The 56072-nt window shown below is 63.1% G+C and carries 55 protein-coding genes, 1 tRNA gene and 1 pseudogene (2 of these 57 only partly in view); 32 read left to right on the top strand and 25 right to left on the bottom strand.

The features are described 5' to 3' along the window. From KLP42_RS06535 to KLP42_RS06515, 5 genes are all read left to right on the top strand, one after another. Positions 1-109: the end of a 3-hydroxybutyrate dehydrogenase gene (locus KLP42_RS06535; RefSeq protein ID WP_215565356.1), read on the top strand. Its footprint begins 668 nt before the window's first position; 109 of the gene's 777 nt are visible here — the last part of the coding sequence; its start codon lies beyond the left edge, outside the window; it ends in the stop codon at positions 107-109. 19 nt (positions 110-128) lie between these two features. Continuing rightward, positions 129-1601 (top strand): xanthine dehydrogenase small subunit, encoded by a 1473-nt coding sequence (xdhA, locus tag KLP42_RS06530; protein WP_215565355.1) that lies wholly within the window; start codon positions 129-131, stop codon positions 1599-1601. 272 nt (positions 1602-1873) lie between these two features. After that, complete coding sequence (gene xdhB / locus KLP42_RS06525) at positions 1874-4210, top strand: xanthine dehydrogenase molybdopterin binding subunit (protein WP_215565354.1); 2337 nt, start codon at positions 1874-1876, stop codon at positions 4208-4210. Positions 4211-4310: 100 nt separating this feature from the next. Beyond that, positions 4311-5105, top strand: coding sequence for a xanthine dehydrogenase accessory protein XdhC (gene xdhC, locus KLP42_RS06520; protein WP_215565353.1), 795 nt, complete (start codon positions 4311-4313; stop codon positions 5103-5105). A 346-nt stretch (positions 5106-5451) separates the two neighbouring features. Then, complete coding sequence (locus KLP42_RS06515; protein WP_215565352.1) at positions 5452-6369, top strand: LysR substrate-binding domain-containing protein; 918 nt, start codon at positions 5452-5454, stop codon at positions 6367-6369. A gap of 11 nt (positions 6370-6380) precedes the next feature. Here KLP42_RS06515 and KLP42_RS06510 read toward each other — a convergent pair whose 3' ends face one another. Then, positions 6381-6806 carry a hypothetical protein gene (locus KLP42_RS06510; RefSeq protein WP_215565461.1) on the bottom strand — a complete coding sequence of 142 codons (426 nt, stop codon included), beginning with the start codon at positions 6804-6806 and terminating at the stop codon, positions 6381-6383. On the opposite strand from KLP42_RS06510, the gene KLP42_RS06505 reads away from it, so the two are divergent. Next, complete coding sequence (locus tag KLP42_RS06505; protein ID WP_215565351.1) at positions 6709-7626, top strand: LysR substrate-binding domain-containing protein; 918 nt, start codon at positions 6709-6711, stop codon at positions 7624-7626. The two genes, KLP42_RS06510 and KLP42_RS06505, sit on opposite strands and share 98 nt — an antisense overlap. On the opposite strand, the gene KLP42_RS06500 is transcribed toward KLP42_RS06505, so the two are convergent. After that, positions 7620-7958 carry a hypothetical protein gene (locus KLP42_RS06500; RefSeq protein WP_215565350.1) on the bottom strand — a complete coding sequence of 113 codons (339 nt, stop codon included), beginning with the start codon at positions 7956-7958 and terminating at the stop codon, positions 7620-7622. The genes KLP42_RS06505 and KLP42_RS06500 overlap by 7 nt on opposite strands. A 272-nt stretch (positions 7959-8230) precedes the next feature. Here KLP42_RS06500 and puuD point away from each other — a divergent pair, with 272 nt between their 5' ends. Both puuD and guaD read left to right on the top strand, forming a co-directional pair. Beyond that, positions 8231-9472: a urate hydroxylase PuuD gene (gene puuD, locus KLP42_RS06495; protein WP_215565349.1), complete on the top strand. Its 1242-nt coding sequence runs from the start codon at positions 8231-8233 to the stop codon at positions 9470-9472. A gap of 1 nt (position 9473) precedes the next feature. Continuing rightward, positions 9474-10778 (top strand): guanine deaminase, encoded by a 1305-nt coding sequence (gene guaD / locus KLP42_RS06490; protein ID WP_215565348.1) that lies wholly within the window; start codon positions 9474-9476, stop codon positions 10776-10778. On the opposite strand, the gene KLP42_RS06485 is transcribed toward guaD, so the two are convergent. Beyond that, the gene (locus tag KLP42_RS06485) at positions 10773-11057 is read right to left on the bottom strand and encodes a type II toxin-antitoxin system RelE family toxin (protein ID WP_215565347.1); all 285 of its coding nucleotides are present in this window, start codon (positions 11055-11057) and stop codon (positions 10773-10775) included. The two genes, guaD and KLP42_RS06485, sit on opposite strands and share 6 nt — an antisense overlap. After that, a complete protein-coding gene (locus KLP42_RS06480; RefSeq protein WP_215565346.1) occupies positions 11047-11292 on the bottom strand; it encodes a type II toxin-antitoxin system Phd/YefM family antitoxin in 246 nt (81 codons plus the stop codon). Before KLP42_RS06480 ends, KLP42_RS06485 begins: the two co-directional genes overlap by 11 nt. Before the next feature lie 157 nt (positions 11293-11449). Between KLP42_RS06480 and KLP42_RS06475 the strand changes: the two genes are divergently transcribed. After that, positions 11450-12595 carry an alpha-hydroxy acid oxidase gene (locus tag KLP42_RS06475; RefSeq protein ID WP_215565345.1) on the top strand — a complete coding sequence of 382 codons (1146 nt, stop codon included), beginning with the start codon at positions 11450-11452 and terminating at the stop codon, positions 12593-12595. Positions 12596-12885: 290 nt separating this feature from the next. Here the strand turns inward: KLP42_RS06475 and KLP42_RS06470 are convergent, their stop codons facing one another. From KLP42_RS06470 to KLP42_RS06430, 9 genes are all read right to left on the bottom strand, one after another. Further along, positions 12886-13632: a metallophosphoesterase family protein gene (locus tag KLP42_RS06470; RefSeq protein WP_215565344.1), complete on the bottom strand. Its 747-nt coding sequence runs from the start codon at positions 13630-13632 to the stop codon at positions 12886-12888. Position 13633: 1 nt separating this feature from the next. Further along, complete coding sequence (gene uraH / locus KLP42_RS06465) at positions 13634-13990, bottom strand: hydroxyisourate hydrolase (RefSeq protein WP_215565343.1); 357 nt, start codon at positions 13988-13990, stop codon at positions 13634-13636. 3 nt (positions 13991-13993) lie between these two features. After that, complete coding sequence (locus tag KLP42_RS06460; RefSeq protein WP_215565342.1) at positions 13994-14500, bottom strand: ureidoglycolate lyase; 507 nt, start codon at positions 14498-14500, stop codon at positions 13994-13996. A gap of 6 nt (positions 14501-14506) precedes the next feature. Continuing rightward, positions 14507-14875: a HepT-like ribonuclease domain-containing protein gene (locus tag KLP42_RS06455; protein ID WP_215565341.1), complete on the bottom strand. Its 369-nt coding sequence runs from the start codon at positions 14873-14875 to the stop codon at positions 14507-14509. After that, positions 14872-15162, bottom strand: a complete 291-nt coding sequence (locus KLP42_RS06450; protein ID WP_215565340.1) for a nucleotidyltransferase family protein — start codon at positions 15160-15162, stop codon at positions 14872-14874. Before KLP42_RS06450 ends, KLP42_RS06455 begins: the two co-directional genes overlap by 4 nt. Before the next feature lie 33 nt (positions 15163-15195). Next, positions 15196-15696, bottom strand: coding sequence for a 2-oxo-4-hydroxy-4-carboxy-5-ureidoimidazoline decarboxylase (gene uraD, locus KLP42_RS06445; protein WP_215565454.1), 501 nt, complete (start codon positions 15694-15696; stop codon positions 15196-15198). Next, positions 15696-16619 carry an allantoinase PuuE gene (gene puuE / locus KLP42_RS06440; RefSeq protein ID WP_215565339.1) on the bottom strand — a complete coding sequence of 308 codons (924 nt, stop codon included), beginning with the start codon at positions 16617-16619 and terminating at the stop codon, positions 15696-15698. Before puuE ends, uraD begins: the two co-directional genes overlap by 1 nt. 88 nt (positions 16620-16707) lie before the next feature. Next, positions 16708-17415 carry a DUF1045 domain-containing protein gene (locus KLP42_RS06435; RefSeq protein WP_215565338.1) on the bottom strand — a complete coding sequence of 236 codons (708 nt, stop codon included), beginning with the start codon at positions 17413-17415 and terminating at the stop codon, positions 16708-16710. 92 nt (positions 17416-17507) lie between these two features. Beyond that, the gene (locus tag KLP42_RS06430; protein ID WP_286675439.1) at positions 17508-18737 is read right to left on the bottom strand and encodes an NAD(P)/FAD-dependent oxidoreductase; all 1230 of its coding nucleotides are present in this window, start codon (positions 18735-18737) and stop codon (positions 17508-17510) included. Between KLP42_RS06430 and mnmC2 the strand changes: the two genes are divergently transcribed. Further along, positions 18737-19477 carry a tRNA (5-methylaminomethyl-2-thiouridine)(34)-methyltransferase MnmC2 gene (gene mnmC2, locus KLP42_RS06425; RefSeq protein ID WP_215565337.1) on the top strand — a complete coding sequence of 247 codons (741 nt, stop codon included), beginning with the start codon at positions 18737-18739 and terminating at the stop codon, positions 19475-19477. The two genes, KLP42_RS06430 and mnmC2, sit on opposite strands and share 1 nt — an antisense overlap. On the opposite strand, the gene KLP42_RS06420 is transcribed toward mnmC2, so the two are convergent. Next, positions 19466-23134, bottom strand: coding sequence for a response regulator (locus KLP42_RS06420; protein ID WP_252192782.1), 3669 nt, complete (start codon positions 23132-23134; stop codon positions 19466-19468). The genes mnmC2 and KLP42_RS06420 overlap by 12 nt on opposite strands. Positions 23135-23362: 228 nt before the next feature. Between KLP42_RS06420 and KLP42_RS06415 the strand changes: the two genes are divergently transcribed. The 4 genes from KLP42_RS06415 to KLP42_RS06400 all read left to right on the top strand — a co-directional run bounded on the left by KLP42_RS06415 (position 23363) and on the right by KLP42_RS06400 (position 29756). Continuing rightward, on the top strand, positions 23363-24946 hold the full coding sequence (locus tag KLP42_RS06415; RefSeq protein ID WP_215565335.1) for a trimethylamine methyltransferase family protein: 1584 nt from the start codon (positions 23363-23365) through the stop codon (positions 24944-24946). 89 nt (positions 24947-25035) lie between these two features. After that, complete coding sequence (locus KLP42_RS06410) at positions 25036-27204, top strand: right-handed parallel beta-helix repeat-containing protein (protein ID WP_215565334.1); 2169 nt, start codon at positions 25036-25038, stop codon at positions 27202-27204. 286 nt (positions 27205-27490) lie between these two features. Further along, entirely contained in the window at positions 27491-27835 is a 345-nt protein-coding gene (locus tag KLP42_RS06405; RefSeq protein ID WP_215565333.1) for a hypothetical protein, read from the top strand. Between the two features lie 283 nt (positions 27836-28118). Further along, a complete protein-coding gene (locus KLP42_RS06400; protein ID WP_215565332.1) occupies positions 28119-29756 on the top strand; it encodes a DEAD/DEAH box helicase in 1638 nt (545 codons plus the stop codon). Positions 29757-29914: 158 nt separating this feature from the next. On the opposite strand, the gene KLP42_RS06395 is transcribed toward KLP42_RS06400, so the two are convergent. Next, positions 29915-30787 (bottom strand): DMT family transporter, encoded by an 873-nt coding sequence (locus KLP42_RS06395; protein ID WP_215565331.1) that lies wholly within the window; start codon positions 30785-30787, stop codon positions 29915-29917. Positions 30788-31090: 303 nt separating this feature from the next. On the opposite strand from KLP42_RS06395, the gene KLP42_RS06390 reads away from it, so the two are divergent. The 5 genes from KLP42_RS06390 (at position 31091) to KLP42_RS06370 (ending at position 35645) form a co-directional block, all read left to right on the top strand. Continuing rightward, positions 31091-32500: a circularly permuted type 2 ATP-grasp protein gene (locus KLP42_RS06390; protein ID WP_215565330.1), complete on the top strand. Its 1410-nt coding sequence runs from the start codon at positions 31091-31093 to the stop codon at positions 32498-32500. A 12-nt stretch (positions 32501-32512) separates the two neighbouring features. Beyond that, a complete protein-coding gene (locus KLP42_RS06385; protein WP_215565329.1) occupies positions 32513-33454 on the top strand; it encodes an alpha-E domain-containing protein in 942 nt (313 codons plus the stop codon). Between the two features lie 28 nt (positions 33455-33482). Next, positions 33483-34337, top strand: coding sequence for a transglutaminase family protein (locus KLP42_RS06380; protein ID WP_215565328.1), 855 nt, complete (start codon positions 33483-33485; stop codon positions 34335-34337). A 674-nt stretch (positions 34338-35011) separates the two neighbouring features. Further along, positions 35012-35464 carry a hypothetical protein gene (locus KLP42_RS06375; protein ID WP_215565327.1) on the top strand — a complete coding sequence of 151 codons (453 nt, stop codon included), beginning with the start codon at positions 35012-35014 and terminating at the stop codon, positions 35462-35464. A 104-nt stretch (positions 35465-35568) separates the two neighbouring features. Further along, positions 35569-35645: transfer RNA gene (locus tag KLP42_RS06370), tRNA-Arg, on the top strand. A gap of 78 nt (positions 35646-35723) precedes the next feature. Here the strand turns inward: KLP42_RS06370 and KLP42_RS06365 are convergent. Continuing rightward, complete coding sequence (locus KLP42_RS06365) at positions 35724-36647, bottom strand: LysR family transcriptional regulator (RefSeq protein ID WP_252192781.1); 924 nt, start codon at positions 36645-36647, stop codon at positions 35724-35726. A gap of 94 nt (positions 36648-36741) precedes the next feature. Between KLP42_RS06365 and KLP42_RS06360 the strand changes: the two genes are divergently transcribed. From KLP42_RS06360 to KLP42_RS06345, 4 genes are all read left to right on the top strand, one after another. Beyond that, complete coding sequence (locus tag KLP42_RS06360) at positions 36742-37749, top strand: DAPG hydrolase family protein (RefSeq protein ID WP_215565326.1); 1008 nt, start codon at positions 36742-36744, stop codon at positions 37747-37749. A gap of 171 nt (positions 37750-37920) precedes the next feature. Continuing rightward, the gene (locus tag KLP42_RS06355) at positions 37921-38073 is read left to right on the top strand and encodes a DUF2256 domain-containing protein (protein WP_215565451.1); all 153 of its coding nucleotides are present in this window, start codon (positions 37921-37923) and stop codon (positions 38071-38073) included. Then, positions 38070-39065 carry an NAD(P)/FAD-dependent oxidoreductase gene (locus KLP42_RS06350; protein ID WP_215565325.1) on the top strand — a complete coding sequence of 332 codons (996 nt, stop codon included), beginning with the start codon at positions 38070-38072 and terminating at the stop codon, positions 39063-39065. Before KLP42_RS06355 ends, KLP42_RS06350 begins: the two co-directional genes overlap by 4 nt. Next, positions 39062-39499, top strand: coding sequence for a DUF3429 domain-containing protein (locus KLP42_RS06345; protein ID WP_215565324.1), 438 nt, complete (start codon positions 39062-39064; stop codon positions 39497-39499). Before KLP42_RS06350 ends, KLP42_RS06345 begins: the two co-directional genes overlap by 4 nt. A gap of 3 nt (positions 39500-39502) precedes the next feature. Here the strand turns inward: KLP42_RS06345 and KLP42_RS06340 are convergent, their stop codons facing one another. From KLP42_RS06340 to KLP42_RS06320, 5 genes are all read right to left on the bottom strand, one after another. Then, a complete protein-coding gene (locus KLP42_RS06340; RefSeq protein ID WP_215565450.1) occupies positions 39503-40192 on the bottom strand; it encodes an SDR family NAD(P)-dependent oxidoreductase in 690 nt (229 codons plus the stop codon). A 70-nt stretch (positions 40193-40262) separates the two neighbouring features. Beyond that, positions 40263-41807 (bottom strand): cryptochrome/photolyase family protein, encoded by a 1545-nt coding sequence (locus tag KLP42_RS06335; RefSeq protein WP_215565323.1) that lies wholly within the window; start codon positions 41805-41807, stop codon positions 40263-40265. Between the two features lie 49 nt (positions 41808-41856). Further along, positions 41857-42249 carry a hypothetical protein gene (locus tag KLP42_RS06330; RefSeq protein ID WP_215565322.1) on the bottom strand — a complete coding sequence of 131 codons (393 nt, stop codon included), beginning with the start codon at positions 42247-42249 and terminating at the stop codon, positions 41857-41859. 115 nt (positions 42250-42364) lie between these two features. After that, positions 42365-42604 carry a hypothetical protein gene (locus KLP42_RS06325; RefSeq protein WP_215565460.1) on the bottom strand — a complete coding sequence of 80 codons (240 nt, stop codon included), beginning with the start codon at positions 42602-42604 and terminating at the stop codon, positions 42365-42367. Further along, positions 42604-42993, bottom strand: coding sequence for a DUF2325 domain-containing protein (locus KLP42_RS06320; protein ID WP_215565321.1), 390 nt, complete (start codon positions 42991-42993; stop codon positions 42604-42606). The genes KLP42_RS06325 and KLP42_RS06320 overlap by 1 nt, the downstream gene beginning before the upstream one ends. A gap of 223 nt (positions 42994-43216) precedes the next feature. On the opposite strand from KLP42_RS06320, the gene KLP42_RS06315 reads away from it, so the two are divergent. From KLP42_RS06315 to KLP42_RS06305, 3 genes are all read left to right on the top strand, one after another. Further along, entirely contained in the window at positions 43217-44578 is a 1362-nt protein-coding gene (locus tag KLP42_RS06315; protein ID WP_215565320.1) for an NAD(P)-dependent oxidoreductase, read from the top strand. 15 nt (positions 44579-44593) lie between these two features. Continuing rightward, positions 44594-45907, top strand: coding sequence for an NAD-dependent dihydropyrimidine dehydrogenase subunit PreA (gene preA / locus KLP42_RS06310; protein WP_215565319.1), 1314 nt, complete (start codon positions 44594-44596; stop codon positions 45905-45907). 331 nt (positions 45908-46238) lie between these two features. After that, the gene (locus KLP42_RS06305) at positions 46239-47219 is read left to right on the top strand and encodes a GGDEF domain-containing protein (protein ID WP_215565318.1); all 981 of its coding nucleotides are present in this window, start codon (positions 46239-46241) and stop codon (positions 47217-47219) included. Between the two features lie 72 nt (positions 47220-47291). Here KLP42_RS06305 and KLP42_RS06300 read toward each other — a convergent pair whose 3' ends face one another. After that, positions 47292-48173 (bottom strand): LysR substrate-binding domain-containing protein, encoded by an 882-nt coding sequence (locus KLP42_RS06300; RefSeq protein WP_215565317.1) that lies wholly within the window; start codon positions 48171-48173, stop codon positions 47292-47294. A gap of 109 nt (positions 48174-48282) precedes the next feature. Between KLP42_RS06300 and KLP42_RS06295 the strand changes: the two genes are divergently transcribed. Continuing rightward, positions 48283-49317 carry a YeiH family protein gene (locus KLP42_RS06295; protein WP_252192780.1) on the top strand — a complete coding sequence of 345 codons (1035 nt, stop codon included), beginning with the start codon at positions 48283-48285 and terminating at the stop codon, positions 49315-49317. A gap of 22 nt (positions 49318-49339) precedes the next feature. Here the strand turns inward: KLP42_RS06295 and KLP42_RS06290 are convergent, their stop codons facing one another. Beyond that, on the bottom strand, positions 49340-49684 hold the full coding sequence (locus KLP42_RS06290) for a carboxymuconolactone decarboxylase family protein (RefSeq protein WP_215565316.1): 345 nt from the start codon (positions 49682-49684) through the stop codon (positions 49340-49342). Positions 49685-49791: 107 nt separating this feature from the next. Here KLP42_RS06290 and KLP42_RS06285 point away from each other — a divergent pair, with 107 nt between their 5' ends. Then, a complete protein-coding gene (locus KLP42_RS06285; RefSeq protein WP_252192779.1) occupies positions 49792-50067 on the top strand; it encodes an ArsR/SmtB family transcription factor in 276 nt (91 codons plus the stop codon). Positions 50068-50073: 6 nt separating this feature from the next. Here the strand turns inward: KLP42_RS06285 and KLP42_RS06280 are convergent, their stop codons facing one another. Continuing rightward, a complete protein-coding gene (locus KLP42_RS06280; protein WP_215565315.1) occupies positions 50074-50718 on the bottom strand; it encodes a TetR family transcriptional regulator C-terminal domain-containing protein in 645 nt (214 codons plus the stop codon). A gap of 291 nt (positions 50719-51009) precedes the next feature. On the opposite strand from KLP42_RS06280, the gene KLP42_RS06275 reads away from it, so the two are divergent. The 3 genes and pseudogenes from KLP42_RS06275 (at position 51010) to hydA (ending at position 54638) form a co-directional block, all read left to right on the top strand. Next, entirely contained in the window at positions 51010-52263 is a 1254-nt protein-coding gene (locus tag KLP42_RS06275; protein WP_215565314.1) for a Zn-dependent hydrolase, read from the top strand. Further along, positions 52264-52889 (top strand): annotated as a pseudogene (locus KLP42_RS06270) (endonuclease domain-containing protein). A gap of 294 nt (positions 52890-53183) precedes the next feature. Beyond that, entirely contained in the window at positions 53184-54638 is a 1455-nt protein-coding gene (gene hydA, locus KLP42_RS06265; RefSeq protein WP_215565312.1) for a dihydropyrimidinase, read from the top strand. Positions 54639-55060: 422 nt separating this feature from the next. Here hydA and KLP42_RS06260 read toward each other — a convergent pair whose 3' ends face one another. After that, positions 55061-55471: a cupin domain-containing protein gene (locus tag KLP42_RS06260; protein ID WP_215565311.1), complete on the bottom strand. Its 411-nt coding sequence runs from the start codon at positions 55469-55471 to the stop codon at positions 55061-55063. A gap of 124 nt (positions 55472-55595) precedes the next feature. On the opposite strand from KLP42_RS06260, the gene KLP42_RS06255 reads away from it, so the two are divergent. Further along, on the top strand, positions 55596-56072 hold the 5' portion of the coding sequence (locus tag KLP42_RS06255; RefSeq protein WP_215565310.1) for an ABC transporter ATP-binding protein. The gene runs 312 nt beyond the window's last position; 477 of the gene's 789 nt are visible here — the first part of the coding sequence; the start codon lies at positions 55596-55598; its stop codon lies beyond the right edge, outside the window.

Raw genomic sequence — 56072 nt, 5'->3', positions numbered from 1 at the left:
CGTCTCCATCGAGGAAGTCGCAGCCACCGCCCTCTTCCTCGCCAGCGACGCAGCACGACAGATCACCGGAACACACATCTCCATCGATGGCGGCTGGACCGCCCAATAACGCGCAACAGGGAACCCGCATGACGTCAGCCATCCGTTTCATTCTCAATAGCGAAGAGGTTTCGCTGGGCGACTTTGCCCCCACCGAAACATTGCTCGATTATCTGAGGCTCCGGAAACGGCTGACAGGCAGCAAGGAAGGCTGCGCCGAGGGCGATTGCGGCGCCTGTACCGTGCTCGTCGGCCGGCTGATCGGCGGCGCGCTGCGCTATGAAAGCGTCAATGCCTGCATCCGCTTCGTGGGCTCGCTGCATGGCACGCATGTGGTGACGGTGGAGCATCTGGCCGGCAGGGACGGTCGTCTCCACCCTGTCCAGCAGGCAATGGTCGACTGTCACGGCTCGCAATGCGGCTTCTGCACGCCGGGCTTCGTGATGTCGCTCTACGGGCTGTGGATGGCCAACGAAAATCCCAGCCGCGCGGACATCGAAATTGCGCTTCAGGGCAATCTCTGTCGCTGCACCGGCTACGAGCCGATCATCAAGGCGGCGGAACAGGTGGCTGCCGCCAGACCCAGCGCGCTGTTCGACCCGATCGAACGCGACCGGGCCGAGATCATGGCCAAACTCTGGACCATCCGCGCCTCCTCCGACACGATCCGCATCGAGAAGGGCGGCAGGCAGGCAATCGTTCCGGGCACGCTTCAGGCGCTCGCGCAGGTACTCCACGACAATCCCGCCGCCACGATCGTCGCCGGCGCCACCGATGTAGGCCTCTGGGTCACCAAGCAGATGCGGCCGATCAATCCGGTCGTATTCATCAATCATCTGACGGACCTGCAAACCATTACCGAGGACGAGACAGGCATCGTGATCGGCGCGGGCGTCACCTATGCCCAGGCCTTCGCGGTGCTGGAGGCCTATCATCCGGCGCTCGGACGGCTGATCGATCGCATCGGCGGCCAGCAGGTGCGCAACATGGGCACCATCGGCGGCAACATTGCCAACGGCTCGCCGATCGGCGACACGCCGCCGGCGCTGATCGCGCTCGGCGCCACCGTCACATTGCGCTCCGTCACCGGAAGCCGGACGCTGCCGCTTGCGGACTTCTTCATCGACTACGGCCGGCAGGACCGCCAGCCCGGTGAATTCGTGGAGAAACTCACGCTGCCGCCTGCCGATGACGAGGCCTTCTTCGCCACCTACAAGATCTCGAAGCGCCGCGACGAGGACATTTCCGCGCTTTGCGGTGCCTTCTACCTGACACTCGACGGCGAAGGCTGCGTCGAGACCTGTCGCATCGCCTTCGGCGGCATGGCCGGCACGCCGAAGCGCGCCAAGGCCGTCGAGGAGGCTCTCATCGGCCGTCCCTGGAGCTGGAACACGGTCGCCTCCGTGCGCGACGCCTTCGACGAGGATTACCAGCCGCTGACCGACTGGCGGGCCACCGCGGAATACCGCTCGCTTGCAGCCAAGAACCTGCTCACCCGTTTCTTCCTGGAAACCGCCGGCCAGCCACAGGAACTGGCGCGGTTCGAGCCCGAGGAGGCGTGAGGGATGGCGAGCCGCACTGAAGGTAAGAGGAAAAACCCCTCCCCACCCCCTCCCCACAAGGGGGAGGGGCTTAACGTGCCGCACCCTCAGCACTCATATTTTGCGAAGGCGTTGCCGCGAGTCCTTTCCCCCCTTGTGACGGGGTCCGAAGGACGGGTCGAGACGCGTGGCTCGACCCCAAAGGCGGCAGCCAGAGGGGGACTTTCTTTGGCCGGACAGAGCAACCGCCACCAGCCAATTGCAAAACATGACTTCATCGAAGGAGCCCGCTGATGGATACCACCACCTTCGACACCAAGGACACCATCAACGGCCCGATGCATGCCTCGCTCCGCCATGATTCGGCGCACAAGCATGTCACCGGCAGCGCCGAATATATCGACGACATCCCCGAACCCGCCGGCACGCTGCATGCGGCGCTGGGCCTTGCCGACCGCGCCCATGCAGACATCCTGTCCATCGATCTCTCGGCGGTCAAAGCCGCCCCCGGCGTGGTCATGGTCCTGACGGCGGACGACATTCCGGGCGTCAACGACGTCTCCTCCAATGGCAGCCATGACGAGCCGCTGCTGGCAACCAGCAAGGTCGAGTTCCACGGCCAGCCGATCTTTGTCGTGATTGGCGAAACCCGCGACCAGGCCCGCCGGGCCGCCCGTCTGGCGAAGATCGAATATCGTGACCTGCCGCACTGGACGGATATCGACAGCGCGCTGGAAAACAATGCGCCGCTGGTCGTCACGCCGATGACGCTGAAGCGCGGCCAGCCGGAAACCGAGATGGCCAAGGCACCGCGCCACCTCACCGGCCGCTTTTACATCGGCGGCCAGGAGCATTTCTATCTGGAAAGCCAGATCGCTTTTGCCATTCCCGGCGAAGACGAGGATGTGACCGTCTGGTCCTCCACCCAGCACCCGACGGAGGTGCAGCATATGGTGGCGCATGTTTTGAACTGCGCCAGCCATGCGGTGACCGTCAACACCCGCCGCATGGGCGGCGGTTTCGGCGGTAAGGAAACGCAGGGCGCGCATTTTGCCTGTCTCGCAGCCATCGCGGCCAAGAAGCTCAACCGTGCCGTCAAGTTCCGCCCCGACCGCGACGAAGACATGATGGTGACCGGCAAACGGCACGATTTCCGCGTCGATTACGAACTGGGCTTCGATGACGAGGGCCGCATCCACGCGGTGGACGCGACGTTCGCGGCGCGCTGCGGTTTTTCCTCCGACCTGTCCGGCCCGGTGACCGACCGCGCGCTGTTTCACGCGGATTCCAGCTACTTCTACCCGCATGTGCATCTGACCTCGAAGCCGCTGAAAACCCACACCTGCTCGAACACCGCGTTTCGCGGTTTCGGCGGCCCGCAGGGCATGGTCGGCGGCGAACGTTTCATCGAGGAGATCGCCTATGCGGTCGGCAAGGACCCGCTCGATATCCGCAAGCTGAATTTCTATGGAGAGCCCGGCTCCGGCCGCACGCTGACGCCCTACCACCAGGAGGTGGAGGACAATATCCTGATGCGGCTGGTGGAGGAACTGGAAACCTCCAGCGACTACCGCGCGCGGCGCCAGGCGATCCTGGAGTTCAACGAGAACAGCCCGGTCATCCGCAAGGGGATCGCGCTGACGCCGGTCAAGTTCGGCATTTCCTTCACGATGACCGCCTTCAACCAGGCCGGCGCGCTGGTGCATGTCTATTCGGACGGGTCGATACACCTGAACCACGGCGGCACCGAAATGGGGCAAGGCCTCTACACCAAGGTGGCGCAGGTGGTGGCCGATACCTTCAACGTCGATATCGAGCGGGTGAAGATCACCGCCACGACCACCGGCAAAGTGCCGAACACGTCCGCCACCGCCGCCTCCTCCGGTTCGGACCTGAACGGCATGGCGGCCTTTGATGCGGCGCGCCAGATCAAGGACCGGCTGATCGATTTCGCCTGCCGCAAATGGCAGGCGAAAGCCGGCGATGTCGAGTTTCTCCCGAACCGCGTCCGCATCGGCACCGAGACGGTGAGCTTCGACGCGCTGGTGAAGGCCGCCTATTTCGACCGCGTGCAGCTCTCCGCCGCCGGTTTTTACAAGACGCCCAAGATCCATTGGGACCGTGCCGCCGGCAAGGGCCGGCCCTTCTTCTACTTTGCTTATGGCGCCGCCTGCTCGGAAGTCTCGATCGACACGTTGACCGGCGAATATATGGTCGACCGCACCGATATCCTCCACGATGTCGGCAAATCGCTGAACCCGGTGATCGACATCGGCCAGGTGGAAGGCGCTTTCGTGCAGGGCATGGGCTGGCTGACGACCGAGGAACTGTGGTGGGACGCCAAGGGGCGGCTGCGCACGCATGCGCCTTCGACCTACAAGATCCCGCTCGCCTCCGACCGGCCCAAGATCTTCAACGTTAAGCTGGCGGAATGGTCGGAAAACCGCGAACAGACGATCGGCCGCTCCAAGGCCGTCGGCGAGCCGCCTTTCATGCTGGGCATTTCGGTGCTGGAGGCGCTCTCCATGGCGGTGGCCTCGATCGCCGATTATAGCGTCTGCCCGCGTCTCGATGCCCCCGCCACACCGGAGCGCGTGCTGATGGCGGTGGAGCGCCTGAAGGCCCTGTGACGGGGATCTTTTCATTTCTGTCAGGCAGTTGGGCTCGGCTTAGCCCGCCCAACCCCAACAAGACGCACGCATGCCTTCCACAAACCAGAGGTCGTCCATCATGACCGCCCTCACAGCCTTCCTCGCCCAAAACCCCGACACCATCCTCGTCACCATCACGCAGGCGAAGGGTTCGACGCCGCGGGAGGAAGGGGCCTTCATGCTGGTGTCCGCAACAGACACGTTCGGCACCATCGGCGGCGGGCAATTGGAATTTTTGGCGATCGACAATGCCCGGGCCCTGCTGTCCGGCAGCGGCCAAACACAGATGGATGTGCCGCTTGGGCCGGAGATCGGCCAATGCTGCGGCGGGCGGACCCTCTTGTCGTTCCGCACAGTCACGCCACCGGTGGCGGCGGACCTTGAGTCACGGGCTGCCGCAGAGTCCGCCGCCTATCCCGGCGTCATGCTGTTCGGCGCGGGGCATGTAGGCCACGCATTGGCGGCAGCGCTTGCGCCCCTGCCCTTCCGGGTGACGGTGGTGGAAACACGCGCCGAGGCACTGCAAGGCCTTCCCGAAACGGTGACGGCACGGCATGTCGCTATGCCGGAAGCTCTCGTCAAGGACCTCCCGCCCGGCAGCGCCGTCGTCATCCTGACGCATGACCATGCGCTGGACTTCCTGATCGCCCGCGAGGCTTTGGCGCGCGGCGACCTTGCCTATGTCGGCATGATTGGTTCCGCCACCAAACGCGCCACCTTCAAGAACTGGCTGGCGCGCGAAACGGAAGGAACCGTATCGAGCGAGGCGCTTGTGCTGCCGATCGGCGGAACAGCCGTGCGCGACAAACGCCCGGCGGTGATTGCGGCGCTGGTGGCCGCCGAACTGGTGACCCTGCTTGCAGGGACCAGCTAAAGCGGACGCCGGAGAAACACGTCTCGCGCCGCGTCAAAGGCATTGGGCGAGCGGCACGGCGGGTGGCGCCGATCATGAAGATCGGTCATGCCGAGATCCTGCTTGAGATGACCCGGCATCAGTTCCACATCAATCCTGTTGCTCCATGCGCGTACCACCTTCACCCGTGAGCGGCCCGGCAGACCGAAACCCGTGAGGTAATCACGCATCAATCGGCATAGGGCAATTCCCTGTAATATTCGCACCTTGCATCTCCATGGCGAGGAGTATTTACTGAACAGGATGCACGATATGAGATGAGCGATCCAATCGAAGCTTCGTCTCGATGGATCAAGAGGGCTGATGCATGAAACTGTCGAGGCAGTTCCCGCTGAATGCGCTTCGCGTGTTCGAGGCGGTGGCCCGCCACTTAAGCTTTACCAAGGCCGGAGAGGAACTCGGCCTGACGCAGACGGCCGTCAGCTATCAGGTGAAGCTGCTGGAAGAGACGCTGAAGGAAACGCTGTTCCTCCGCCAACCCCGCAAGATCCTTCTGACGGAGGCCGGTGCGCGGCTGGCACCGAAGGTGACGGAAGGTTTTGACATCCTGGCCTCGGCCCTCAACGAGATGCAGGGCGTCGCCGAGGGTACGCTGATCATCCATTCGACGCATACCTTTGCCAGCCATTGGCTGGCCCGGCATCTCGGCATCTTCCAGCTCGACAATCCGACAATTGCCGTTCGGCTGGAAACCTCGCAGGCGGTGATCGACTTCAGCAAAACCGAAGCTGATCTGGCGATCCGCGTCGGCACCGGCGAATGGCCAGGCCTCAAGTCGCATTTCGTCATGCGCAACCATTTCACCCCGATGCTGAGTCCAAGGCTTGCCGACACCATCGGCGGGGTGCGCGACCCGCTGGACCTCCTCAAGCTGAAGATCATCGATCCGAGCGATCCGTGGTGGCGCCTCTGGTTCACAGCGGCGGGCTATCCCGATGCGCCGCTCGAAAGTGCGTCGAGAAGCCGGCTCGGCTCGCAGGCGGTCGAGGCCGCCGCCGCCATTGCCGGCCACGGCGTCGCCATCCTGAGGCCCGACTTCTATCAGGATGACGTGGCGATGGGGCGCCTGATCCAACCCTTCGACCTCACCTGCGAGGACGGTTCGCATTACTGGCTGGTCTATCCGGAAGCCCGCCGCCAGACCGCAAAGGTTCGCGCCTTCCGGGCCTTCCTGCAGAAAACCCTGCCAAGCTTCGACAAGGGCCCGGACAGCGGCATCATGTAGAACTTTGTCCGTCAAAACCGGGGCAGTTTCGCAGCCGCAATGCGCGCCCACACATCATCCCTCGGTTTCGGCAACGGAGCTTGGGGTGCCGCCACATCCCGGGACAGCGCATCCGGCAGATCGTCGAGCCGCAGCGCCGCGGGTCGATTGCGGCTCGGCAGAAGCCGCTTTGCCCAAGCCCAGAACGCGCTTCTCCTCCGGGCAGAACCAGTGGTCCAGACCGCCATGATGGCCTCCGTCATCTGTTGATTTTTTTGTCGTTTCCGGATCGACAAATGCGCCGGTTTGCAGCCAGATACCAATTCAATCTGACAAGCGATCCAGAAAGAGAACTTATCGATGAAGCTATCGCGCCAGCTGCCGCTGAATGCACTCAGAGTATTCGAGGCGGTTGCGCGGCTCGGCAGTTTCACCAAAGCCGGCGAGGAACTGGGCATGACCCAGACGGCCGTCAGCTATCAGATCAAGCTGCTGGAGGAACATGTCGGCGAGATGCTGTTTCTGCGTCAGGCACGGCGCATCGAGCTGACATCAACGGGCGAACGGATGCTGCCCAAGGTCACGGAAGCATTCGGTCTTCTGACCGAGGCGGTGACCGAGGCGCGAGGCCAGGATGTCGGTATCCTGACGATCCATTCCACACCGACGTTCGCATCCCATTGGCTTGCCCGTCATATCGGCGCGTTCCAAATAGAACATCCGGGCTTGGCCATTCGGATTCTCCGCATGAACAGATCGGCGGACTTCTTCAGCGACAACGCCGACATTTCCATTCTGCGCAGTGAAGCACCGCCGCCCAACATGGAAAGCCAGGAGCTGTTCCGTCTCAATTTCGCGCCAATGCTAAACCCGAAGCTGGCCGAAACAATCGGCGGCGTGACGACCCCCGCGGATCTTCTGAAACTGCCGCTGATCGGCGCCAGCAGCAAATGGTGGGGAATGTGGTTTCGGTCTAGTGGCGTCGACACCCCCCTGCCGGGCACGATCACGATCGATGCCGACGGTGCACTGGATCTGGAAGGCAGCGCCGCCATTGCCGGTCACGGCGTGGCACTGCTGAGCCCGTTTCTTCACCAGGAAGAACTGGAGGCCGGCCGCCTGATCATGCCCTTCGACGTCTTCAAGAAGGACGACCGGAGCTATTGGCTGATCTCTCCGAAAAGCCGCCGCCAATCGGTCAAGGTACAGATCTTCCGCCATTGGCTACTGAAGACCCTGCCGCCCCAGATTTTGTTGCCGTCGGGTGCCGCTCAGTAGCTCATGTCGGGCGCATAAAAGCAGCGCAGCGTATCCTCGTTCGGATAGAGGCAGAGGTGATATTCCGCGTCGCGGCTGCGGCGCGCCTGGCTCTGCGGCACCTTGAAGTCATGGGCGCGGGTCACCAGCCTGTGGTCCCCCGGCTTCAGCTCGACCTCGTAGCCGCCGGCGACGATCTTGACGTTGCGCGTCGAGATCATCTGGCAGTCGCCGGTATGATTGTCTCCATTGCAGCAATAGGCTTCGTACTGCCAGCCTGACTGAGCCTCGTGCGCATTGGCACCAGAGGGGAACGCGTACGCAATCATCGCAATCGTCAGAATGCTTCGCATGAGCTTCTTCTCCGTAGATGAATGCCTTCACCCCGGTGAACCCGCAATACCCGCCTTCACCGGCTGTCTTGCAATCGACATATTAGCGCATTCGCATGATTCAGCGACAGCAATTTATTGCGATGCACAATTGGTAGCGCGCGACAGGCCCGCAACAGCCAGAACCGGCATTGGTTTCAAGCCGAGGCGTGCTGCGGCGCACCCTTTTCGCTTTTCTTCCCTGCAAATTTTTCGCAATGTGCCGAGTCGGGGAACGTGAAGGGAATGCGAGAATGTACGAATATGCCGTGGCCTGGGAATGGCTGAGCTTTGCTGCGCGCTGGCTGCATGTGATCACCGCGATCGCCTGGATCGGCTCCTCCTTCTATTTCATCGCGCTGGATCTCGGCCTGGTGAAGCGCCCTCACCTGCCGCCAGGCGCCTATGGCGAGGAATGGCAGGTGCATGGCGGCGGCTTCTACCACATCCAGAAATATCTGGTGGCGCCGGCGCAGATGCCGGAGCACCTCACCTGGTTCAAGTGGGAAAGCTATGTCACCTGGATGTCGGGCTTCCTGATGCTCGCCATCGTCTATTATGGCGGGGCGGACCTGTTTCTGATCGATCATTCCGTTCTCGAATTGCAGCCCTGGCAGGCCATCTGTCTGTCGCTCGCCTCGCTGTCGATCGGCTGGATCATCTATGACCAGCTCTGCAAGTCGCCGATCGGCGAAAACACCTGGGGACTGATGGCACTCCTCTACGTGGTGCTGGTCGCCATGGCCTGGGGCTATACGCAGGTCTTCACCGGCCGCGCCGCCTTCCTGCATCTCGGCGCCTTTACCGCCACCATCATGTCGGCGAATGTCTTCTTCATCATCATTCCGAACCAGAAGATCGTCGTGGCAGACCTGATTGCCGGTCGCACGCCGGACCCGAAATACGGCCGCATCGCCAAGCAGCGCTCGCTGCACAACAACTACCTGACGCTGCCCGTCATCTTCTTCATGCTGTCGAACCATTACCCGCTGGCGTTCGGCACGCAGTTCAATTGGGTCATTGCGGCGCTCGTCTTCCTGATGGGCGTCACCATCCGCCACTGGTTCAACACCACGCATGCCCGCAAGGGAAAGCCGACCTGGACCTGGCTCGTCACGGTGATCCTCTTCATCCTCATCATGTGGCTGTCGACCGTGCCGAAAGTGCTGACCGGCGAGAAGGCCGCCAGCCTCTCGCCGATCCAGCAGCGCTTCGTGGCAGATGCGCATTTCAGCGCAGCACGCGACGTGGTGCAGGGCCGCTGTTCCATGTGCCATGCGGCAGAACCCGTGTGGGAGGGCATCACCTTTCCGCCGAAGAGCGTGAAGCTGGAAACAGATGCGGAGATCGCCAAACACGCGCACGAGATCTATATCCAGGCCGGGCGCAGCCATGCCATGCCGCCCGGCAACATCACCGCCATCACGCCGGAAGAGCGCAAGCTTCTGACGGCCTGGTACGAAAGCGCGACAAACAGCGCCGGAGCAACACGATAACATGACCACTCTTCTTCGCGGCCGTCTTCTCTCCTTCCACCGCGCGCCGGACAATCTCGCCGATACGGCAAGCTATCTCTATGAAGAGGATGGCGGGTTGCTGGTCGAGGATGGCCGGATCCTCAAGGTCGGCTCCTACACGGATGTGAAGGCCGCCGCTCCGGAGGGTGCGCAGGAGGTCGATCACCGCCCGCATCTCATCCTGCCGGGCTTCATCGATATGCACGTGCATTTCCCGCAGATGCAGGTGATCGCCTCCTATGCCGCCAACCTTCTGGAATGGCTGAACACCTACACCTTCCCGGAGGAATGCCGCTTTGTGGAAAGCGCGCATGCGGCGCGCATCGCCACGCATTTCTACGACGAGTTCCTGCGCCAGGGCACAACGACCGCCGTCGCCTACTGCTCCGTGCACAAGACCTCCGCCGATGCCTTTTTTGCCGAAGCCATGCGCCGCAACATGTTGATGGTCGGTGGCAAGGTGATGATGGACCGCAACGCGCCGCAGGGCCTGCTCGACACGCCGCAACTGGGTTATGACGAGACCCGCGCCGTCATCGAACAGTGGCACGGCAAGGGCAGAAACCATGTGGCCATCACGCCGCGTTTTGCCATCACTTCGACACCGGAACAGATGGGTGCGGCACAAGCCCTGGCGAAGGAATTCCCGGACCTGCACATCCAGACGCATCTGTCGGAAAACCACGAGGAAATCCGCTACACCTGCGAGCTTTATCCGGAAGCGGCCGATTACACGGACATCTATGCCCGCTACGGCCTGCTGGGCAACAAGACGCTGCTCGGCCATGCCATCCACCTGTCGGAGCGCGAGGCGGACGTGCTGTCGGAGACCGGTTCGGTCGCGGTCCATTGCCCGACCTCCAACCTCTTTCTCGGCTCCGGCCTGTTTCCCCTGAAGGCGCTGGCGCGCCGGGAGAAGCCGGTGCGCATCGGGGTTGCCACCGATATCGGCGGCGGCTCCAGCTATTCCATGCTGAAGACCATGGACGAGGCCTACAAGATCCAGCAATTGCTGGGAGAACGCCTGAATCCGCTCAACAGCTTCTACCGCATGACCCGCGGCAATGCCGAGGCTCTGTCGCTTGTCGATCGCATCGGCACGCTGGAGGAAGGCACCGACGCCGACCTCGTCGTGCTGAACGCGAGCGCGACACCCGCCATGCGGCTGCGCATGGAAACGGTGAGCACGTTGCCGGAGGAACTGTTCCTGCTGCAGACGCTGGGCGACGACCGCAGCGTGGTGGAGACTTATGTGGCGGGCGCGGCGATGAAGCCGCAATCATGACCGCTTTCGGCTTGTCTTGTAAACTTCGGAGCGCTCGCGCTTTCCGACAGCCACGACGACGACAGTAATACGCTCGTCTTCCACCCGGTAGACCAGCCTGTAACCCGCAGCACGCAGCTTGATCTTGTAATGGTCGGCCAGTCCGCTCAGGCGATCTGCCGGAACATGCGGCGTAACCAGACGCTCGGCGAGTTTCTTCTTGAACTGTTCGCGAAGGGTCGCGCCCAGTTTCTCCCATTCCTTCAAAGCACTCGGAAGAAATTCCAGCCTATAGGTCATCAAGAGAAACCGGGATTCCGCGTTCTTCCTTTCGCTTCTGCACCAGATCGACAAGCGCTTGATCGTCCAGCGCGTCTATCATGGCTTCATAGGTGCTGGCGGGCACCATGTAGGCCATCACACGGTTATGGTTCAGCACCGCGACGGCGTGACCATCGGCGCTTTCGACAACGGCCGTCGGGTTCTTTTTCAGATCGGAGACGCTAACAGCGATTTCTGCTTCGACACGCTGCATGAAAGGTCTTTCTTCAGTACTGAATTAAGCACCTTATATCACCTATTTACCGCCTGTGACAGAGCCGCACAGCAGGTACAACCGAGCTGAAATTCGCTTTCCTCCCGCTCTCCATATGCTAGTTGTCGGAGAAGAGTTTCGGAGGAAAGCCCACCCCATGTCCAAGCCACTGACGATTGCCGATCTGAAAGCCCTTGCCCGCCGCCGCGTGCCGAAAATGTTCTTCGATTATGCCGACAGCGGCTCCTGGACCGAGGGCACCTACCGGGCAAACGAATCCGATTTCGAGGCAATCAAGCTGCGCCAGCGCGTGCTGGTGGACATGACGGACCGCTCGCTGAAAAGCGAAATGATCGGCCAGCCCGTGGCCATGCCCGTGGCGCTGGCACCGACGGGGCTGACCGGCATGCAGCATGCCGATGGCGAGATGCTGGCCGCCAAGGCGGCGGAGGAATTCGGCGTGCCCTTCACGCTGTCGACCATGAGCATCTGCTCGATCGAGGATGTCGCCTCTGTCACCTCGAAACCTTTCTGGTTCCAGCTTTACGTGATGAAGGACCGCGCCTTCATCGAAAGCCTGATCGACCGCGCCAAGCGCGCCGGCTGCTCGGCGCTCGTCGTCACCGCAGACCTGCAGATCCTCGGCCAGCGCCACAAGGATCTGCGCAACGGCCTCTCCGCCCCGCCCAAATTCACGCCGAAGCATATCTGGCAGATGGCGACCCGGCCGCAATGGTGCCTCGACATGGCCCGCACCAAGCGCCACGGCTTTGGCAATATCGTCGGCCACGCAAAAAACGTCTCCGACCTCTCTTCGCTCAGCGTCTGGACGGCGGAACAGTTCGATCCGCGCCTCTCCTGGGCCGATATCGCCTGGATCAAGGAACGCTGGAACGGCAAGCTGATCATCAAGGGCATTCTGGACGAAGAGGACGCGCGTGCCGCCGCCGATACGGGCGCCGATGCCATCATCGTCTCCAACCATGGCGGCCGGCAGTTGGACGGAGCCCCCTCCTCGATCAGCATGCTGCCCAAAATCGTCGAGGCCGTCGGCGACCGCATCGAGGTGCATCTCGACAGCGGCATCCGCTCCGGCCAGGATGTGCTGAAAGCGGTCGCGCTCGGCGCCAAGGGCACCTATATCGGCCGCCCCTTCCTCTATGGCCTCGGCGCCATGGGCAAGGAAGGCGTCGAACTGGCGCTCAGCATCATCGCCAAGGAGATGGATATCACCATGGCGCTCTGCGGCAAGCGGGACATCAGGACGGTGGACCGCGGCGTGATTGCGCATTGCCCGTATTGAGGGCAGTCCGTTTTCGAATGCCCGGCTTCGGGGCCGCCCCCTCATCCGCCCTTCGGGCACCTTCTCCCCGAGGGGAGAAGGGAGAGCGCGCTGTACCGTCAGAGACAACGTTTAGCCCTACAGCTTGCTGAACTTGCGCCCCCGGACCAGCCCCTTCCCACCGCTCATGCACGTAGCGACAACGCATGACCGTCGGAGAGGGAGCGCATGCGGTGCCAAACACCCCTTCTCCCCAGCGGGGAGAAGGTGCCCGAAGGGCGGATGAGGGGGCTACGCAATTCTCGTTCCGCCTACCCCAACCACCCCGTCGCCAGCCCCGCTTCCCAGGCGGGGCGGCCGTTCGCAGCCGCCAGCCTTGACTGGCTCATGTGGTCGTAGGGCACCAGCCGGAAGGTGACCGACCAAGCACCGGCATGTCGCTCGCAGATCGCATAGGACGCCATCGGCGTACCGGCCTCCACGCGATGATAATACGGCGTGTCGTCGTCATAGGCCGGACAGCCGACGCTGCCGGGATTGACGATCAGCCGCCCCTCTGACAGGCGCACGGCCCGGGGCAGATGCGAATGGCCACAGAGGATCAGCGACTGCGAAATGCCGCCTGCCAGACGCTCGATCTCGACCAGCGGCTTGAGGCAGACGGAGCCATCCGGCTTGACCTCCTCCAGCCAGTAGGTGTGATCATCCTTCGGCACCGCATGGCAGAGAAACACCTCGTCCCGCCACACACGCGAGAAGGGAAGGCTCCGCAGCCAGTCAAGATGTTTGGGCGTCAACTGCCGGAAGGCATCCGCTTCCCAGGCATGCATCTGTCCCGCCTCGTGTTCGATCAGATACCGGTCGTGGTTGCCGCGCACCGTCACAAGGTCAAGCGACAACAGCAGATCCGCCGTCCGCCCGGCGTCCAGCGGCCCCGACAGGCAGTCGCCGAGATTGACGATGCTGTCTGTCGCAATGCCCTGCGCGGCGATATCCGCCAGCACCGCCTCGAGTGCGGCACAGTTTCCGTGAATATCGGCGATGACGGCAAAACGCATCTCAGCTACCGCGATAGGTGGAGTAGCCGTAGGGCGAGATCAGCAGGGGCACGTGATAATGGCTGATCTCATCGGCAATGCCGAACCGGATCGGAATGACGTCCAGAAAGGCGGGATCGGCCAGGGCCGTGCCGGTGCGGCGCAGATAATCGCCCGCATGGAAGACCAGTTCGTAGGTCCCCTTGCGAAAGCTGTCGCCGATCAAGATCGGCCCGCCATCCACCCGGCCATCGGCATTGGTGATGACCGTCTTCAGATGCGAACGGCCCTCGCCCTCCAGGTGATAAAGATCGATCACGAGCCCCTCGGCGGGTTTGCCAAGGGCGGTGTCGAGAACATGGGTGGTCAATCCGGTCATGGCCTACTCGCTGATGCTGGGTGCGGTGATGACGAAGGGTTCATCAAAGAAAAATTCCTCCAGATTGTTGCCCGGCCCGTCGCGATCGACAACCAGAAAATCCGAGACGGCATCAATCGTCATCAACGGATGATGCCAGACATTGGCGCGGTAGTTCACACCCTGATCCCCTCGCGCCAGAAACACCTGCGGCACTCCGGGACAGCCGTTCTCATCCGCCGACACGACCACGAGATAAGGCCTGCCGTTCAGCGGTGAAAAACTCTGGCTGCCGAAGGGGTGGCGCTCCATCATCGTCAGCTCGTACGGAAAAGCGCGCGGCTTGCCGCGGAAGATGTTGAGGATCACGCGGGCGCCCTCACCCTTTGCCTCAGCTTCCGCCAGTCCATGAAACCGCTCGGTATTGCCGCCATTGATCAGCTTCATGGAGGAAGGCTCGGCCTCGATCACATGGCCGAAGGGCAGGAAGGCGTCGCGCGTCAGCGGACGGATGGGAAGTGTCTTGGGCATTTCGGATTATTCACCTTGGGCGCGGATCTGGCGCAATGCACGAAGCTGGGAGAGAAGTTGCGGGAGATCCTCATTCACCGTCTTCCAAACGACTTCGAATTCCAATTCGAAGTAATCATGGGCCATGAGGTTACGCATACTCTTGATCTTCATCCAGGGAATTTCTGGATGATCCTCTGCAATATGAGGATGGATTTTCAGAATACGGGTGACAGCTTCCGCCAGAATGACCAAGGCCATGGAAACCGCCATCTGGCTTTTCGTATCGGTCAGAAACTTGGATTTGTCCAAGCCCATCACGAAGTCCGTTGCCTGTTGTGCGGCATCTTCCATTTGCTCAATGTGATCGAGAAGGCGGCTGCGATCGAACGTCATATAGCAACGGCCTCGGCCAGAACACGGTCTCTGACCCTTGGTCGCAGCCCTTTGCTGGTGGCAAGATCGACACGCATCTGCAGCAAGCTTTCCAGATCATGCTGCAAGCCGCCGAGATCAAAAAGGGTCGTCTCCTCCAGAGTATCGACCAGAATGTCGAGGTCGCTATCCTCCCGATCCTCTCCACGGGCGACGGAGCCGAACACACGTGGATTGGCAGCATGGTGCTGCACCACGAGCTGCCGAATACGGTCCCTGTTTTTTTCCAGCACGTCCGATGGGCGCATGATGAACTCCTGTCGGAGGATCCTACATTATTCTCACGCCGACGGCAGCAGGCCTTCCAGCCGCAACAGTGCGATACGCTCCACCTGGCCGCAGGCGGTGGCAAATTCCTGGGTGCGGCTGTTGTGGATGCGCTTCTCGAAGGCGGCGAGAATATCGTCCTTCGTCAGCCCCTTCACGGCGATGATGAAGGGAAAGCCGAATTTCTGCATATAGGCGGTGTTGAGTTCGGTGAAGCGAGCGTGCTCTTCCGGGCTCAGCCTGTCGAGCCCGGCGCCCGCCTGCTCCTTGCGACTGTCCTCCGTCAGCTCGCCGGCAATGGCGAGCTTTCCGGCGAGATCCGGATGGGCGCGCAGCACGCCGAGCCTCTCCTCCTCGCTCGCGACCCGGAAGACGGCGACGAGTGCCGCATGCACGCGATCCACCGTCAGGTGCTCGCCGCGCACGAGATCATCGTCATAGGCACGCTCGGCGATGAAGGGCGAGTGTTCAAAGACGCCGCCGAAGCGGTCGACAAATTCGGCTCTTTGCATGATCAGATGCCATCCGGCTTGTGGTGCTCGTGCCAGTGACGGGCGATCTCGATGCGTTTCGGGATCCATACCTTCTCGTGGCCGAGCACATATTCCATGAAGCGCTTCAGCGCGGCGATACGGCCCGGACGACCGACAAGGCGGCAGTGCAGGCCGACGGACATCATCTTCGGTGCGCCTTCCTGGCCTTCCGCATAGAGCGCGTCGAACGTGTCCTTCAGGTAAGTATAGAACTGGTCGCCGGAGTTGAAACCCTGCGGCGTCGCAAAACGCATGTCATTGGCATCAAGCGTGTAGGGAATGATCAGGAACGGCTTGTCGTCCACACCCTTCACCCAGAAGGGCAGGTCGTCCGCGTAACTGTCGGAAGAATAGAGGAAACCGCCCTCCTCCTGCACCAGTCTGAGCGTATTGGTCGAGGGCTTGCCCTGGTACATGCCATAGGGGCGCTCACCCGCCACCTCCGTGTGAAGGCGCACGGCATCGAGAATATGCTGGCGTTCGAGTTCTTCGGGATAATCCTTGTATTCGTGCCAGCGATAACCGTGGCTGGCGATTTCCCAGCCGGCTTCGTTCATTGCCGCCACCGCATCGGGGTTGCGCAGCATGGCCAGCGTCACGCCATAGACCGTGCAGGGCACGTTGAGGCCCGTGAACAGGCGGTGCAGGCGCCAGAAGCCGGCGCGCGAGCCGTATTCGTAGATGCTTTCCATGTTGAGGTTGCGCTGGCCCGGCCAGGCGGCGGCACCGACGATTTCCGACAGCAGGTTTTCCGAGGCCGGATCGCCATCCAGGATGCAGCTTTCGCCGCCTTCCTCGTAATTGATGACGAACTGAACGGCCACATGCGCACCGCCCGGCCATTTCGGGTCCGGGATATTGCGGCCATAACCAACGAGATTGCGCGGATAAGCGTCTGCCACCATCGAAAATCACCTTCTGAAACAAGGCCCTGACGGTAGCACTCACGCCGCAAATGTCGAGACGTTCCGTTGCACTGCAAACAGGATCGGTTCAGGCGATCTTGCGCGACATCACGCTGCCGAGCGGATGCAGCGAATGCACGAGGAAGGGAGCGCCGGGCTCGTTTTCCACGAAAAGCGCCAGATTGGCGATTTCGAGCGGACGCTCCAGGAACGGCTCGAAATGGCGGCGCAGCACCTTTTCGAAGCGGCCGATCTCCTGCGGGCCGAGCGGCCCGGTCAGCGTCATGTGGAAGCGGAACTCGTCCATCACGTGCGGATGACCGAAGCGATAGAGATTGGCGAACTGGGCGGCCGAAAGATGGCCGGGATCGGCCCGCTCCAGCTCGGCCTCGGTCAGCGGCGCGCGAAACGCATCGAAATGCTGCACGACGGCACCGGCCAGCAGATGCAGCGGCTCCGAATGCTCGCTCGGCCCCAGTGCGAAACGGTTGCCGAGACGAACGACCTCCAGCTTCGGAAGCCGTACGCGCTCGTGCTGTCCGGCAAAATGCATGAGGTTGCGCAGCAAAAGCGGTTCCGAAACGCCCTCGGCCAGCCGGAACGGCGGCTTCAGCGTGCCGTGAAAGCCGTAGCGGCGCGGCACCGCCGTGTTGAAGGCGATTTCGTGCAGGCCAAGGTCGCGGGTGGCCGGTGGCTCCATGGCCTCGCCGGAAAACGCGTTGCGGCCGAGCCACTGTGCGGCTGCAAGCGTCAGCGGATCACCCGCCGACGGGGTATAATTGATGGCGTAGCGCATCCGTCACCTTTCTCTCGCCTTGCCCCCGCACAGCTTCCTTGCGGCAAGCATCTAGGCGATTTGCGTGACAGATTAACGACGCGGGATGGGAGTTACGCTCGCATTCCTGCAACCTCAAGATGGTGCGACAGGGTGAATGACCGGGGCATGTCAGCGGGCTGACCGCTGAGGGCAGCGAGCGCCGCATCGGCCAGCCGGTGGGCCAGGCCGAAGCTAACCTTGAAGCCGCCAGTCAAAGCAATCACTTGCGCACAATCCGGATGCGGCCCCACCATCGGATCGCGGTCGACCGCCTTCGGCCGCAATCCGGCCCAGCGCTCCACAACCGATGCAACCTGAAGATCCGGTGACAATTCGCGTGCACGGGCGATCAGTCCTTCCAGCTGTTCATCCGTGGAGACGCCGTCCTCGAATCGATCCTCGCTGGTACTGCCGATCGCCACATGGCCGCCCTCATGGGCAACGACATAGAGCCCGTTGAGGAAGATCACCGGCCGGCCCGGATCGACATCCGCCTTGAGGAGAGCCGCCTGCCCCTTGACCGCGCTGCCCAGCGGCCGCACCAGCGGCACAGCCCCCGCCCCGCCCAGCCGTTCCAGCAGGGCAAAGGAGCCGGTGCCGGCCGCAATGATGATATGGCCGAAGCCGATGCGCTCGCCGGTTTGCAGGACGGCGGCGTCCCTCTCCAGCGATACCACCCTCTGCCCGTCGACCCGCTGCACATAGTGGCTGCCATGAATGGCGGCGAGCAGCGCAGCGGTCAGGGCGCGGGGTGAAACCCGCGCCGCCAGCGTGTCGTGGACAAAGCCCGCCGGTCCCGCCTGCGGCTGCACCCAGCCCGCATCCGGCGAGGCATCCAGCAATCTCCAGGCAAAGTGCCGGTCGCCCGCCCGCCAGTGTTCGGCGGCATCCAGCCCGTGGCGTGCGGCAATCGGGCGCAGATGCGGCTTCGGCAGTGGAATGATGCGGCCGCAGCGGCGATAGCCGCAGGATAGACCGGTCTCCGCCTCCAGCCGCCGCACCTCGTCCTCCAGGGTGATCAGCGCATCGAACTGGAATTTCTTCTTTTCGCCGAACCGGTCCGGCATGTGCGGCATCAGCGCCCCGAGCAGGCCGCCGCTCGCGCCCGACGCCGGGCGCACGGCATCGAGCAGCAGGGTACGGATGCCCTGCCGTTCAGCCTTCACCGCCGCCCACAGGCCCATGATACCACCGCCGACAATCAGCAAATCGACATGGCGCGGAAGGCTGGCGGATTGACCGGAGGATCGCGCGGCACTATCGCCTGCGGATGAACCAAGCTGGTCGATGACAGATACCAATGGCAGATCCTGACGTTCCCGTTGAACATGCGCCGAACCCACTCGAATGGCGCGAGGGCGATATGCCTTACTCGAGCCAGTTTGGCGATCATTTTTATTGTCAGACGGATGGCCGGCTGGAATGCGGTTACGTGTTTCTTGACGGCAACGGCCTGCCGGAGCGCTGGGGGGCGGGCGACTTCTTCCGCATCGGCGAACTCGGCTTCGGCACCGGGCTGAACCTCTGCGAAACCTGGCGGCAATGGCGCCTGTGGCGCGCGGCACATCCGCAGGGTTGCCGCCACCTGCACGTCACCTCCTTCGAACTCTATCCGATGACGGCAGCCGACATCGACCGGGCGCTTTCCCACTGGCCGGAAATCGACCGGGAGCGTCAGGCGCTCGCAGCGCTCTGGCCGGAAACGCGCCTGGGCAGGATCACGCTCTCACTTTCACAGGACATGACGCTGACGGTGATCTGCGGGCGCGCCGAGCACGAGGTGCCGGCCTGGGAATTCCAGGCCGATGCCTGGTTCCTGGACGGGTTTGCGCCGTCACGCAATCCCGACATGTGGTCGTTGCCGCTGATGCAGGCGGTCTTCGAGCGCACCTCGGCGGGTGGAAGCTTTGCCACCTACGCGGCGGCCGGTTTCGTGCGCCGCAACCTTCAGGCCGCCGGCTTTTCGGTCGAACGCCGGCCGGGCTTTGCCGGCAAGCGCGAAATGCTGTTCGGCCGCAAGGGCAATGCCTCAGGGGCGTGAGCCCTCGCCGGCACGTGCCACCGGGCGCCGCCACTGACCGATCTTGGCTTCGAGGATCTCCGGGCTGATCGGCTTCGACAGATAGTCGTCCATGCCTGAGGCGAGGCAGAGGTCCCGGTCGCTGTCGAGCGCATGGGCGGTGACACCGACGATCGGCACATGCCCGCCCTCTTCGGCCTCGATCTCACGGATGCGCCGCGTGGCCTGATGACCGTTCATCACAGGCATCGACACATCCATCAGGATCAGCGCCGGCCGGTGGCTGCGCCAGGCGGCCACCGCCTCCTCGCCATTCGGCACGATGTGGAAGCGCAGGCCCGTGGCCTGCAGGATCTGCGTGAAGACGATCTGGTTGACCTCGTTGTCTTCCGCCACCAGAACATCCAGCCCCTGCGGCGGCACACCGGCGGCCTCGCCGGAAGTGCCTGCCTGCCCGGCAAGGCGGGTTTCCGCCGCCTCCGCACCGACCGAGACATCCCGGCCCGGACGACGCTGCTGCCGGCTGGCGCGGATCACCTCGCCGATGGTGGAGCGCAGCAGGTTGGAGCGCGCCGGCTTCATCAGATGCGCCTGGATGTGCAACTGCTGGAAGGCCTCCTCGCTGCTTGCCGTATCCATCGAGGTCAGGAAAATGATGGCGAGATCCGCCAGTGCCGGATCGCTGCGGATGGCGCCTGCCACGTCAAGGCCGCTCATTTCCGGCATGTGATAGTCCAGGATCAGCGCATCCACGGTCACGCCCATGCCGACCGCGGCGCGCAGCAGGCGCAGCCCCTCCTCGCCGCTTTCGACGGCGACGCAATCGAAATCCCACATGGCAAGCTGTTCGGTGAGAATCTGCCTGTTGACCGGATTGTCATCGATCACCACCACCCGCGCGCCCCGAATGCTGGCAACCGGCACCTCGCCCGACACCCGCATGCTCGCCACGGCAAAGGGCAGCGTGACCGTGAAGACGGAGCCTTGGCCGAGCCGGCTTTCCACCGTGATCCTGCCGCCGAAGAGATCGACCAGACCGGCGGTGATGGCAAGCCCGAGCCCGGTGCCCTCGTAACGGCGGGTCGAGGAGGTATCGACCTGCGAGAACTTCTCGAAAATCGTCTTCAACTGATCTTCCGGAATGCCAAGCCCGGTGTCCTCGATGCGGATGGTCAGCGTCACGCTATCCTCGCCGGTCGGTTCCGAGGTGACATCGATCAGCACATGGCCCCGTTCGGTGAACTTCACTGCATTGCCGACGAGATTGGTGACGATCTGGCGGAAGCGACCGGGGTCGCCGATCACCGTGTGATGAGTCGCCGCACCGCGCACCAGAAGCTCGATATCCTTCTCAGCCGCCGAGGACGACAGCAGCGTCGCCACATCCTCGATCGCCTCCACGGGATCGAAGGCGGCGCGACGCAGGGTCATCTGCCCGGCATCGATCTTGGAGAAATCGAGAATGTCGTTGATGATGGTCAGCAGCGCATTGCCGGACTTCACGATGATATCGGTGAACGTCTTCTGTCGTGTGTCGAGATTGGACTTCGCCAGCAGTTCCGCCATGCCGAGCACGCCGTTCATCGGCGTGCGGATCTCGTGGCTCATATTGGCGAGGAACTCGGACTTGGCGCGGTCGGCCGCTTCGGCGCGGCCGAGCAGGCGCTGCAGTTCGCGCTCGCGCATGCGCACCTCGGTCACATCGGCGAACACCGCCAGCCAGTTGCCATTGGCGCTGAGGTTCATCTCCACGTCGACAAAGCAGGTGTCCTCGATGCACAGCGAGGCGGAGAAGCCCTGTCCTTCCGTTTCCATGGTCTGCCAGTAGCGGAAGGTCTCCTCCGCCTGCTCGGGCGAACCGAAATCGCCACGCGCGGCCAGATAGGCGAAGACGGCGCGCCAGGGCTTGCCAGCCTGGACAAGAGCCGGAGGCGCCTGCAGGATCTTCGCCAGTGCCTCGTTGCTGAAGACGATCCGGCCCTCACGCAGGATGAGAAGCCCCTGCGACATGACGCTGGTGGCATCGTGCATCATGGCGCCGTGCTGTTCGAGCGCCGCACGCGCTTCCTGCACCTCCTGCTCCCGACGCTTGACCGCCGTGACATCGACATAGCTCAGCAGCATCTTGCCATCGGCCAGATGCTGGCGCGACATCAGGATGGTGCGCCCGTGCCGGCTGTGAAGCTCGACCGGTGGCATCTCGTCTTCCGCCTCCAGCGCCCGCATGCGTTCGGCGATGAACTCCTCGACATGCAGGAAGGGCGTCGCATAGTTGCCACGCTCGAAGGCCTTGCGAATGAAGTCACGGTAATCCAGGTTGTCATAGGCTGCGGCATTCTCCGCATCGACCTTTTCCTCCTGGCAGAAGAGCTGGCGGAAGGTGCGGTTGGCGTATTCGAAGTGCCGGCGCGCATCGAGGATCACCACTCCGACCGGCAGCGAATCGAGGATGGACTGCACCTCCCGGTGCAGCCGCTCCGCTTCCTCCTGGGCCCGGCGCACCAGCGTGACATCGGTGATGGAACCGACGATGTAGGGTTCGCCCGCCGGGGAGGAAATCCGCGCCAGCCGCGTGATGGCGGCCATGGTTCCCCCGTTCGCCAGTGGCACGTCGTCGGTCTTCTCGATGGCGCCGCCGCCGGACAGCAGCGTCTCGTTCTCCTCGCGGAAGCGGGCCGCTTCCGTCGGGAACATGGCCTCTTCGGTCAGTCCCATCATCTGGTCCCGTCCGGCGCCCAGCAGAGTCTCATAGGCGTGGTTGGCATAGATCAACCGGCGCTGGCTGTCGCGCAGGAAGACCGCGACCGGCAGATCCTCGAAGGCGGCGCGAAAGATCTCCGTTTCCTCGATCTTGCGGCCCAGCCGTATCTCCTGGACCTTGTATTCGGTGACGTCCAGCCTGAGCATGATCAGCCAGCCATTGTCCAGCCGCCGGTTGACGCTGCGCATCCAGCGTCCGTCCGCCAGCGGCTCCATCGCCTGCCAGTGATCGACATGCAGGGTGCGCATGCGCTCCTCGATCCACTCCTCGCGCTGGCGAGGGGCGTCCGCCAGCTCCGGCATGTCCTGCATCTGAAAGCGGCAGACCTGCTCGACCAGATCGCGCAGCGGCATCTGCGGATGAAGTCGGCCGCCAAGGCTTTCGAAATACTGCGCCAACTGGTCGTTGAAATAGAGAAGGGTGTCCGTTTCGCTGAAGATGCCGATGCCGGCATCGAGCAGATCGAGCGCGGTGCCGAGCATCTCCAGGCTGACCTGCCCGCGCCTGAGCCCGCCGGCGACATCGACCGGGCCGGCATCGAATTCCGCCACCGTCTCCGGCTGCCAGGCAACCGGCTCGAACACGGCAAACAGATAGGCGCGATCATCCTCCGTCACGAAGCGTTCGACACGCATCTCATGCCGCAGGACGCCCGCGCCGTCGCGGCAGGGCGCAGTCTCGTCGCTGCCGAACACCAGCGAGCGCCGCTGCTTTTCCAGGCAGGCCTCGTCTTCGAGGCAGGCCGTCATATCGGCCGCAACCCGACCGGCAAAGGCATCGCGCCCGGTGCCGCAACGGCTCGCATAGGCATCGTTGACCGCGACATAGCGCAGGCTGCCATCCTTGATGAAAGCCGGCACGTCGAGATCGTTTATCCTGTCGCAGGCGCGCTGCAGAAGTTCCCTATCGCTACTCAACAGATCCCCCGACCGCCTCTTCCGGCGGATTGGACCGCGCATGATTCGCCTGATGTGGCTTCAAGGGCGGACTTGACCATGCTTATGGTTAACAACCCCTTGCGATGGCGCAAGCAGGGCCGCGCCCTTGCAGGCCACTGTTCCAGAAAAGGCAGCCCGCCGTCGCATTTGGGCGTAGCGGCGGAAGCGGGCCTTTGCGACACTGGCCATGGCGCCGGGAGGACAGCGATGAGCCAGATCACGACAGAGACCCCGATAGGCAACGAGACCGCCGGACCGGAGCGTCGCAGGCGCAGCGGCGGGCGCGGCCCCGAGAGAACCCGCAAGCCGGCCGGCGGCGAGCGGTATCGCCGGATCGTCAACCGCCTCGCCCGAACCGAGGTTCTGGATGCCGAAGCACTGGACCATATCCACGATGCCTCGCTGACCGTGCTGGAAGAGATCGGCATGGACATCATGCTGCCGGAGGCCCGGGCGCGGATGAAGGCGGCCGGCGCCGACGTGACCGAGGGATCGGACCGGGTCCGCTTCGACCGCGGCCTGATCCTGGAGATGATCGCCTCCGCCCCCGCGCAGTTCACGCTGCATGCACGCAATCCTGCGCGCAATCTCGCGATCGGCGGCAACAATCTGGTCTTTGCCCAGATCGCCTCCGCCCCCTTCGTGGCCGACCGTGAGGGTGGCCGGCGCGCCGGCAACCAGGAGGATTACCGCAAGCTTGTGAAGCTTGCCCAATGCTACGACATCGTGCACTGCACCGGCGGCTATCCGGTGGAGCCCGTCGACATCCACGCCTCGATCCGCCATCTCGACTGTCTCGCCGATCTGGTGACGCTGACCGACAAGGTGTTCCACTGCTATTCGCTGGGACGCCAGCGCAACCTCGACGCCCTTGAGATCGTGCGCATCGGCCGCGGCATTTCCGCCGGACAACTGGAGGCGGAGCCTTCGCTGTTCACCGTGATCAACTCCTCCTCGCCGCTGCGCCTTGATGGCCCCATGCTTCAGGGCATCATCGAAATGTCCTCGCGCAACCAGGTGGTGATCATGACGCCCTTCACGCTGGCCGGCGCCATGGCGCCAGTGACGGTGGCAGGCGCGCTGGTGCAGCAGAATGCGGAAGCCCTGTGCGGCATCGCCTTTTCGCAGATGGTGCGGCGCGGGGCGCCGGTGATGTATGGCGGCTTCACCTCGAACGTCGACATGAAGACGGGAGCGCCGGCCTTCGGCACGCCTGAATACATGAAGGCGGTGATGGCCGGCGGGCAGCTGGCACGGCGCTACGGCATCCCCTACCGCACCTCGAACACCAATGCCGCCAACACCCTGGATGCGCAGTCCGCCTATGAATCGATGATGTCGCTCTGGGCGCTGACGCAAGGTGGCGGCAATTTCGTGCTGCATGCCGCCGGCTGGACCGAGGGCGGCCTGACCGCCTCCTTCGAAAAATTCATCCTCGACGTCGACATGCTGCAGATGGTGGCGGAATTCCTGACACCGCTCGACGTGAGCGCGGACGCGCTGGCGCTCGACGCCATCCGCGAGGTCGGCCCCGGCGGCCATTACTTCGGCACGGGCCATACGCTTGCCCGTTATGAAAACGCCTTCTACGCGCCGATCCTCTCCGACTGGCGCAATTTCGAAACCTGGACCGAAGCCGGCAGCCCCACCACCTATGACCACGCCAACCGCATCTTCAAGGAAAAGCTCGCCACCTACGAACGCCCGCCTCTCGACCCCGCGATCGAGGAGGAACTCCAGGCCTTCGTGACCCGCCGCAAGCAGGAGGGTGGCGTACCGACGGATTTCTGACGCGGCGGTTGCTTCGGGATGCCCTGCTTTTGCCTCACATGTGCTGGAGCTTGCTTCAGGTCTGCGACCGGCCGGAGAAAGGACATTCCATGCCGAAGCATTTCCTGACGCCTTTTCTCGTTCGTCCCTCAATTTTGGTCATTTTCATCACCATAGCAGCCGGGGCCAACGCTCGGGCTGCCGAAATCTTCTGGGCTAGCGATCCGGTAAAGCCGGGTCAGACGGTCCAGATCAACGGAATGGATCTCGACACGATCCGCAAGGCCCAAGTCCGCAGGCTGGACGATGTGGCCGACAAGACCGGCGCAGCGGCCGAGCAAGTCCTTTCTCCCGGCATTCAGTCCGACAAGACGCTTACCTATGTCCTGCCCGCTTCGCTTCAGGACGGCGTCTACGCGCTGACCCTCGAAGATGACAAGGGCAAGACGATCGTCACCGACGTCAACAGCGCCGACGTCTACTGGTCGCAGGGCGATGATGGCGACACGGCAACGCCCGGCGGCTGGCTGCGCGTCCAGGGACGCAACATCGCACGCACGGCTGCCGCCATCCTCGAACTGAAGGCACAGGACGGAAGCACGACTCGACTGCATCCCGACGCCGCCGATCTCTGGTCAGCCAGCTTCACCATTCCAGGCCAGATGGCAGCGGGCAGCTATACCGGCCGCCTCTGGAACGGCAATGGCGACAGCTCGACCTGGCACCCCATCGGCCCGGTGACGATCGCTGCGAAGCGCGTGCAGAAGGGACAGGTCATGGAGTTGCGCAGCAACCCCGTGGACGGCCCCGCGCTCGATGATACGGCCCGCATCAATGCGGCGCTCGAAGGACTCGCCAACCAGGGCGGCGGCACACTTGTGCTGCGTCCGGGCATTTACCGCCTGAGCGGCGGCATCAGGGTGCCGAACGGCGTGACACTCAAGGGCCAGTCCCGCGAACTGGTCAGCCTGATCTGGCGCGACATGGACCAGCCCCCGCCGGCGCTGATCGACGGCTACAAGGACTTCGCCGTGGAGGATCTGACGATCAACGCCCAGCGGCATCTCGACGTGATCCGCGGCGGGCTTGATCAGCAGTCGCGGGAATGGAGCGGCGGCAACATCACGCTGCGAAACCTGAGGGTGCGAGCTGATGCCTTCTTCGGACACACCTCAATGGAGGACGTATCACAGCGTATTTCGAGCATGTCGAAATACGATCGGGACGGCGTCGCAGGGCTAAGGCTGGGCGGAAACAACATCCGTGCCCTTAACTGCGATGTGATGTCCACGTCGCGCGCATTCGTGATTATACACGCGTCGAACGTTGTCATGGCCGAAAACACATTTCAGAACGGAAGCTGGTATGGCATCAGCGGCTCCTCGAAAGTGATATTTGAGAACAACATTATCCGCAACATCGACATCAAGGCGGCAGGCGGCGGGATAAACACGCTCGGAGGGTTTTCCTATTCCGGCAACGTGATGATGAAGAACAATGAATTCTCCAATATGTATGGCTGGGACAGGGAGGCCATGACCACCGATGGTCCGGGCGGCTTCTACTTCGGCAAGCTGAAGAGGATTTCTTCGACTGCCTATGAGATGGAGGGGCAGCAGCCCGGCCAGGCGTCCAAAGGGACGTGGACTGGAGCAGGTCTCTTCGTGATGGGTGGAAGGGGCACCGGATTTGCCGCAAAGGTCGTGCGGAGAGATGGAAGCAACATCGAGCTGGACAGAACGTTGGCCGAAGGCATCGATGAAAACTCGACCGTTACAATCACACCCATGCAGGAAAACTACCTTATACTTGACAACAAGTTCGCGGATGTCGGCGCCGTCCAGGTATACGGAACCGGCTACAAGCACGTGTTTTTCGGCAACAAAATTACCCGTGGAGCCGGGATTATCATTTCCGGCCGCTGGTATCATCATCCCCAGCCCAATTTCTTCATCCAGATTCTGAACAATACCATTGCCGAAACCGATATCACGGGAAGTGCCTTGCTGTCGGTTTACGGGCAACAATTTGAGGGCAATACCTCGATCCTCTCTCTGGGCACGGTCGTTCGCGGAAACACGCTTGCCGACAATGCGAGAATGCGGATTGCAGGCAACGCCCCCACCATACCTCTCGTTCAGTCGGTGCTGGTGGAGGACAATGACATCAGCGGCACGGACATCGGGATCGACGTGACAAGGGGCGTCAGCGATCTGACGTTGAAAGACAACCGCATTGTCGGAACGCGCGTCGCAATCAAAAACCTTTCCAGGAATTGACGGTAAGGCCGGACGAGGAGACCTGCAGAGGCAGTTCCTTCGCCCGGCCATCGGCAAAACTGCGCGACCGCACCGGTTTAGGCACCACCCCAAAAACGCCACAAATTCCCCACCCCTTCGCCGCATCACCACCCTGTCTTGCTGCGGCATGCCTTCCGCTCCATCCAGGGCTGCTGCCACATGAACGGATGTTCAGACTTATCCTTTTGTTTTTCCATTATTTTGCCGCCTTCCGGGAGGATCTTCTTCTCGTACCCTCCAGTTCAAGGGTGAAAGGATGAAGGCCATGACCGTATTGAAGACATCCATCACTGCAGGCCTTGTCGCGCTGACATTGACGAGCGCTCTTGTGGCAGCCGCGCCGGCGGCAGAGGCGCACGATCATTTCTGGGCTGGCGTTGCGGCCGGTGCCGTTGGCGGCATCATTGGCGGCGCGATCGCCAACCAGTCGCAGCCGCGCTATGTCGAGCATCGTTATTATGAAGTTGCGCCCGCACCGCCGCCGCCGACCGTCGTCTACGAGCGGACCTACTATCGGGAAGCCCCGCCGCCGCGCCCGCGCTGCCATTACGAATGGCGCGAGAATGACTGGGGCGATTCCTTCCGGGTTCGCGTCTGCCCGGCCTATTGACCCTTCGCCGAAGGACGCCCGACGAACAGGTTCATGCATGCATCCGCCGGGCCCGCGTCGAAATCGACGCGGGCCCTTGACTTTTTGTGTGCAAAGCAGCACATGCAGTTCAGCTTTCAACCTTCCGGCCGCCGCGTGAGCTGGCCCAGCGACGAAAATGGATCGCGAGGAAGGCGCAAGGCGCACACGAAGCACGGCCTCAAGGCCTGCGCCGAAAGCAGTTTCCCACTCACAAGTTCCCAATTCACGCGGGGTTCTTGACGCCACAGGCAGACCGGACGGCATGGTGTCGTCGGGTTGCGGTCTCTGGCGCCCCCGAAAGGTATTCGACTTGACGAATTTCCACGAGCTCGGCCTCGACAAGCAGATCGTCGCCACTCTTTCCAATCTCGGCTACGAAACGCCGACGCCGATCCAGTCCCAGGCCATTCCGCTGCTTCTCGAAGGTCGCGACATGATCGGCCTTGCCCAGACCGGCACCGGCAAGACCGCTGCCTTCGGCCTGCCGCTCATCCAGATGCTGCTGAAGGACCCCAAGCGTCCGGACAACCGCACCACCCGCACCCTGATCCTGGCGCCGACCCGCGAACTGGTGAACCAGATCGCCGTCAACCTGAAGAGCTATGTGCGCGGCACGCCGCTCAAGATCAATTCCGTCGTCGGCGGCGCCTCGATCAACAAGCAGCAGCAGATGCTGGAAAAGGGCACCGACATTCTCGTCGCCACCCCTGGCCGCCTGCTCGACCTGATCAGCCGCAAGGCCATCGGCCTCACCACCGTGCGTTACCTTGTGCTCGACGAAGCGGACCAGATGCTGGACCTCGGCTTCGTGCATGACCTGCGCAAGATCTCGAAGATGGTTCCGAAGAACCGTCAGACCCTGCTGTTCTCCGCCACCATGCCGAAGGCGATCGCCGAACTCGCCAAGGACTACCTGACCGATCCGGTGAAGGTGGAAGTCACCCCGCCCGGCAAGGCCGCCGACAAGATCGAGCAGTATGTCCACTTCGTTGCCGGCAAGAACGACAAGACGACGCTGCTGAAGGAATCGCTGCGCGCCAATCCGGATGGCCGCGCCATGGTCTTCCTGCGCACCAAGCACAGCGCGGAAAAGCTCTCCAAGCATCTGGAGCAGGTCGAGTTCAAGGTGGCCTCCATTCACGGCAACAAGAGCCAGGGCCAGCGCGAGCGCGCGCTGAAGGCCTTCCGTGATGGTGAGATCCGTGTTCTGGTGGCAACCGATGTGGCTGCCCGCGGCATCGATATTCCGGGCGTCACCCACGTCTTCAACTACGACCTGCCGGAAGTGGCGGACGCCTATGTCCATCGCATCGGCCGCACGGCGCGTGCGGGCCGCGACGGCATCGCGATCGCTTTCTGTGCGCCGGATGAAACCCGCCTGCTGCGCGACATCGAACGCCTGATGAACATCGAGATCACCGTGGCATCGGGTGAACGCCCCTCCGAACTGCGCAGCCCTGAGCGTCCGCAGAAGGCCCGTGGTGGCCAGGGCCGTGGCAATGGCCAGCCGCGTGAAAACGGTGCCCGTGGTGACGGTGCAGGCCGCAATGGCGGCCGTGGCGATGGCCGCAATGCCCGTCGCGGCGCGGCCCCGCGCCCCGAGCGGACCCGGGACGAGGCTCCGGCCTTCGACACCGATTTCGCAGCAGGATCGGATCTCGGCCAGCCGCGCAAGAAGCCGTTCGGTGCCAAGCCGGCAGCAGGCGACAACCGCAAGCGCGGCAATGGCGGCGAAAACCGGCATGCCCCGCTCGGCGCCCATGAGGCCGGCGCCAACCGCAACCACCGCAACGGCCCGAAACCGTCCGGCAATCGTGGCGGCGCAAAGCCGGCCAATGGCGGCCCGGTCAAGTTCGGCAGCAGCGACAATGGCGGCCAGCGCCGCCGCGATCGCGCCTGAGCGACCGCACTTCGCGTGATTTAAGACACCCGCCTGCGGCAACGCAGGCGGGTGTTTTTGTGTCCGAACGTCAGATGGGCTCCCCGCCATCCGGCAAGATGTCGTGCAGCGTCCGGAACCGGATCGAGGACGGCCGTCGCGCATCGCCGGCAGATACGTCACGTCGACCGGTTCACCAGATACACCCCCATCACAACGATCACCGTTCCGACGATCATCGGCACACTCAGCGGTTCGCCGAAGATGACGGTCGCCTCCACCGCCACCAGCGGCGGGACCATGTAGATGAGCGAGGCGGCGCGCGAGACCTGGCCGCGGCGGATGAGATAGAGCAGCAACCCGACCGCCCCCATCGACAGGCCGAGCACCGACCAGGCCATGGCGCCGATCGCGGCATAGGTCCAGTCGAAATGCAGGTCTTCCAGCAGAAGCGCCAGCGGCAGCGTGACCGCCACGGCGCCCAGATATTGCCAGACCGCGATGGTTCTGAGATCGCCTGCGCCGAGAAACCGCTTCTGGTACAGCGTGCCGAGCGTGACGGAGAGCATGGCGATCAGATTGACGAGCACCGGAAAGGCCAATCCCGGAAGCCCCGTAGAGAACAGCCCGGCAAACTGCGGCGAGACGGCGATCATGATGCCGGAAAATCCGAGCACCAGGCCGGCGATCTGGCCGCGCCCCAGACGCTCGCCGAGGAGAGCCAGGGCGAACAGCCCGGTCAGCAAAGGCTGCAGCCCGGCAATGATGCCGGAGAGCCCTGCCGGCACGCCCTGCCCGATCGCCCACCACAGTCCCGCCAGATAAAGCCCGTGCAGCAAGACGCCGGAGACGAAGCCATGCGCCGCGGCAAGACGCGAGGAAGGCCAGGGCGCGCCGACCAGCACGACCATCCCCGCAAAGGCCACCGCCGCCAGCGCATGGCGCATCGCAAGAAAAGTCAGCGGATCGGCATGGGCGGCGGCAATCTTGGCGACGATCCAGCCGGTCGACCACAAAAACACGAAGACGAGAGGAGCCAGACGAAAGAACATTGCCAATATGAGCCTTGTCGAAAATGCCGATGAAGCGTGCAGGCGAGCGGTAAATCCTGGCTGAAATTCAGTCAAAGGATAAAAACTGAAGCCTTGGTGCAGACAATCTGACAGCCAAGACCCTGAAAAGGAAGGGGAGCGAAAGAACGCGTCTAACGAGCATTTGCACAAGCTTTGTGCGGTTGCCAGAGGGCCTCATGCGGTCCTCTTCCCCGGTGGCAATTAAATTGCCTCTTGCATGCGCAGGGTCCTTGCAATGCTCCGGACCTTGTACTTTTATGGTCGAAAACGGGGAATACACCATTGGCATTTGATGAAATGTTGACTGCGGACAACCTTCCGCGCCCACCATACAAGACCTACCAGGAGTGGTATGACGCCCAGGATCCGGCGCATCTGATCCAGAAGTCCAGAGACGCCGAGAACATCTTCCGCAAGACGGGCATTACCTTTGCCGTTTACGGCCATGCCGATTCGTCGGAAAAGCTCATTCCCTTCGACATCATTCCCCGCATCATTTCCGCCCGCGAGTGGCGCAAGCTCGCACAGGGCATCGAGCAGCGTGTTCTCGCGCTCAATGCCTTCCTGGACGACATCTATCACAAGCAGGAAATCATCCGCGCCGGGCGCATCCCCCGCGCGCTGATCGAAAAGAATGATGCCTTCCTGCCGGAGATGATCGGCTTCAAACCACCCGGCGGGGTCTACACCCATATCGTCGGCACAGATATCGTGCGCACCGGCGAAGACCAGTTCTACGTGCTGGAAGACAATGCCCGCACCCCCTCTGGCGTATCCTACATGCTGGAGAACCGGGAAACCATGATGCAGATGTTCCCGGAACTCTTCACCATGAACAAGGTGCAGCGGGTGGAGGATTATCCTTATCTTCTGCGACAGTCGCTGGCCTCGCTCGCACCGCCCGGCTGCAAGGGCAAGCCGCGCGTTGCAGTCCTCACCCCCGGCATCTACAATTCCGCCTATTACGAACATTCCTTCCTCGCCGACACCATGGGCGTGGAACTGGTCGAGGGCTCGGACCTGCGCGTCATCGACGGCAAGGTGAAGATGCGCACCACCCGCGGCTACGAGGCGATCGACGTGCTCTACCGCCGCGTCGATGACGATTTCCTCGATCCCCTCACCTTCCGGCCGGATTCCGCCCTCGGCATTCCCGGCATCATGGATGTCTACCGCTCCGGCAACATCACCATTGCCAATGCGCCCGGCACCGGCATTTCCGACGACAAGGCGATCTATTCCTACATGCCGGAGATCGTCGAGTTCTATACCGGCCGCAAGCCGATCCTCGAAAACGTGCCCACCTGGCGCTGTTCCGAGGCCGACAGCCTGAAATATGTGCTGGAGCATCTGGAAGAACTGGTGGTGAAGGAGGTGCACGGCTCCGGCGGCTACGGCATGCTGGTCGGCCCCACCGCTTCGAAGAAGGAGCGGGCCGATTTTGCCGACAAGCTGAAGGCAAAGCCAGCCAACTACATCGCCCAGCCGACGCTGTCGCTCTCCACCGTGCCTATTCTCGTCAACAAGGGTATCGCCCCCCGCCACGTGGACCTGCGCCCCTATGTGCTCGTCTCCGACAAGGTGAAGATCATTCCGGGCGGACTGACCCGCGTGGCGCTGAAGCAGGGCTCGCTGGTGGTCAATTCCAGCCAGGGCGGCGGCACCAAGGACACCTGGGTACTGGAAGATTGAGGGCGTAAGGCAATGTTGGGAAGAACTGCAAACGGCCTCTACTGGATGTTCCGTTACATCGAGCGTGCCGAAAACATCGCCCGTCTGGTGGATGCCGGCCTCCGGGTCTCGCTGACCCGCACGGGCTCCACCGATGGCGACTGGGACGGCGTGCTGCAGAGCGCGGGCGTGCGCGATGCCTTCGCCGAGGTGCACGACACGGTGACGGCGGCCAATGCCATCGATTACCTGCTGCGCGACACCGCCAACCCCTCCAGCGTGCTCTCCTGCATCGAATCCGGCCGCAACAATGCCCGCATGGTGCGCACCGCATTGACGCGCGAGACCTGGGAGGCGACGAACGAATGCTGGATCGAGCTGAAACAGCTGCTCGGCCGCAAGGTGAAGGCCGCCGACCTGCCGGAGGCCATAGACACCATCAAGCGGCGGGCGGGGCTGATCCGAGGCGCCTTCCACGGCTCGATGCTGCGCAACGACCTCTACAATTTCTCGCGCATCGGCACCTTCATCGAGCGCGCCGATAATACCAGCCGCATTCTCGACGTGAAATATTACGTGCTTCTGCCGGCGGTGAGCCAGGTCGGCTCCTCGCTCGACAATTTCCAGTGGGAATCGATCCTGCGCTCGGTCTCCGCCCACCGCTCCTACGGCTGGGTCTATGATGCGGAATACAGGCCCTCCAACATTGCCGACTTCCTGATCCTCAACGTGCGCATGCCGCGCTCGCTGGCTTATTGCTACGAGAAGATCGTCAGCAACCTGCATTACCTCGAGGAGGATTACGGCCAGCGCCACCGGGCGCATGATACGGCGGCCACCATCAAGTCCATGCTGAAGCGCGGCTCGATCTCCGACATCATGGACCAGGGCCTGCACGAGTTCCTGGAGGATTTCATCAGCCGCAACAATCAGCTGAGCGCAGATATTTCAGAAGGCTACCGCTTCTATCAGTGAGCGGACCCGGGGGAACGGACAAGCCGTCATGCATTTGAAGATCACGCATACGACCGAATATCTTTACGACGAGCCGGTGGCCTACGCGCTGCAGCGCCTCAGGCTGACGCCGCTGCCCGGCCTTGGCCAGTCCATCCTGAACTGGACGGTGACGGTGGACGGCGCCAAGGTGGAGGCCGGCTATCGCGACCAGTTCGACAACTGGGTGGAACTCGTTTCGGTGGAGGGCGGCGAACACCTGATCCGCGTGATCGCCACCGGCGAGGTGGAAACCGTCGACCGCACCGGTATTGTCGGCCCGCATACCGGCTTTGTGCCGCTTTGGCTTTTTCTGCGTGATACGCCACGCACCAAACCCGGCAAGCTGGTGCGGGAACTGGCCCGCAGCGTGAAGGGCGACAGCGAACTTGCCCAGATGCACGGGCTGATGGAGGCGATCCACGAGGCCGTGGCCTATCTGCCGGGCAGCACGGATGCCGAAACGACGGCCGAACAGGCGCTGGAGGCGAAATCCGGCGTCTGCCAGGATCACGCCCATGTCTTCATCTCCGCCGCCCGGCTGCTCAATCTTCCGGCGCGCTATGTCTCCGGCTATCTGTTGATGGACGGCCAGACGGAGCAGGTGGCGACCCATGCCTGGGCGGAGACGCATATTCCGGGCCTCGGCTGGGTGGGCTTCGATGCCGCCAACAAGATCTGCCCGGACGAGCGCTATGTGCGCGTGGCAACCGGCCTCTGCTACCGCGACGCAGCCCCCATCTCCGGCATGCGCATCGGCTCGGCGGGCGAAAATCTGAAGGTTTCCGTATCCGTGGCCGCCGCCGGCACGCAAAGCCAGAGCCAGAGCCAGGGTGACGGCATGCAGACGCAGTCGCAGGCCTGACCCGGCCGGCAACGCAATCCTGCAGCCGCCCGGACATGCACGACCCGGATGTAAACGGTGCCTGTATCGGCTGTGCTGAAAGAACGCCTCGGGGTGTCGTCTTCCTGGCTGCGAACGGCACGCCAAGCCGAAGTCAGGGCAACGGCCTGCAGAGCCGATCTCACGGGCCTGACCGGACCGATGGAGCGCTGCTTCGGCCTGCTGTGCATTTGAGACCCGGACGCCATAGGCACATGGGCCGGCTGAGCCGGAAAAATCCGACAGTGCCGGTCGTCCTGGCCGCAGCCGGCATCCAGGACCGGAGCCAGGGCGGCGATCAGCAGTTTGGGCGCCCAGCCGTCAGGGCGGCCGCGGACCAAGCCGCGGCAGCCCGGATGCGATGCGCCACGCAGCCGATACGGCCACCGCATTCGTCCTTCACCCGACCAGAAGGCCGTTGCCGGCCGGCGCATCGCGCTCCCCGTTCGACCGGGCGCCAACCGCAGACCGTGGTCCGACGGGAGCGCCTGTGCAGCGCAAGCCTTGCGCCATATCCGGATGGTTTTCTGAGCGCCGTTCGGGCGTGGCGGCGCGGGGGTGCAGCCTCTTTCCTCCATCCCGTCGTCGCATTGCAGGGGACGCTCGGCGGAAAATGCCTGCGCGCCCTGTCACCACACGCTGCCGCAGGAGAGCGCATGCTGTTTGGCCGGTCCGTCTTCCAGTCCATCCTGACCCGGCTCGATGCCGAGGAACCGGAGGACAAGCCAGAACCGAAGGCACCAAGCTATCGCATCGCGGGGCTCGGCGCAGGCTTTGTCGTGGACACGCAAGGCGCCGATCCGGCCGACGATGCGGCAAGCCGCGACCTTCTCGCCGGCTTCGACCTCGCCCCCGAGGCCGAACCGCCGCCGCCACCTGCCCCGCCGGTAATGCCGGCGCATCTCACCCGCCTTTCGGAGGCGGAGGTTGCGGAGGATCTCGCCCTGACACCGAGCGACAGCGCCGGGGATCTCACCGAACGCCGCCGCCGCTTCGCCCGCCTCAACCACCCGGACCTCGTGCATCCCGATTTCCGAACCCAGGCCACCCGCCGCATGATGCTGGCCAACATGCTGATCGACCGCGCGCTTCGCTTTCCGTCAGGATGAGGCCCACCGCACAACTTTCCGCGTTTTCCCGATTGATGCCGCCTTCGTCCTTTGTTATGAACCCTGCACCGGCAAGATCGATGGCCAGCCACCGATTCTCAAAAGCACCCGTAGCTCAGCTGGATAGAGTGTTGGATTCCGATTCCAAAGGTCACAGGTTCGAATCCTGTCGGGTGCGCCATTTCCCCTTTTTTTTAAGAACGACCATATCCCCACCAGCTTCGTCGGAAGCAAAAAAGGGCGGCATGAATGCAGGAGCCTAATCTCTCCTCCCCCGCAGATATCTGAGGCCTTCAACGACGAGGTCGCGCATGAAACGGTGGGCAGGGGCTTTGTCGCTCGCCGCATGCCACATCAGCATCAGTTGCGCAGGCGCAAGGGCGACCTCTTCTGGAAGCGGACGGACGGAGAGGTTGAAATGCTCCGCGAAACGTTCCGCCACCTGGGTGTGGACGGTCGCAATCATCGGGGCGTGAGAAACGATGGAAGGCACTGTCAGCAGATGGGGTGTTCGCAGGGCGATGTGAGGCCACACGTCCAGACGTCCCAGCGCATCGAGGACCGCGTCTCCGTCTGGTCCCTCGACCACCAGCATCGGAAACCGTCTGTAGTCATCAAGCGTCATCGTTTCACCGATCGCGACCAAAGCGGCATTGAAGACCGTGTGATAGCCTTCGTGATAGATCACACGCTGCTTGTGGTAGCTTCGTCCCCCGGCAAAGGTGCCGATGGCGAGATCAAACAGCCCCATCTCCAGACCGGCGGCGACATCGACCCCGTCGATGGGGATCAGTTTGAGCGTCACGCCGGGCGCCTTTTCCAGCAGCAAGGCCGAGACGGCTGGGACGAGAATGGCTTCGGCGCTGTCGGTCACGCCCAGTCGAAAGGACATTTGCGCCGTTGAAGGGTCAAACGGCATCTGCTCCTCAAACAGCATGCGGATCTTGCGCATCGTCGCACGCAGTTCGACTTCGAGACTGATGGCTTTGGGCGTCGGCACCATGCCGCCCGCGCTTCGCACCAGCAATTCGTCCCCCAGCAGGCGTCGAAGGCGCGCCAGATTATGGCTCATGGCGGGCTGGCCGAGAGACAGACGCCGCGCCGCACGCGACACATTCTTTTCCTCGAGCAGGGCCTCCATCGAGATCAGCAAATTGAGATCGATGCTTGCGATATCAACCAAGTCAATTCCCCTCATGCTCCAGATCGATTTGATTGATGGGAAGCATGGCGTAGTTTGAGGGTCAAGCATGGATTTTTTGCAAAGGAGCCCGCTCATGACCCGTCCGCTTTCCCGCCGCACCATTCTCAAGAGTGCCCCAGCCGCAATCGTTGGAACCACCTCTGCCACGCTTCTGCCCCATACGGCCGCAGCACAGGCCACGCAGGCCGCCGAAACCGCCTCGCGCCGCGATGCCTACGGCGACTGGAGCGCCGTCACCTATCTTTCCCTTGAATGCCAGAAGCAGCGCGGCGCCAACGAAAAGGCGGTGCGCACCAGCCCTTATGCGCCCTTTCTCGATACGGATCTCTCGGTCCCGTCGGCCGCCGCAAAGGCCATACAGTTCGGCCCGCTCGATCCGGGCGAGGTGCCGTCGCCCAGTGCACAGAACCTCAACCGCCTGCTCGATCCGTCCTTCAAGACGAAGGACAATGGTTATGCCGTGCTGGACGGCCAGATGGCCTACGCGCAAAGCCGCATTGTCATGCCCGGCGTGACAACCGACATGTTCAAGTGGTGGTTCACCTGGCATCCCGTCGAAAAAGAACGCTACATGCTCTGGTTTCCCCAGGCGCATATCGACACCAGCGTCGCCGACCCGGCCCGCCTTAAGGATACCTCGCTGAGCTACGAGAAGCGGCTCTTCAACAATCCCAATCGCATCCAGGAATGGATCGGGCCGAGCCGTCTCGACGCCATCATCCACTTCTCCGAACCGGCAGTGCTCGGCTTCGACGCCCAGGCCCTGGCGCGGGAAGGATTTACCGCAAGCGCCAGCGCCGTCTGCTATGCAACACCGGCGCCCGATATCCCGTTCACGCTGATGGTCCATATTGCCCGCGATACGAGCGCCGGGATGGAACTCTTCAGCCGCTACTGGATCGGTGCCCACGCGGACATGGCCCGCTTCGCCAATGCGGAAAAGGCACCGGCGATGCTGCAACATATCGGATTCAACGAGCAGGTTGTGGAAATGACGGCCTATGAAATGTCGGTTCACGACATGACGGAGTTCAACCATCTCGCACGCATCCTGCCCGGCATTTATCGCGCATTCGGTTGACGAGAGGCAGGAACCGGCATGGACCGCGGGCACCCCGACCCGCTGAGGGCCATGGCGTCGCCATGGTTCTCGTCGCCGGCCGTGCTGATCCGCCTTTGCCTTCACCGCGTAATCACCCTTGCGTGATGACGACGAGATGTGATGAGGCAGAAGCATGACGAGGGAGAAGCCATGCCGGCGCGCATGAAGAAGGCCGACCTGCCGACCAGAACCTGCCTTGCCTGCGGGCGCCCCTTTGCCTGGCGCAAGAAGTGGGAACGCGACTGGGCCATGGTGAAATACTGCTCGGAACGCTGCCGCCGCAGCCGGAGGGCCGCGCGATGACAAAGCCCTCCGTCGCCATCATCGGGGCCGGGATTGCCGGCCTCACCCTGGCAAGGCGGCTGAACGGCCAGGCCAGGGTCACGCTGTTCGACAAGAGCCGGGGCACCGGCGGGCGCATGGCGACCCGGCGCGGCGAACGGGCCGCCTTCGATCACGGCGCGCAATATTTCACCATACGCGACAGCCGGTTTCACGCTGCTCTCGAGCCTTTTCTGGAGGCCGGTCAGGTGCAGGCCTGGGCGTCGGCGCTGATGCGGCTCGGCACCGATGGCACGGCGGAGCGCCTTGCGGATCGCGCGCCGCGCTTCGTCGGGGTTCCCTCGATGACGGCGTTGCCCAAGGCGCTCGCAGAAGGGCTCGATCTGCGGCTCGGCTGCCAGATCCTCTCGCTTCAGCGGCAGGCCGACGGCTGGCATCTGTCAACATCCGGGGAAACCTGCGGGCCCTTCGATCTTGTGGTTTCCACAGCGCCGGCACCGCAGACGCGCCTGCTGATGCCCTTTGCGCGGACGGAACTGCAGGCGCTGGACGCCGTGCGGATGAATGGCTGCTTTACCCTGATGCTGGCGCTCACCCAGGGCACGCAGCCGCCCGCCGAGGCGGCACAGGTGGCGCATCCCATCATAAGCTGGATCGGCGCCAATCACAGCAAGCCGGACCGCGACGCGGCCCCGGCCCTGGTCATCCATGCCAACAACCGCTGGGCCGACCAGCATATCGAGACGCCGGTCGAGACGGTGCGCGACGCCATGCTCTCAGCCTGCCGGTCTCTCTTTCCAGGGTTCGACTGGGATGCGGTGCTCAGTGTCGACCTTCATCGCTGGCGCCATGCCAATGTGGACGTGCCGCTCGGCCAGCCCTTCCTGCTCGATGCCGACCGCCGGCTCGCCGCCTGCGGCGACTGGTGTCTCGGCAACCGGGTGGAAGCTGCTTTCCTCAGCGCCACGGCCCTTGCCGATGCGCTGGAACCCCAGCTTGCAAAGGGATCATGATGATGTCCGCCCTCTTCTCCCGCCGGCTGACGGAAGCCCTCACCTATGCCGGCGCCCTGCCCTTTCTGCTCCTGCTGCTGCCCGGCCTGCCGTTCCTTGATGCGGCAGCACGGCTTTCCGCCTTCCTCGCCTATGGCGCGGTGATTGCAGGCTTCATGGCCGGCGCGCTGTGGGGACTGGTGCAGCGGGAGGACCAGCCTCCGGTCGTCCCCGTGATGGCCAGCAATGGGCTGGAGCTGGCCGCCTGGGCATCGCTGCTGATTGCGCCCGGTCCGGTGGCGCTCGCCGTGCAGTTCACAGCCTTCATCGGATTGCTCGCCATAGACCGGCAACTGGCCGGCCGCAATCTGGAAAAGCCGTGGTACTGGCGGCTTCGCCTGCGCATCACCGCCATCGTCTGCCTGGCCTACGCGGTCAGGATCGCGCTTGGCTGACCCTCACCATTCGATCGGCTGACCGTCATAGGCATAGAAGTGGCCGGTCTGCCCCGCGTCGCGGCCATCAAGCACCGAGAGCATGGCTTTGGCGCTGTCCGCGGGTTCGGTGCGCGCATGGTTGCCGGAGTATTTTTCCGAAAGCGTGGTCGCCACCGTGCCCGGATGCAGCGCCAGCAGCACTGCCTGCGGATGGCTGCGGGACAGTTCGATCGAGGCGGTGCGCACGATCTGGTTGAGGGCAGCCTTGGAGGCCCGGTAGGAGATCCAGCCGCCCAGATGGTTGTCGCCGATCGAGCCGACGCGGGCCGAGAGAAAGGCCATCAACGCCCGCTCCTTGCGCGAAAGCTTCGGCGCGAAATGCTTTGTCACCAGCGCGGTGCCGAGTGCATTCAGCGCGAACTGCTTCATCATGGCATCCGCGGAAATCTGCCGGAGCGATTTTTCCGGACCGACACCATCAATCGTCAGCCCGCCGGTGGCCGAAAAGATCAGGTGAAATTCCCCATCCAGCCGCTCGGCGGCCGCCGCCACGCTCTCTTCCCGCGTCACGTCGAGCCCGTCCGCCCGGCGCGACAGGCGCAGCACCGCGCCGCAGGCGGGATCGGCCTCCAGCACGGAGGCCACCGCGCTGCCGATGCCGCCGCTCGCGCCGATCACCAGCGCGCGATAGCCGTGTGGAAGGGATGTCATGATGGTCATCGGCGTCGTCCTCCTGCCTCAACGGGTCTTTCTACGCAGCGCAAGGGCGAATGGTTTGCCGTTACACGCGCTCGCCGGCATCGAGACGCGCCAGGAAGCGCGCCGCACTTGCCCGATAGTCCTGACGCTGCGCCTCGCTCATCCGCCGCCAGGTGGCGTAGGGCTGGGCCAGCCGGTGATTGCCGGAAAGCTTCCCGCCGTTGCGATCCAGAAAATCCCAGTAGAGCGCATTGAAGGGGCAGGCCCCCTCGCCCGTCTTCGTCTTCACGTCATAGCGGCAGGTCTGGCAGTAATCGGACATTTTGGCGATGTAGTTGCCGCTCGCCGCATAGGGCTTGGAGCCCAGAACGCCACCATCGGCAAACAGGCTCATGCCGATCACATTGGGCAGTTCCACCCATTCATAGGCATCGGCATAGACCTCCAGATACCATTCATGCACGGCCTGCGGCAAAAGTCCGGCCAGCAGCGCGAAATTGCCCGTCACCATCAGCCGCTGGATATGATGGGCATAGGCATGGTCGATGGTTTCGGTGATCACGGTGGAAAGGCAGGCCATGTCGGTCTCCGCCGTCCAGAAGAAAGCCGGCAGCGGCCGCGCGGCATCCAGAAAATTGCTGTCCCGGTAGCCGGGCATCTTCAGCCAGTAGACGCCGCGCACATATTCGCGCCAGCCGATGATCTGGCGAATGAAGCCCTCCACCGCATTCAGCGGCGCGCGCCCTTCCAGCCATTCCCGCTCTGCCGCTCGGCACACCGACAGCGGGTCGAGAAGGCCGATATTGATATAAAAGGACAACAGCGCATGGTTGAGGAAGGGATCGCTCGCCAGCATCGCATCCTGCGTGGCGCCGAACTGCGGCAGGTGGTCGGCCATGAAAGCATCCTGCAGCGCTTCGGCATCGGCACGCGTCACGGCAAAGCCGAACCGATCCAGCCGGCCGATGTGATCGGGAAAGCGCGCCTCCACCAGATCCAGCACCGCGCGCGTCATGGCGTCCGGTTCGATCCTCAGGCGGCCGGGCCGCAGAAGATCGGGGCTGGCCGGCTTGCGGTTCTCCGCATCGAAGTTCCAGCGGCCGCCGGCAGGCTGGTCGCCCTGCATCAGAAGCCCGGTGCTCCGGCGCATCTCGCGATAGAAGAACTCCATGGTCAGCGCACGGCGGCCCTCCGCCCAGCGGCGAAACCCGGCATGCGAACAGAGGAAGCGGTGGTCGGGGCGGATCTCCACCGGCAGGCCGAACGTCTGCCGCCAGCCCCGCATCTCCTCCATCAGCCGCCATTCCCCGGCTTCGGTGACGATCACCGCCTGCGGCTTCAGCGCATCCAGCGCGCGCTGCACCTCGCCGCTAAGCGCACCACGATTGTTCGGATCATCCAGCGCCACGTAACGCACCCGAAATCCCCTTTCGCGAAGTTCCTCGGCGAAATGGCGCATGGCGGAAAAGATGAAGGCGATCTTAAGCTTGTGATGGCGCACATAGGTCGCCTCCTGCAGCACCTCCGCCATCAGGATCACATCGCGGGCCGGATCGGCATCCGCGAGGCTGGCAAGCGTGAGGCTCAGCTGGTCGCCGAGAACGGGGATGAGATGGCGGGTTGTCATGCGGCATGTCCGGTGCAGGGGATCTGCCTGCCGTTACGTGGCCCTCGCCTCAACGGATCGGCAGGCCGGCACCGGCAAGCGGCTTCGGCCTGCTCAGGAGCAGCCCCTCGGATGCGAGCTTTGCGGGACCAAGCGCCTCGACAAGCATGTCAGCCTGCCGACAGAAGGCTTCGGCATCCTGACCGAACGCCTCGACATTGGTGGTGATATGCGCCTCGGCCTGCTGGCGGATGCGCCGCTCGGACCAGTGCAGCCGGCCGCCGATCGCAAACATCGCCTTGTGCAGCCGCCCGGCGCTGAAAAACAGATCGGGGCAGTTGGCATTGGCAACCATGAACACGGAATAGGCGGCAAAGATGCGCAGCGGATCCTGTGCCTGCGCAGCGGATGCCGCAGGCGGGGCCGAAAGGGCTGCGACGAGAAACACGATAGCCTGCCACATCGGACGATCCTCCCGACGAAGAGGCTACGCCGATGGCGCAGGCAATCAACTGGTAGTTTTCATCTACCTAAAATAGACGTGATTTCCGGTATTTATGAATAGAAATCGGCTTTTCTCAGGCCGGGCGCCGCAGCGGAATGACCTTGGCCGGCGAAGCCTCCGGTGCATCGGCCAGAGCCTGTCCGGCAGGCCGGGTGCGACCGATGGGAAAGCGCAGGATGCCGTTGCCTTCCGGCAGTTCGTCAGGCCGGCGGGTCAGGAGGTCATAGAGTTCCGGCACAAGCCCGTCGCCGTTTTGCTGGGCAAGCTTGTGCAGGCCGATGAAAAGAGACAGGTCGCGCTGATCGTCGTTCATCACTGGGCGTTCCGTTCGCTCATGGTCTGGAGCGCACGCTCCAGACTGGATTTGGAGCCGTTGCGCAGCGGGATGAAGGCCTTGGAAAACTTCTTGCAGCCGGTCTTCACCCTGAGACACGCATCATGGCTGATACAGTCGATGGGGCAGAACACGCAGTCGACCGAGGGCAAAAGCGTATCGATGCGCGACACCGCCTCACGCAAACCGCCATCGTGATGGATCAGTTCCGCACCGAAATTGTTGGCGATTTCACGAAGATGCGCCACCTGGCAATCACGCCCGCCGACATAGAGGAAACTCTTGACGCCACGCTGGCCCTGCGGCTTTGCCGCCTCCTCGCCTGCACGCGTCTTCTGTTCCGGCTTGCGCTTGTCCTTCTTTGCCACGGCTCGTCTTTCCCTGTCGTCCGAGTCATGCCCTCGCGGGGCGGTTCGGATGGCACCATAATTAACATGACAAAAAGAGTAAAGTATAAACCTGACCATTATCGTCAGGAAATTTCCGGCCCGGATTGACGAAGCACAAGCCGGAAATTTGACCGTTTGATAAATATTTTTCCCGTGTTACGCTCGGCCAGTTGCATAGAAGTCCATAAAAGAGGGAAGCAACATGCACAGACTGGGAAGCGGTATCGCGGGAGGCCGTCTGGCGCCCGCGGAGTACGAACGTAATTTTTCCGACCTTCATCCGCGCTTCGACAGGCACGAGGCGCTGGTGGCATCCGACAGGTGTTACTTCTGTCATGACGCGCCGTGTATGACGGCCTGTCCCACCGCCATCGATATTCCGCTGTTCATCCGGCAGATATCGACGGCAAATCCTCTCGGCGCGGCGCGCACCATCTTTGCCCAAAACATTCTTGGCGGCATGTGTGCGCGCGTCTGTCCCACCGAAACGCTGTGCGAAGAAGCCTGCGTGCGCAACACGGCGGAAGACAGGCCGGTGGATATTGGCCGCCTGCAACGCTACGCCACCGATATTGCCATGGAGCAGGGCCGCCAGTTCTTCCAGCGGGCTGCGGAAACCGGCAAGGTGGTGGCCGTGGTTGGCGCTGGCCCGGCCGGTCTTTCCTGTGCACATCGGCTGGCCATGAACGGCCATTCGGTCGTGATCTTCGACGCGCGCGAAAAGGCGGGCGGGTTGAACGAATACGGCATCGCCACCTACAAGGCCCCGGATGATTTCGCCCAGAAGGAAGTGGATTATCTGCTGGCCATCGGCGGCATTGAAATTCGCACCGGCATGGCGCTGGGGCGTGATTTCTCGCTGCAAGATCTGATTGCCGATTACGATGCCGTCTTCCTCGGCCTTGGCCTTGCGGGCGTCAACGCGCTCGGGCTGGAAGGCGAGGATCTGGCGGGCGTGGATGATGCGGTGGATTTCATCGCTTTTCTACGGCAGGCGCACAACAAGGCGGATGTGCCGATCGGACGCCGTGTCGTGGTTCTCGGCGGCGGCATGACGGCCATCGACGCCGCCATTCAGGCCAAGTTGCTGGGCGCGGAAGAAGTGACCATTTGCTACCGCCGCGGCAAGGAGCACATGAACGCTTCGGAATATGAACAGGATCTGGCAGCCTCCAAGGGCGTCACCATCCGCCACTGGCTCGCTCCCAAGCGCGTTCTCGGCAAGGATGGCGAAGTGGCCGGGATCGAGCTGGAATATACCGCCCTTCGGGATGGCCACCTCGTCGGCACCGGCGAAACGGGCGTGATTGCCGCCGACCAGATTTTCAAGGCCATCGGCCAATCCTTCAAGGCCAGCGGACTCGGCGCGCTGGCCATGGAACGCGGCCGCATCGTAGTGGATGAGCACTGTCGCAGCTCCATGGAGAGGGTTTATGCCGGGGGCGATTGCGTCAACCGGGGTGAAGACCTCACCGTTTCCGCCGTGGCGCACGGGCGCGATGCCGCCGACGCCATTCATCTTGCCTTTGCTTCCGCCGGTCAGCCGGCTGTGGCCGTCGCTTGAACCGGGAGATGAACCATGGCTGATCTTCGCAATGATTTCGTTGGCATCAAGTCGCCAAACCCGTTCTGGCTGGCCTCTGCACCGCCCACCGACAAGGCCTATAATGTGGAGCGCGCCTTCAAGGCGGGCTGGGGCGGCGTGGTGTGGAAGACACTCGGCTCCGAAGGACCGCCGGTCGTCAATGTCAACGGCCCGCGCTACGGCGCAATCTGGGGTGCCGACCGCCGCCTGCTGGGCTTCAACAACATCGAACTCATCACCGACCGCCCGCTTCAGATAAACTTGCAGGAAATGAAGCAGGTGAAAATGAACTGGCCGGATCGGGCGCTTGTCGCTTCGATCATGGTGCCTTGCGTGGAGGAAGAGTGGAAGGCCATTCTGCCGCTGGTGGAGGAAACCGGCGCGGATGGCATCGAGCTGAACTTCGGCTGTCCGCACGGCATGTCGGAACGCGGCATGGGCTCTGCCGTGGGTCAGGTGCCGGAATATATCGAGATGGTGGTGCGCTGGTGCAAGCAATATACGCGCATGCCGGTGATTACCAAGCTGACGCCGAACATTACCGACATTCGCAACCCGGCACGCGCCGCAAAACGCGGCGGCACCGATGCCGTCTCGCTCATCAATACCATCAATTCCATAACTTCGGTCGATCTCGATAATTTCGCGCCGGTTCCAAGCGTGGGCGGCAAAGGCAGCCACGGCGGCTATTGCGGCCCGGCGGTCAAACCCATCGCGCTGAACATGGTATCTGAAATCGCGCGCGACCCGGAAACGCAGGGCCTGCCGATCTCCGGCATCGGTGGCGTGACGACATGGCGTGATGCAGCCGAATTTCTGGTGCTGGGGGCGGGTAACGTGCAGGTCTGCACGGCTGCCATGACCTATGGCTTCAAGATCGTTCAGGAAATGATCTCCGGCCTTTCGGACTGGATGGATGAGAAGGGCCATCAGAACCTCGACGACATCTGCGGCCGTGCCGTGCCGAACGTCACCGACTGGAAATACCTGAACCTCAATTATGTGGCCAAAGCCCATATCGACCAGGACGCCTGCATCAAATGCGGCCGCTGCCACATTGCCTGCGAGGATACCTCGCACCAGGCGATCACCAGCATGGTCAATGGCGTGCGCCATTTCGAGGTGATGGAAGACGAATGCGTGGGCTGTAACCTTTGCGTCAACGTCTGCCCGGTCGAAAACTGCATTACCATGGTGGGGCTCGAACCCGGCACACTCGACCAGCGCACCGGCAAGATCGTTGATCCGACCTATGCCAACTGGACGACGCATCCGAACAACCCGATGGCGCAGGTGGCGGCGGAGTAAGGCTGGGTTGAGGGGAGAGATTGGGCGGGGCATGTGGGTGCCCCGTTGGCCTGAAATGTTGAAATGGCTGGATTAGCACCCACGCGGCGCCTCGCACATCGCAACGTGGCGTTCTCCGTTTGCCCGACGGGCAAGGCAACCTCGCCCGAACTGACCCGGCGGCATCGAAGCCGCGAAACGCACCTCGCCGGCGCCCGCACCTGAGGCCGAGATCGAGACTGCACGACCAGACAATGATCTGGTAAAACAAGCCCGGAAAATTGTTTAATGTTCGATTAAACTTCTGCTCCTATCCTTGCGCGATCTCGGAACGGAGACAGACCAGCTTTCCATGGTGGAGACGATGCCGAATATCCTGCGGTCCTGGCTGGAAACGCACCGTCAGGTTCTGGACGGATCACGGCCAATCCTGCGCAATTCGGCGCCGCCGGAAGATTTTGGCGATCTCGATACGCTGATCGATCGCTCCTTCAAGGCGGCCCGCGTCGGCATATGGGAATGCAGCCTGCCGGATGAGACGCTGCGCTGGACGGATACCGTATTCGAACTGTTCGAGATCGAACCGCAGTCGAAGATCCGCCGGGATGACATCGTTGCGCTGTATGCGCCGGAATCGCGGCTGGAATTGAAGGCTGTCCGCGACCGGGCCATCGAGACCGGCGAAGGTTTTTCGCTCGATGCCCGCATCACCACGGCCAGGGGCAATCTGCGCTGGATTCGCATCACGGCAATCGTAGACCGGATCAACGGCCGCTCGGTGCGTCTGTTCGGCATGAAGCAGGATATCACGACCGAAAAGGTGATGTTCGAGCAGATCCGCCGCATGAGCGAGGTGGACAGCCTGACGGGACTGACCTCGCGCGCCCGCTTCGAGGAACTGTTCCGGGAGATCTGCGAGCAGCCGCACCAGGAGCCGCATGCGCTGCTGCTGATCGATCTTGACGGCTTCAAGGCCGTCAATGACCGTCTGGGACATCAGGCGGGCGATGCTTTCCTGCAACTGACGGCACGCAGGCTGGAAGATGCGGCGCCGCAGGCCGTCACCCGCGCCCGGCTCGGCGGCGACGAATTCGCCATCATCCATCCCTGGCAGACCCGCGAGGAACTGACGGCCCTGACGCGGCAGATCACCCGGGCGCTGAACGACCGGAATTCGCTGGTCAGCCACGGGCTTACGGTGAGCGCATCCATCGGTGTGGCGGCCATCCGCCCCGCCGCCACGCCGGAAGAGATATTCCTGCGCGCCGACCGGGCGCTCTACAGCGTCAAGGCAGGCGGCAAGGCGGCCTTCAACCTCGACCTGCGCCCCTGAAACACTGAGGCACTGCCGGAACCGCCGGCGGGCGACCCCGGGGAAGCCGAAGGCAGCGACCGGGTCCGCCCCTCACCCCTCGGCCAGAATATCCACCATCGCCTTCATCGCGCGTGTGACATGCCTCTCCCGATGCAGAAGCAGGAAGAAGGGCCGGGTCGGCATCGGAAAATCCGGCATGGCCAGCCGGCCTTGCGCCAGATGCGCCTCCACCGCACGAAGCGATAGAACGGCGGCACTGGTGCCTGCTTCCACGGCGGCAATGACCGCTTCATTGGAGGGCAGTTCCAGCCCCACCTGAAGATCGGCGGGCGAAATGCCGAGACGGCGCAATTCCTCCTCCAGCGCCGCGCGGGTTCCGGAGCCTTCCTCGCGGTGAATCCAGCCGGTTTCCAGAAGATCGGCGGGCGCAAGCCCCTGCATGTGCCGCCAGCGGTGACGCCTGCCCACCACCAGCACCAGCCGGTCCTCGCCCACCTTGCGGGCAGACAGCGCCGGCTCATCCACCCGCCCCTCCACCACGGCCAGATGCGCACGACCATCCAGCACAGCTTGGCTGGCCTGCCGCGTATTGCCGACATGCATGGACAGTTCCACCTGATGGTGACGTTCGTGGTAGCGGATGAGGCGGGACGGCAGCCAGTAGCTCGCAACCGTCTGGCTGGCATGCACGGAAAGCTGCCCGGCGGGCGCTCCGGACAGATCCTTGAGAAGCCGCGCCGCATCGCCTGCCCGCTCCAGTACGCTGCGCGCCTCCGGCAGGAAAAGCCGGCCCGCATCGGTCAGCTCGATACCCCGGCCGACGCGATTGAACAGCTTCACCCCATGCCGCTCCTCGAGCGCGGCAATCGCTGCGCTGACGGAAGACTGGGTGAGATGCAGCCGCTCGGCAGCCCGGGTCATGTGCTGCTGCTCGGCCACAGCCAGAAAGATGCGGAGCTGCTCCAGCGTCATGATCTATCATCGTCAAAGTCGATTGAAACCACCGTATCAATTTGTTGGAACGATGGGAAGCGCGCCGCCATAACGGGAGACACCAAACCACTCGATCAGGAAGCAGGCCATGTTCATCCAAACCGGATATCTGGAACACAAGGCCAGCCGCCTGCGCCACGACATGCCGGCTCTTCCCGGCCTGCTGCTGACGGGCGCGATTGCCACCGCCGCCATGCTGTTTCGCTCCGCCACCGGCCTGCAGACCCTTTCGCCGCTCATTCTTTCCATCGTGATCGGCATGGTCATCGGCAATATCCGCCGCCCGCACGGGCTGCTGCTGCCGGGCATCGGCTTTTCCCTGAAGCCGCTGCTGCGGCTCGGCATCGTGCTGCTTGGCCTGCAGATCACCCTGCCGCAACTGCTGTCGCTCGGCCTGCCGGGCCTTGCCACCGTCACGGCCACGCTGGCGGCAAGTTTCGTCGCCACCATGGCCATGGGCCGGCTGCTCGGCGTCGACCGGCGCCTGACGGGGCTGATTGCGGCAGGGACCTCCGTCTGCGGCGCATCCGCCGTGATTGCCGCCAATGCCGCCGTTCGCGGCAGGCAGGAAGACGTGGCCTATGCGGTGGCCTGCGTAACCATTTTCGGCAGCTTTTCCATGCTGGCCTATCCGCTTCTGGCAACGCCGCTCCATCTTGATGCCATGGCCTATGGCGTCTGGTCGGGGGCCACCATTCACGAAGTGGCGCAGGTGGTGGCCGCCACCTTCCAGAGCGGCGAAGTGGCCGGCCAGTTCGGCACCATTGCCAAGCTGGCCCGCGTCGTGCTGCTGGCGCCGCTGGTTCTGACGCTGGCACTCACCCTGTTCCGCAGCCCGGACACCGGCACGCAAGAGCGCGGTACGGCCCCCTTCCCGTGGTTCGTGCTGGGATTCCTGGCCGTGGTGGCGCTGAACAGCCTTGTCAGCATCCCCGCCGACCTCGTGCGTCACGGCAATCTGCTCGGCACCTTCCTGCTCTCCTGCGGGCTGGCCGCCATGGGCCTGCAGACCCATATGCGGCAGCTGGCCGCCGAGGGGCTGCGCCCGCTCGCGCTCGGCGCCTTCGGCTGGCTGTTCATCTCGGGTTTCGGCTATGCCATGGTGCGGCTGGCAGGCTTCTGAGCCGCCACGCCTCCTGCCCGGCTCACGTCTCGCTGAACTGGTCCCAAGCCCTCAGCGCATCCGCCGCATACATCAGGGCCGGACCGCCGCCCATATAGGTGGACATGGCGGCCACCTCGCCGATCTCCTCGCGGGTTGCCCCGAGATCCTTCAATGCCTTGACGTGAAAGCCGATGCAGCCATCGCAACGCTGAGTGATGCCGATGGCGAGCGCAATCAGCTCCTTCGTCTTCTTCGACAGCGCCCCCTCTGCCGTTGCGCCCTTGGAAAGGGCGTAGAAGCCGTTGATCGCATCCGGCGTCAGCTTGCGCATCTCGGCGGTATAGGCGCTGATATCCCTGGTGATCTGCCTGTAATCCTTGGCCATGCTCCGCTCCGGTCATTTTTGCGGTTTCTCAATTCATGTTTTTATGATATCAAGAAAATACAAATCGAAAAGAGGGCCCTATGGCAATCGCAGAGGAAATGCCGGCCATGGCTCAAGATGTCGCAGGCTTTCTGAAGGGGCTGGCCAATCCGCATCGGCTGCTGATCCTGTGTGCACTGATGAAGGGCGAGCGCAGCGTCAGCCAGCTGATCGAGGAAACGGGCATTGCCCAGACCTCGATGTCGCAGCATCTCGGCAAGCTGAAGGACGAGGGAATCGTCGATTTTCGCCGCGACCACAGGGTGCTGTATTACGCCATCCGCCACGCAGCCGTCGCGGACCTGATGGCGGTGCTCGACCGCCATTTCTGCCGCAAGCCCTGAGCGCGCTCAGGCGCCCGGCTTTTCCACCTGCAGTCCGCGCAGAAACAGGGTTTCCAGAAAACGGGCCGCATCCTCGAAGCGGCCCTCGCCGGATTTGTCGCCCAGCACCGCCTGCACCTGCACGTCGAAATCGGCATAATGCTGCGTGGTGGACCAGATGGAGAAGATCAGGTGATAGGGATCGCATCTGGCGATCTTGCCGGCCTTGATCCAGGCGCGGATCACCTGTGCCTTCTCGTCCACCAGTTCCCGCAGCGGCCCCCTCAGCTCATCCTCGATATGCGGCGCGCCCTGGATGATCTCATTGGCGAACAGCCGGCTTTCGCGCGGAAAATCCCGCGACATTTCCAGTTTGCGGCGAATATAGGAGCGGATCTCGCTTTCGGGATTGCCCTCCGGATCGAAGGCGCGCAGCGGCTCCAGCCAGGTAAACAGCATGCGGTCCAAAAGCGTGCGGTGGATCGCCTCCTTGGTGCGGAAATAATAGAGCAGGTTCGGCTTGGACATGCCGGCGGCATCCGCGATCTGGTCGATGGTCGCACCACGGAAGCCATAGGCGGAAAACACGTCGAGCGCCGCCTCGAGGATTTTCTCCTCTTTCTCTTCCTGAATGCGCGTGCGCCGCTGCGTCTTTGCCGCCCTGGGAATCATCTGCCGTCGTCTCTCCTTGTCGGTGTCCTAGCACGGATCGCAAGTGCACAAAATTTACCCCGGCAAAACCGCTGCCGGAAACTTGTTCATTTTTTCATCGCGGTCACGATTTTGCGCTTGAGTGCCACCGTGGAAATTGTAAGCTTTTACCAATCGGTCAATTTATCGATGACCCATCCGGCGAAGGCAAGCCCAGGGCGGCCCTAAGCCAGAAGAAGATGGCGCGAAGACCCAAGGGAACAGCAGCCGGACATCAGCACTCCCGGCTGAAACAGATGAAGGAATGAACGTATGGTGGCGGCACCAGGCGAGAACCTGCGCGTGAACGGCGACAGGCTGTGGGAAACCCTGATGGACATGGCCAAGGTGGGCCCCGGCATTGCCGGCGGCAACAACCGCCAGACGCTGACGGATGCCGATGGCGAAGGCCGCCATCTGTTCCAAAAGTGGTGCGAGGCGGCGGGCCTGACCATGGGCGTCGACCAGATGGGAACGATGTTCGCGACCCGCCCCGGCACCGATCCGGAGGCGCTTCCCGTCTATGTCGGCAGCCATCTCGACACCCAGCCCACGGGCGGCAAATATGATGGCGTGCTCGGCGTGCTGGCCGGCCTCGAGGTCATCCGCACCATGAACGACCTCGGCATCAAGACGAAGCATCCGATCGTCGTAACCAACTGGGCCAACGAGGAAGGCGCACGCTTTGCGCCCGCCATGCTGGCGTCTGGCGTGTTCGCCGGCGTGCATTCGCTGGATTATGCCTATGGCCGCAAGGACCCCGAGGGCAAGACCTATGGCGAGGAACTGAAGCGCATCGGCTGGCTGGGCGAGGAAGAGGTGGGCGCGCGCAAGATGCACGCCTATTTCGAATATCACATCGAACAGGGCCCGATCCTGGAGGCGGAAGAGAAGCAGATCGGCGTCGTCACCCATTGCCAGGGCCTGTGGTGGCTGGAATTCACCCTGACCGGCAAGGAAGCCCATACCGGCTCCACACCGATGAACCTGCGGGTGAATGCCGGGCTTGCCCTGTCGCGCATCATCGAAATGGTGCAGGCGGTTGCGATGGAGGAGCAGCCGGGCGCCGTCGCAGGCGTCGGCCAGGTGTTCTTCTCCCCCAACTCGCGCAATGTTCTGCCGGGCAAGGTGGTGTTCACCGTCGACCTGCGCACGCCCTCCCAGGAAAAGCTCGATCGCATGCGCGCGAAGATCGAGGCGGAAGCGGCAAAGATCTGCGCGCCTCTCGGCGTCGGCTGCTCCGTGGAAGCCGTCGGCCATTTCGACCCGGTGACCTTCGATCCGGTGCTGGTGGAACGGGTGCGGAGTGCTGCGGACAAGCTGGGCTACAGCCACATGGACATCATTTCCGGCGCTGGCCACGACGCCTGCTGGGCCGCCAAGGTGGCCCCCTCCACCATGATCTTCTGCCCCTGCGTGGGCGGGCTTTCGCACAACGAGGCCGAGGAGATTTCGAAGGACTGGGCGGCTGCCGGCTGCGACGTGCTGTTCCATGCGGTGGTCGAGACGGCGGAGATCGTGGGGTGAGTGTTTCGGTGCATCTGGCCCCCTCATCCGCCCTTCTGGCACCTTCTCCCCGACGGGGAGAAGGGAGGGAGCCTGTTGCACCGGCATCAACACGAACTGAGCTTTGCACCCGCAGAACAATCAGGTCGGATGACAACTTCGGCGGCAAACACCCCTTCTCCCCCGCGGGGAGAAGGTGGCCCGCAGGGTCGGATGAGGGGGCCAGGCGCATGGACAAGCAGCATGCCACCAAACGCCGCCTCGGCAAGACCACACAGGCCAGGCACCTCCGGCAGTTGGAAACAGAGGAGGAATACTACCTCTGGAGCGACCTGCGCGCGCGCCGGCTGAACGGCTACAAATTTGCCCGCCAGATCCCCCTCGGCCCCTATGTCGTGGATTTCCTCTGCCGGGGAAAAGGGCTGGTCGTTGAACTGGACGGCAGCCAGCATGCGGAGAGCCTGCATGATATCGTTCGGACCCGCTGGCTGAACAGCCAGGGTTATTCCGTCATCCGTTTCTGGAATCATGAGGTGCTGCGAGAGCGTCTGGCCGTGCTGGAAACAATTCTGGCGGTTCTGGACGGGCGGCTGACGGAAGGCTGCGACACCATCCGTTTTTCGCCCGCAGATCGGAGAGAGAAATGATGCGGTTCGCCCGTGCAGCCCCCTCATCCGCCCTTCGGGCACCTTCTCCCCAAGGGGAGAAGGGAGAGCGCGCGCTGTACCGTCAGAGACCATGCTTGACCGCGCTACTCGCTGAACTTGCGACACCAAATCCTTTTCCATCGCTCATGCACGTCACGGCGACGCATGACCGTGAGAGAGGGAGCGCCTGCGGCGCCTACTTTCCCTTCTCCCCTCGGGGAGAAGGTGCCCGAAGGGCGGATGAGGGGGAACGCCCGTGACAAGCCAAGATTATTTCCGGGAGAGACACACACCATGACCACAGTCATCAAGAACGGCACCATCGTCACCGCCGATCTCACCTACAAGGCCGATGTGAAGGTGGACGGCGGCAAGATCATCGAGATCGGCCCGAACCTTGCGGGCGATACAGTGCTCGATGCGACCGGCTGTTATGTCATGCCGGGCGGGATCGATCCGCATGTGCATCTCGAAATGCCGTTCATGGGCACCTATTCCGCCGACGACTTCGAAAGCGGCACGCGGGCGGCGCTTGCCGGTGGCACGACGATGGTGGTGGATTTCTGTCTGCCCGATCCCGGCCAGTCGCTGCTCGATGCGCTGAAGCGCTGGGACAACAAGGCGACGCGCGCCAATTGCGACTATTCCTTCCACATGTCCGTCACCTGGTGGGGCGAACAGGTGTTCAACGACATGAAGACGGTGGTTGAGGAAAAGGGCATCAACACCTTCAAGCACTTCATGGCCTACAAGGGCGCCCTGATGGTGAACGACGACGAGATGTTCGCCTCGTTTTCGCGCTGTGCCGAGCTTGGCGCCCTGCCGCTGGTGCATGCCGAAAACGGCGATGTGGTCGCCGCCATGCAGGCCAGGCTGATGGATGAGGGCAATAACGGCCCGGAAGCGCATGCCTATTCGAGGCCAGCGACCGTGGAAGGCGAAGCCACCAACCGGGCCATCATCATCGCCGACATGGCGGGCGCACCGCTCTATGTGGTGCACACCTCCTGCGAACAGGCACATGAAGCCATCCGCCGGGCGCGCCAGAACGGCATGCGCGTCTACGGCGAGCCACTGATCCAGCACCTGACGCTGGACGAGACCGAATATTCGAACCCGGACTGGGATCACGCCGCCCGCCGCGTGATGAGCCCGCCCTTCCGCAACAAGCAGCACCAGGACAGCCTCTGGGCTGGTCTTGCCGCCGGCTCTCTTCAGGTGGTGGCCACAGACCATTGCGCTTTCACCACGGACCAGAAACGCTATGGCGTCGGCGATTTCCGAAAGATCCCGAACGGCACCGGCGGCCTGGAAGACCGCATGCCGATGCTGTGGACCTATGGCGTGGCGACCGGCCGCATCACCATGAACGAGTTCGTGGCGGTCACCTCGACCAACATCGCGAAAATCCTCAACGTCTACCCGAAGAAGGGCGCGATCCTGGTCGGCGCGGATGCCGATCTCGTGGTCTGGGACCCGGAAAAGGAAAAGACGATCACCGCGAAGACCCAGCAATCGGCCATCGATTACAATGTCTTCGAGGGCAAGAGGGTGAAGGGCCTGCCGCGCTACACCCTGACCCGCGGTTTCGTGGCGATCGAGGACGGCGCCATCAAGACCCGTGAGGGCCACGGCCAGTTCGTCGCGCGCGAACCCTACCCGGCTGTGTCCAAGGCGCTCTCCACCTGGAAGGAACTGACGGCGCCGCGCAAGGTGGAGCGCACCGGCATTCCGGCTTCGGGCGTGTGAGCGGTTCGATGACGGCGGTGCGCGCGTTGCAGATCCCCCTCTGCCCGGTCGGGCATCTTCCGCTGATGGCGGGAGACGGGGTTGGTGCACGCGCCGTAAAGCCGATCTTGGGGCTTGCGCTCCTGCGGCGCATCCCGGCCTGGGATCCGCCAGTGTCGTGCCGCGGCGCTCCCCCCCTCTGTCCTGCCGGACATCTCCCCCTCAAGTGGGGAGATAGGATTGCCGCACCCGCATTCCCAGCCATTGTTCGTTTGCCGAACGGCACGGTCACCAGCGGCGGCTGCGTTTGGCAGAACGGTCAAAGCCTGCGGATCTCCCCCCTTGAGGGGGAGATGTCCGGCAGGACAGAGGGGGGTAAGCCCCACCCGCAAACCTCCCCCATCCGGCACCACGCCCCCGCGGCCCTCAAAGCCCGAAAACCCTCACCGCGCCAGCGCATCCAGTTCCGGCAAAAGCACGACGCTTTCCTGTTCGTTGGGGTCGGTGCGGGCAATGATCGCTGTCGCAGGTTCATCGAAGGAATTGGCGGGAAGGTGCGGCACCCCGGCCGGAATGTAGAAAAGTTCGCCGGCGCTCACCACCACATGGTGCTCCAGCCATTCGCCATACCAGGTGTCGACGCGGCCGGAGAGCATGTAGATCGCCGTCTCGTGGTTCTCGTGCAGATGCGCCTTGGCGCGCGCGCCGGGCGGCATCGTCAGAATATGCATGCAGATGCCCTGGGCCCCCACCGTCTCGGCCGCGATGCCTTCAAAGTAACTCAGCCCCTGCTTGCCGGCATAGGTCGCGCCCGGCTTCACCAGCCGGCAGGTGGGCTTCGATGATGCGTCCATGTCAGAAATCCTCCATCCGGCTCTCCGGCGGCGGCTCCCAAGACCTGCCGGTTCGGCCACAGCCACAGAAGATAGCAGATAAAATGCCCCTGACCATTTCCCAGTCCCCGCCGGAGTGTTTTGCATGACAAGCGCCGCCTCCGTCGTTTCCGCCCGCGATCTCGGCCTGACCTTCGACACGAATGACGGGCCGGTGCATGCGCTGACCGGCGTTAATCTCGATATCAGGAAGGGGGACTTCGTCTCCTTCATCGGCCCCTCCGGCTGCGGCAAGACCACGTTTTTGCGCGTGATCGCCGATCTGGAAAAGCACACCACCGGCTCGATCGAAATCAACGGCATGACGCCGGAAAATGCCCGCCTCGCCCGCGCCTACGGTTATGTCTTCCAGGCAGCCGCCCTTTATCCCTGGCGCACCATCGAAAAGAACATCGCGCTGCCGCTGGAAATCATGGGCTACAGCGCCGACGAGCAGAAGACGCGCATCGCTGAGATGCTCGACCTCGTCAACCTCTCGGGCTTCGGCAAGAAATATCCCTGGCAGCTCTCCGGCGGCATGCAGCAGCGCGCCTCGATCGCCCGCGCGCTCGCCTTCGATGCC

Source organism: Rhizobium sp. CSW-27 (assembly GCF_018760785.1).
Lineage (GTDB): Bacteria > Pseudomonadota > Alphaproteobacteria > Rhizobiales > Rhizobiaceae > Neorhizobium.
Note: the sequence above shows the minus strand (reverse complement) of the source record. Positions and strands in the feature narration are given on the sequence as shown.

Coding starts and splice junctions, on each gene's coding strand:
- xdhA (WP_215565355.1), top strand. CDS start 129: ATGACGTCAGCCATCCGTTTCATTCTCAATAGCGAAGAGGTTTCGCTG.
- xdhB (WP_215565354.1), top strand. CDS start 1,874: ATGGATACCACCACCTTCGACACCAAGGACACCATCAACGGCCCGATG.
- xdhC (WP_215565353.1), top strand. CDS start 4,311: ATGACCGCCCTCACAGCCTTCCTCGCCCAAAACCCCGACACCATCCTC.
- KLP42_RS06515 (WP_215565352.1), top strand. CDS start 5,452: ATGAAACTGTCGAGGCAGTTCCCGCTGAATGCGCTTCGCGTGTTCGAG.
- KLP42_RS06505 (WP_215565351.1), top strand. CDS start 6,709: ATGAAGCTATCGCGCCAGCTGCCGCTGAATGCACTCAGAGTATTCGAG.
- KLP42_RS06510 (WP_215565461.1), bottom strand. CDS start 6,806: ATGCCCAGTTCCTCGCCGGCTTTGGTGAAACTGCCGAGCCGCGCAACC.
- KLP42_RS06500 (WP_215565350.1), bottom strand. CDS start 7,958: ATGCGAAGCATTCTGACGATTGCGATGATTGCGTACGCGTTCCCCTCT.
- puuD (WP_215565349.1), top strand. CDS start 8,231: ATGTACGAATATGCCGTGGCCTGGGAATGGCTGAGCTTTGCTGCGCGC.
- guaD (WP_215565348.1), top strand. CDS start 9,474: ATGACCACTCTTCTTCGCGGCCGTCTTCTCTCCTTCCACCGCGCGCCG.
- KLP42_RS06485 (WP_215565347.1), bottom strand. CDS start 11,057: ATGACCTATAGGCTGGAATTTCTTCCGAGTGCTTTGAAGGAATGGGAG.
- KLP42_RS06480 (WP_215565346.1), bottom strand. CDS start 11,292: ATGCAGCGTGTCGAAGCAGAAATCGCTGTTAGCGTCTCCGATCTGAAA.
- KLP42_RS06475 (WP_215565345.1), top strand. CDS start 11,450: ATGTCCAAGCCACTGACGATTGCCGATCTGAAAGCCCTTGCCCGCCGC.
- KLP42_RS06470 (WP_215565344.1), bottom strand. CDS start 13,632: ATGCGTTTTGCCGTCATCGCCGATATTCACGGAAACTGTGCCGCACTC.
- uraH (WP_215565343.1), bottom strand. CDS start 13,990: ATGACCGGATTGACCACCCATGTTCTCGACACCGCCCTTGGCAAACCC.
- KLP42_RS06460 (WP_215565342.1), bottom strand. CDS start 14,500: ATGCCCAAGACACTTCCCATCCGTCCGCTGACGCGCGACGCCTTCCTG.
- KLP42_RS06455 (WP_215565341.1), bottom strand. CDS start 14,875: ATGACGTTCGATCGCAGCCGCCTTCTCGATCACATTGAGCAAATGGAA.
- KLP42_RS06450 (WP_215565340.1), bottom strand. CDS start 15,162: ATGCGCCCATCGGACGTGCTGGAAAAAAACAGGGACCGTATTCGGCAG.
- puuE (WP_215565339.1), bottom strand. CDS start 16,619: ATGGTGGCAGACGCTTATCCGCGCAATCTCGTTGGTTATGGCCGCAAT.
- KLP42_RS06435 (WP_215565338.1), bottom strand. CDS start 17,415: ATGCGCTACGCCATCAATTATACCCCGTCGGCGGGTGATCCGCTGACG.
- mnmC2 (WP_215565337.1), top strand. CDS start 18,737: ATGGCAGATCCTGACGTTCCCGTTGAACATGCGCCGAACCCACTCGAA.
- KLP42_RS06415 (WP_215565335.1), top strand. CDS start 23,363: ATGAGCCAGATCACGACAGAGACCCCGATAGGCAACGAGACCGCCGGA.
- KLP42_RS06410 (WP_215565334.1), top strand. CDS start 25,036: ATGCCGAAGCATTTCCTGACGCCTTTTCTCGTTCGTCCCTCAATTTTG.
- KLP42_RS06405 (WP_215565333.1), top strand. CDS start 27,491: ATGACCGTATTGAAGACATCCATCACTGCAGGCCTTGTCGCGCTGACA.
- KLP42_RS06400 (WP_215565332.1), top strand. CDS start 28,119: ATGGTGTCGTCGGGTTGCGGTCTCTGGCGCCCCCGAAAGGTATTCGAC.
- KLP42_RS06395 (WP_215565331.1), bottom strand. CDS start 30,787: ATGTTCTTTCGTCTGGCTCCTCTCGTCTTCGTGTTTTTGTGGTCGACC.
- KLP42_RS06385 (WP_215565329.1), top strand. CDS start 32,513: ATGTTGGGAAGAACTGCAAACGGCCTCTACTGGATGTTCCGTTACATC.
- KLP42_RS06380 (WP_215565328.1), top strand. CDS start 33,483: ATGCATTTGAAGATCACGCATACGACCGAATATCTTTACGACGAGCCG.
- KLP42_RS06375 (WP_215565327.1), top strand. CDS start 35,012: ATGCTGTTTGGCCGGTCCGTCTTCCAGTCCATCCTGACCCGGCTCGAT.
- KLP42_RS06360 (WP_215565326.1), top strand. CDS start 36,742: ATGACCCGTCCGCTTTCCCGCCGCACCATTCTCAAGAGTGCCCCAGCC.
- KLP42_RS06355 (WP_215565451.1), top strand. CDS start 37,921: ATGCCGGCGCGCATGAAGAAGGCCGACCTGCCGACCAGAACCTGCCTT.
- KLP42_RS06350 (WP_215565325.1), top strand. CDS start 38,070: ATGACAAAGCCCTCCGTCGCCATCATCGGGGCCGGGATTGCCGGCCTC.
- KLP42_RS06345 (WP_215565324.1), top strand. CDS start 39,062: ATGATGATGTCCGCCCTCTTCTCCCGCCGGCTGACGGAAGCCCTCACC.
- KLP42_RS06340 (WP_215565450.1), bottom strand. CDS start 40,192: ATGACATCCCTTCCACACGGCTATCGCGCGCTGGTGATCGGCGCGAGC.
- KLP42_RS06335 (WP_215565323.1), bottom strand. CDS start 41,807: ATGACAACCCGCCATCTCATCCCCGTTCTCGGCGACCAGCTGAGCCTC.
- KLP42_RS06330 (WP_215565322.1), bottom strand. CDS start 42,249: ATGTGGCAGGCTATCGTGTTTCTCGTCGCAGCCCTTTCGGCCCCGCCT.
- KLP42_RS06325 (WP_215565460.1), bottom strand. CDS start 42,604: ATGAACGACGATCAGCGCGACCTGTCTCTTTTCATCGGCCTGCACAAG.
- KLP42_RS06315 (WP_215565320.1), top strand. CDS start 43,217: ATGCACAGACTGGGAAGCGGTATCGCGGGAGGCCGTCTGGCGCCCGCG.
- preA (WP_215565319.1), top strand. CDS start 44,594: ATGGCTGATCTTCGCAATGATTTCGTTGGCATCAAGTCGCCAAACCCG.
- KLP42_RS06305 (WP_215565318.1), top strand. CDS start 46,239: ATGGTGGAGACGATGCCGAATATCCTGCGGTCCTGGCTGGAAACGCAC.
- KLP42_RS06300 (WP_215565317.1), bottom strand. CDS start 48,173: ATGACGCTGGAGCAGCTCCGCATCTTTCTGGCTGTGGCCGAGCAGCAG.
- KLP42_RS06295 (WP_252192780.1), top strand. CDS start 48,283: ATGTTCATCCAAACCGGATATCTGGAACACAAGGCCAGCCGCCTGCGC.
- KLP42_RS06290 (WP_215565316.1), bottom strand. CDS start 49,684: ATGGCCAAGGATTACAGGCAGATCACCAGGGATATCAGCGCCTATACC.
- KLP42_RS06285 (WP_252192779.1), top strand. CDS start 49,792: ATGGCTCAAGATGTCGCAGGCTTTCTGAAGGGGCTGGCCAATCCGCAT.
- KLP42_RS06280 (WP_215565315.1), bottom strand. CDS start 50,718: ATGATTCCCAGGGCGGCAAAGACGCAGCGGCGCACGCGCATTCAGGAA.
- KLP42_RS06275 (WP_215565314.1), top strand. CDS start 51,010: ATGGTGGCGGCACCAGGCGAGAACCTGCGCGTGAACGGCGACAGGCTG.
- hydA (WP_215565312.1), top strand. CDS start 53,184: ATGACCACAGTCATCAAGAACGGCACCATCGTCACCGCCGATCTCACC.
- KLP42_RS06260 (WP_215565311.1), bottom strand. CDS start 55,471: ATGGACGCATCATCGAAGCCCACCTGCCGGCTGGTGAAGCCGGGCGCG.